Annotated in this window: 46 protein-coding genes, 2 tRNA genes and 8 pseudogenes (2 of these 56 cut by a window edge); 33 read left to right on the top strand and 23 right to left on the bottom strand. The window is 37.1% G+C overall.

The annotated features are described in order from the left end of the window. Positions 1–544, bottom strand: partial view of a type II toxin-antitoxin system HipA family toxin gene (locus F896_RS02730; protein ID WP_000914409.1) — the start only. It extends 716 nt beyond the left edge of the window; only the first 544 of its 1260 coding nucleotides appear in the window; the start codon lies at positions 542–544; the stop codon falls past the left edge of the window. A gap of 4 nt (positions 545–548) precedes the next feature. Continuing rightward, positions 549–851, bottom strand: a complete 303-nt coding sequence (locus F896_RS02735; protein ID WP_000364388.1) for a helix-turn-helix transcriptional regulator — start codon at positions 849–851, stop codon at positions 549–551. 196 nt (positions 852–1047) lie between these two features. Between F896_RS02735 and F896_RS21490 the strand changes: the two are divergent. After that, positions 1048–1152, top strand: a pseudogene (locus F896_RS21490) (hypothetical protein); the annotation flags it as partial. Positions 1153–1456: 304 nt separating this feature from the next. Here F896_RS21490 and F896_RS02740 read toward each other — a convergent pair. Both F896_RS02740 and F896_RS0120105 read right to left on the bottom strand, forming a co-directional pair. Beyond that, positions 1457–4420 carry a site-specific integrase gene (locus F896_RS02740; protein WP_000033773.1) on the bottom strand — a complete coding sequence of 988 codons (2964 nt, stop codon included), beginning with the start codon at positions 4418–4420 and terminating at the stop codon, positions 1457–1459. Then, a pseudogene (locus F896_RS0120105) lies at positions 4417–5298 on the bottom strand (hypothetical protein); the annotation flags it as partial. The gene F896_RS02740 and the pseudogene F896_RS0120105, both read right to left, overlap by 4 nt. A 581-nt stretch (positions 5299–5879) precedes the next feature. On the opposite strand from F896_RS0120105, the gene F896_RS02745 reads away from it, so the two are divergent. From F896_RS02745 to F896_RS02795, 13 genes and pseudogenes are all read left to right on the top strand, one after another. Beyond that, on the top strand, positions 5880–6377 hold the full coding sequence (locus F896_RS02745; protein ID WP_000543471.1) for a hypothetical protein: 498 nt from the start codon (positions 5880–5882) through the stop codon (positions 6375–6377). After that, positions 6374–7672, top strand: a pseudogene (locus F896_RS02750) (hypothetical protein); the annotation flags it as partial. The gene F896_RS02745 and the pseudogene F896_RS02750, both read left to right, overlap by 4 nt. After that, positions 7667–7930: pseudogene (locus F896_RS21165) on the top strand (integrase core domain-containing protein); the annotation flags it as partial. The pseudogenes F896_RS02750 and F896_RS21165, both read left to right, overlap by 6 nt. A gap of 81 nt (positions 7931–8011) precedes the next feature. Continuing rightward, entirely contained in the window at positions 8012–9967 is a 1956-nt protein-coding gene (locus F896_RS02755; RefSeq protein ID WP_000693745.1) for an alkyl/aryl-sulfatase, read from the top strand. Positions 9968–10492: 525 nt separating this feature from the next. After that, positions 10493–11431, top strand: a pseudogene (locus F896_RS20600) (IS5 family transposase). A gap of 540 nt (positions 11432–11971) precedes the next feature. Then, complete coding sequence (locus F896_RS02760) at positions 11972–12580, top strand: sortase family protein (RefSeq protein ID WP_002159601.1); 609 nt, start codon at positions 11972–11974, stop codon at positions 12578–12580. Between the two features lie 91 nt (positions 12581–12671). Next, on the top strand, positions 12672–13436 hold the full coding sequence (locus tag F896_RS02765; RefSeq protein ID WP_000672051.1) for a hypothetical protein: 765 nt from the start codon (positions 12672–12674) through the stop codon (positions 13434–13436). Between the two features lie 24 nt (positions 13437–13460). Further along, positions 13461–13844, top strand: a complete 384-nt coding sequence (locus F896_RS02770) for a hypothetical protein (RefSeq protein WP_000733361.1) — start codon at positions 13461–13463, stop codon at positions 13842–13844. A 123-nt stretch (positions 13845–13967) separates the two neighbouring features. Further along, positions 13968–14288, top strand: coding sequence for a hypothetical protein (locus tag F896_RS02775; RefSeq protein ID WP_000734101.1), 321 nt, complete (start codon positions 13968–13970; stop codon positions 14286–14288). Positions 14289–14400: 112 nt separating this feature from the next. Further along, entirely contained in the window at positions 14401–15333 is a 933-nt protein-coding gene (locus F896_RS02780; RefSeq protein ID WP_005064486.1) for an IS5 family transposase, read from the top strand. Between the two features lie 22 nt (positions 15334–15355). Beyond that, positions 15356–16276: an ATP-binding protein gene (locus F896_RS02785; RefSeq protein WP_016164865.1), complete on the top strand. Its 921-nt coding sequence runs from the start codon at positions 15356–15358 to the stop codon at positions 16274–16276. Positions 16277–16379: 103 nt separating this feature from the next. Beyond that, positions 16380–17342, top strand: a pseudogene (locus tag F896_RS02790) (IS481 family transposase). A 264-nt stretch (positions 17343–17606) separates the two neighbouring features. Next, positions 17607–20954, top strand: a complete 3348-nt coding sequence (locus tag F896_RS02795; RefSeq protein WP_016164864.1) for a DEAD/DEAH box helicase — start codon at positions 17607–17609, stop codon at positions 20952–20954. 17 nt (positions 20955–20971) lie between these two features. Here the strand turns inward: F896_RS02795 and F896_RS02800 are convergent, their stop codons facing one another. The 7 genes from F896_RS02800 to F896_RS02830 all read right to left on the bottom strand — a co-directional run bounded on the left by F896_RS02800 (position 20972) and on the right by F896_RS02830 (position 31987). Further along, on the bottom strand, positions 20972–22261 hold the full coding sequence (locus F896_RS02800; RefSeq protein ID WP_016164863.1) for a type II toxin-antitoxin system HipA family toxin: 1290 nt from the start codon (positions 22259–22261) through the stop codon (positions 20972–20974). After that, on the bottom strand, positions 22258–22566 hold the full coding sequence (locus tag F896_RS02805; protein WP_001005874.1) for a helix-turn-helix transcriptional regulator: 309 nt from the start codon (positions 22564–22566) through the stop codon (positions 22258–22260). The genes F896_RS02800 and F896_RS02805 overlap by 4 nt, the downstream gene beginning before the upstream one ends. A gap of 286 nt (positions 22567–22852) precedes the next feature. Beyond that, on the bottom strand, positions 22853–25213 hold the full coding sequence (locus F896_RS02810; RefSeq protein ID WP_001060549.1) for a TOTE conflict system archaeo-eukaryotic primase domain-containing protein: 2361 nt from the start codon (positions 25211–25213) through the stop codon (positions 22853–22855). 123 nt (positions 25214–25336) lie between these two features. Beyond that, positions 25337–25699 carry an antitoxin Xre/MbcA/ParS toxin-binding domain-containing protein gene (locus F896_RS02815; RefSeq protein ID WP_000557620.1) on the bottom strand — a complete coding sequence of 121 codons (363 nt, stop codon included), beginning with the start codon at positions 25697–25699 and terminating at the stop codon, positions 25337–25339. A gap of 90 nt (positions 25700–25789) precedes the next feature. After that, complete coding sequence (locus F896_RS02820; protein ID WP_000096773.1) at positions 25790–29005, bottom strand: site-specific integrase; 3216 nt, start codon at positions 29003–29005, stop codon at positions 25790–25792. Further along, complete coding sequence (locus F896_RS02825; protein WP_000004527.1) at positions 28989–31316, bottom strand: hypothetical protein; 2328 nt, start codon at positions 31314–31316, stop codon at positions 28989–28991. Before F896_RS02825 ends, F896_RS02820 begins: the two co-directional genes overlap by 17 nt. Next, entirely contained in the window at positions 31316–31987 is a 672-nt protein-coding gene (locus F896_RS02830) for a hypothetical protein (protein ID WP_016164862.1), read from the bottom strand. Before F896_RS02830 ends, F896_RS02825 begins: the two co-directional genes overlap by 1 nt. 195 nt (positions 31988–32182) lie before the next feature. On the opposite strand from F896_RS02830, the gene F896_RS21405 reads away from it, so the two are divergent. Next, positions 32183–32446, top strand: a complete 264-nt coding sequence (locus F896_RS21405) for a hypothetical protein (protein WP_079265537.1) — start codon at positions 32183–32185, stop codon at positions 32444–32446. A 68-nt stretch (positions 32447–32514) separates the two neighbouring features. Here F896_RS21405 and F896_RS02835 read toward each other — a convergent pair whose 3' ends face one another. Both F896_RS02835 and F896_RS02840 read right to left on the bottom strand, forming a co-directional pair. Then, positions 32515–32829, bottom strand: coding sequence for a hypothetical protein (locus F896_RS02835; RefSeq protein WP_001282337.1), 315 nt, complete (start codon positions 32827–32829; stop codon positions 32515–32517). Between the two features lie 99 nt (positions 32830–32928). After that, entirely contained in the window at positions 32929–33258 is a 330-nt protein-coding gene (locus F896_RS02840) for a DUF4236 domain-containing protein (protein WP_000506884.1), read from the bottom strand. A 151-nt stretch (positions 33259–33409) separates the two neighbouring features. On the opposite strand from F896_RS02840, the pseudogene F896_RS21400 reads away from it, so the two are divergent. From F896_RS21400 to F896_RS21480, 4 genes and pseudogenes are all read left to right on the top strand, one after another. Further along, positions 33410–33988: pseudogene (locus F896_RS21400) on the top strand (class I SAM-dependent methyltransferase); the annotation flags it as partial. A 54-nt stretch (positions 33989–34042) separates the two neighbouring features. Beyond that, a complete protein-coding gene (locus tag F896_RS21485; RefSeq protein WP_002083916.1) occupies positions 34043–34609 on the top strand; it encodes a GIY-YIG nuclease family protein in 567 nt (188 codons plus the stop codon). Then, positions 34596–35657: an HNH endonuclease gene (locus F896_RS02845; RefSeq protein ID WP_000267701.1), complete on the top strand. Its 1062-nt coding sequence runs from the start codon at positions 34596–34598 to the stop codon at positions 35655–35657. The genes F896_RS21485 and F896_RS02845 overlap by 14 nt, the downstream gene beginning before the upstream one ends. A 103-nt stretch (positions 35658–35760) precedes the next feature. Next, positions 35761–35976 (top strand): PDDEXK family nuclease, encoded by a 216-nt coding sequence (locus tag F896_RS21480; RefSeq protein ID WP_016164860.1) that lies wholly within the window; start codon positions 35761–35763, stop codon positions 35974–35976. Between the two features lie 309 nt (positions 35977–36285). Here the strand turns inward: F896_RS21480 and F896_RS02850 are convergent, their stop codons facing one another. Further along, a complete protein-coding gene (locus F896_RS02850) occupies positions 36286–37821 on the bottom strand; it encodes a DNA cytosine methyltransferase (protein WP_016164859.1) in 1536 nt (511 codons plus the stop codon). A gap of 297 nt (positions 37822–38118) precedes the next feature. Here F896_RS02850 and F896_RS02855 point away from each other — a divergent pair, with 297 nt between their 5' ends. Genes F896_RS02855 through mzaE form a run of 5 tightly spaced genes read left to right on the top strand, consistent with a single transcriptional unit; the run spans position 38119 to position 47480 of the window. Continuing rightward, positions 38119–40365, top strand: coding sequence for a sigma-70 family RNA polymerase sigma factor (locus F896_RS02855; RefSeq protein WP_000704433.1), 2247 nt, complete (start codon positions 38119–38121; stop codon positions 40363–40365). Further along, a complete protein-coding gene (locus tag F896_RS02860) occupies positions 40358–41851 on the top strand; it encodes an ATP-binding protein (protein ID WP_000555597.1) in 1494 nt (497 codons plus the stop codon). The genes F896_RS02855 and F896_RS02860 overlap by 8 nt, the downstream gene beginning before the upstream one ends. Before the next feature lie 26 nt (positions 41852–41877). Beyond that, positions 41878–44703: a Z1 domain-containing protein gene (locus F896_RS02865; RefSeq protein ID WP_016164858.1), complete on the top strand. Its 2826-nt coding sequence runs from the start codon at positions 41878–41880 to the stop codon at positions 44701–44703. After that, positions 44687–45709, top strand: coding sequence for a PD-(D/E)XK motif protein (locus F896_RS02870; protein ID WP_000524156.1), 1023 nt, complete (start codon positions 44687–44689; stop codon positions 45707–45709). The genes F896_RS02865 and F896_RS02870 overlap by 17 nt, the downstream gene beginning before the upstream one ends. Then, positions 45696–47480, top strand: a complete 1785-nt coding sequence (gene mzaE, locus F896_RS02875) for an MZA anti-phage system associated AIPR family protein MzaE (protein WP_000419013.1) — start codon at positions 45696–45698, stop codon at positions 47478–47480. Before F896_RS02870 ends, mzaE begins: the two co-directional genes overlap by 14 nt. A 364-nt stretch (positions 47481–47844) precedes the next feature. Here mzaE and F896_RS02880 read toward each other — a convergent pair whose 3' ends face one another. Beyond that, complete coding sequence (locus F896_RS02880; protein WP_001095014.1) at positions 47845–48591, bottom strand: ATP-binding protein; 747 nt, start codon at positions 48589–48591, stop codon at positions 47845–47847. A gap of 261 nt (positions 48592–48852) precedes the next feature. Between F896_RS02880 and F896_RS21475 the strand changes: the two genes are divergently transcribed. Next, positions 48853–48951: a hypothetical protein gene (locus F896_RS21475; protein WP_227553848.1), complete on the top strand. Its 99-nt coding sequence runs from the start codon at positions 48853–48855 to the stop codon at positions 48949–48951. A gap of 25 nt (positions 48952–48976) precedes the next feature. Here F896_RS21475 and F896_RS21470 read toward each other — a convergent pair. The 4 genes and pseudogenes from F896_RS21470 to F896_RS02900 form a co-directional block, all read right to left on the bottom strand. Next, positions 48977–49114, bottom strand: a pseudogene (locus tag F896_RS21470) (DUF1376 domain-containing protein); the annotation flags it as partial. A gap of 89 nt (positions 49115–49203) precedes the next feature. Further along, the gene (locus F896_RS02890) at positions 49204–49455 is read right to left on the bottom strand and encodes a hypothetical protein (protein ID WP_001084945.1); all 252 of its coding nucleotides are present in this window, start codon (positions 49453–49455) and stop codon (positions 49204–49206) included. Further along, positions 49448–50629 (bottom strand): site-specific integrase, encoded by a 1182-nt coding sequence (locus F896_RS02895; RefSeq protein WP_000201379.1) that lies wholly within the window; start codon positions 50627–50629, stop codon positions 49448–49450. Before F896_RS02895 ends, F896_RS02890 begins: the two co-directional genes overlap by 8 nt. Before the next feature lie 19 nt (positions 50630–50648). Next, a complete protein-coding gene (locus tag F896_RS02900; RefSeq protein ID WP_000122748.1) occupies positions 50649–50858 on the bottom strand; it encodes a hypothetical protein in 210 nt (69 codons plus the stop codon). 112 nt (positions 50859–50970) lie between these two features. Between F896_RS02900 and F896_RS02905 the strand changes: the two genes are divergently transcribed. After that, positions 50971–51198, top strand: coding sequence for a helix-turn-helix domain-containing protein (locus F896_RS02905; protein ID WP_000587224.1), 228 nt, complete (start codon positions 50971–50973; stop codon positions 51196–51198). Positions 51199–51533: 335 nt separating this feature from the next. Here the strand turns inward: F896_RS02905 and F896_RS02910 are convergent. Both F896_RS02910 and F896_RS02915 read right to left on the bottom strand, forming a co-directional pair. Further along, positions 51534–51609: transfer RNA gene (locus F896_RS02910), tRNA-Gly, on the bottom strand. Positions 51610–51650: 41 nt separating this feature from the next. Beyond that, positions 51651–51723, bottom strand: a tRNA-Gly gene (locus F896_RS02915). Positions 51724–51913: 190 nt separating this feature from the next. Between F896_RS02915 and F896_RS02920 the strand changes: the two genes are divergently transcribed. From F896_RS02920 to F896_RS02940, 5 genes are all read left to right on the top strand, one after another. Next, positions 51914–52222 (top strand): BolA family protein, encoded by a 309-nt coding sequence (locus tag F896_RS02920; RefSeq protein ID WP_005319777.1) that lies wholly within the window; start codon positions 51914–51916, stop codon positions 52220–52222. 9 nt (positions 52223–52231) lie between these two features. Beyond that, complete coding sequence (locus tag F896_RS02925; RefSeq protein WP_016164857.1) at positions 52232–52624, top strand: SirB2 family protein; 393 nt, start codon at positions 52232–52234, stop codon at positions 52622–52624. 82 nt (positions 52625–52706) lie between these two features. Continuing rightward, positions 52707–53549 (top strand): ParA family protein, encoded by an 843-nt coding sequence (locus F896_RS02930; RefSeq protein ID WP_016164856.1) that lies wholly within the window; start codon positions 52707–52709, stop codon positions 53547–53549. A gap of 9 nt (positions 53550–53558) precedes the next feature. After that, positions 53559–53948 carry a hypothetical protein gene (locus tag F896_RS02935; protein WP_004801913.1) on the top strand — a complete coding sequence of 130 codons (390 nt, stop codon included), beginning with the start codon at positions 53559–53561 and terminating at the stop codon, positions 53946–53948. Between the two features lie 210 nt (positions 53949–54158). Next, positions 54159–54749, top strand: coding sequence for a LysE family translocator (locus F896_RS02940; protein WP_016164855.1), 591 nt, complete (start codon positions 54159–54161; stop codon positions 54747–54749). Between the two features lie 16 nt (positions 54750–54765). Here F896_RS02940 and F896_RS02945 read toward each other — a convergent pair whose 3' ends face one another. Further along, positions 54766–55401: a DedA family protein gene (locus tag F896_RS02945; protein ID WP_016164854.1), complete on the bottom strand. Its 636-nt coding sequence runs from the start codon at positions 55399–55401 to the stop codon at positions 54766–54768. Between the two features lie 237 nt (positions 55402–55638). On the opposite strand from F896_RS02945, the gene F896_RS02950 reads away from it, so the two are divergent. Together F896_RS02950 and F896_RS02955 are read left to right on the top strand one after the other, a co-directional pair. Further along, positions 55639–56055: a DoxX family protein gene (locus tag F896_RS02950; protein ID WP_016164853.1), complete on the top strand. Its 417-nt coding sequence runs from the start codon at positions 55639–55641 to the stop codon at positions 56053–56055. A gap of 138 nt (positions 56056–56193) precedes the next feature. Beyond that, the gene (locus F896_RS02955; protein ID WP_016164852.1) at positions 56194–56565 is read left to right on the top strand and encodes a NirD/YgiW/YdeI family stress tolerance protein; all 372 of its coding nucleotides are present in this window, start codon (positions 56194–56196) and stop codon (positions 56563–56565) included. A gap of 51 nt (positions 56566–56616) precedes the next feature. Here F896_RS02955 and F896_RS02960 read toward each other — a convergent pair whose 3' ends face one another. After that, positions 56617–57671, bottom strand: the 3' portion of a protein-coding gene (locus F896_RS02960; RefSeq protein WP_171069726.1) for a DUF445 family protein. It continues 172 nt past the right edge of the window; 1055 of the gene's 1227 nt are visible here — the last part of the coding sequence; its start codon lies beyond the right edge, outside the window — the gene reads right to left on this strand; the stop codon is at positions 56617–56619.

Genomic DNA, 57671 nt, shown 5'->3' with positions numbered 1-57671 from the left:
CGTTGGTGACAGGATCACGGTAGACGAGCGCTTTTGGCCTTGCACCTTGTGGAGATCCACCCATAATTAATAAATGCTGTAAAAATTCTGCACCTTCTCCTTTGAGAACTTCCTGAACTTCTTGAGCGAGTTTAATCAGTGGAATATTTTCAGTTAATGCTAACTCAGGTGCTGAAGGTTCAAAGGATAATGCCCCCATTGCATGTGTATTAATATACGTGAGTCGTTCTAATGGCCCAATCCGTGCTGGATTGAGTCCATTTTTTTTAAATAAGCGATCCATAAGAAGCATGCCCCAACCATCGGGTAGGGCATCATATATAGGACCTGGCAATCCCATTTGATGTGTAGGAAAGTTCGTTCTTAATGAGTCACCTTTTAATGGAAGTAGGTAAGAGGAAAGTTCTAAACCTTTACTGATCGCTTCTGCACTGTATTCAAAGGCGATTAATGGCCGACCTGTGATTGCGGTTGAGGAGACCAGTGTACCCCAAAGCCAATATTCACCCCATCCATTGTAGTAAACATTAAGTTTTTTGAGCATGCACTTATTTCCTTTTGATACGTTGGCGAGCCGTATTGCTCTCATAGCGGAGAATGTCATTTACACTGTTTAAATGAGGTTTGAAGAGTTCCTCTAATTCTTTTAATCGGCCCAATACCATGGCAACGCGTACTAAATTTTCAAATGAAACATTTCGACCAGCTTCCAGATTAGATACTGTATTCACACTAATACCAGCACGTGTAGCGACGTCTGCCTGAGTCATTTCTAGATAAAGTCGTTCTTTGCGAAGCCTTTCACATAATAAAGTAACAACCTCTTCAGGTTTTTTGAATTTTAAATCCATAATATTGGGTCTTATATCTATATATATCTATTAAAACACAAAATAATGGATTTATAAAATAAGCCATTTGATCGGTAAGGAGGGTGCTTAATTGGCCTGATTAGATCTTATTAGATTAAAGAAGTCTAATTAGACATTTACAATCTAATAGAGCCTAACAACCTGCTTTAAGCTCAATCAGTTTCGCCTGTTGTCGCGAGGAACCGGTATTTGCTATCAGGTTAATCTGGAATATCTGGTACAAGTGGTTTGGAGCAATGAGGTCGATGGGCAGCGCTTTGCCTTGCCTGATACCTTAATTTAGTACCGATTCACAATTTATTCATCATATTCTGAAAATATTGCTTCAATTTCATCCCACTGCGGCAATTTATACTTTTTTTATTCACTTCAAATTGTAAATCAATACTGCAAATTCTTGTTTAAATGATCATTAAATTTTGTGCTAACTTGGACAGACATTTTTGGCTAGTGGGACAAACAGTTATTGCTCTTTAAAATGATTAATTTAATCACTCACGCTTGGAAGTCTATATTAAATCATTACAGGAATGACTGGTAAACCACGAATAAGAATGCGTGGCAAACTTATCCAATAATTTGCATTAAAGATGAGAAACTATCATGAGATACATCAGTAGTTTGAATACCCCAAGTGCTTTTGCATCTTTATACTTGAAAGAGAACTTGATTCGCTCTTCCTCCTCATTCAGGCTAAAATTTTCTGTCCGTAATGCTAAATCCTGTAATGTGCTTTTGAGCTCTGTCTTGCTCTGCTGAGAGAGTTCTAAATGAAGATATTTTTTGGGAAATAGGCTATGAATAAAAGAAAGAAGTTTCTTCAGTTGCCGTTTTTCATTGAGTTCAAAAATTAACTGGGCTGAATTGGGCTGAACTTTTTCAAGATAAATTGAGTAGATCGTATGAAGCTGTTTTTTGTATTTACTTTGTACATTTGCATAACGCTCCTGAACATGTTGAATGACCTTTTTTTCCTCCTGATTGGTTGGCAACATGGTGACCAATGCATTCGGAGTTTTCCTTAAAAAATCTGTGGTAAATAACCTCGATGATTTTTTTTGGTTTACACAGGAGGTTTTCAAATGCTGGGCTCTAGCACGTAATTTTTGCGCGATTTGCAAAGGAATGGCTTCAGGTAACATAAGGTCTTGTTCTTTTTCTACTGCAAGAATGTGATGCAATAATTCAAAAGTCATCTCTGAGTCATGAGCTCCTAGCATCAGTGAATCAGGCGATTTCTGTTGACCTAGTTGAAATTGATGATCATGTTGCCTGTAACGGTCTTTAGTGAGTTGCTCAAATAAAAACTGTTTGATCGCCCGCTGCTGAACAGGATATTTAATAGAATCATCATGTTTCAGAATATTAAAATAGGCTTCTTTAGGAAGCGGGCTGTGCATTTGATTCAGCTGGTAGCTAATTGCTAGATGCATTAAATGCAGATAGCTTGAACAAGTGGTTTCAGGCGTTAGGTGCCCGGCAAAATGAGAAAGCGCATACCAGGTTTGCTGAGTATTTTTGTTTCGCAGCAATGCATAACGGATGCGTAGTTGATCATTTGGCGTATAGTCTGTAAATGCATCAGCAAGCGGTGAGTGTTTTAAAACCAGATAGAGATGATTAAATGCTGAATGACGCAGAGTATGGTAAGTAAAACTGTGTTCTCCAGAAGCAGACTGGATCAATTGTTTCAAGAGAGCATTGACTTCATTTTCGTGAGTTTCTTCTAGGGACTGTTTTAAAAATAGCGGTTGAGTAACTGATTTTCTTTGTTCTTTTAGCAGGCGTTTTCTATTCTGACTATATGTTTTAAATGCATGTAATTCATCGGCTTTAAGTAGATGATGTAAAGGAATCTTGCGGTAAGCTGAGTAGCTTTTTTGATTTTTATTGCGATTGTTGCGAATGGTGAGTATCACAGCATCTGCACCAATAAATAGATCACGTACGAAGATATTCAATGTTTCATTGATCCGTAGTCCGACTCTGAACCCCAGAATAAAAATCAGTTTAAATATATTTTTATCCTGAATTGAAATATCTTGAGTATTTTCGAGCTGCTCTAGCATGCGGTAAAAAATATGGGGCGAGATCAATGCGGTTCTGCAGATTTTTACTTGGATTAAACTATCCAGATCCACAGTGGGCGCGTTAAAAAATAATGTCTGTTTGTGATGAAACTCCTGTAGACGTTTTTGTAAAGTCTCTCTAGTTGTTTCCTTCCTTAATAAAAGCATTTCTCCATACAGATCTTCAAAATCAGCATTTGAAAATGATGAAATATCTTTGTCTTGCGTTGCCTGCAGCCAATGGACTGCAAACTGTGAAAACATGGTCTTCAGAGAACTTTGCTTGAGCGGCTGAAAATCTGCACGTATAAGCTTGCGCTTAAATCGTTGCTGCTGCTGAATAATATGATTGAGAAGGTCCAGTTGAGGTTCCGTTAATTTTGAACGTAGAATGCTCCACAGCAACAAACGCTCTAAGGCAGGAGACAGTTCTCTGGAATATAACCCTATGAGTTGATCTTTATAGTTTTTTGCACGAATGGCTTGACGTATTTCTACAAGAGTTTCTGCTATATCTGATGCGATATTGACTCTAGAGTGGGCCTGATGGTTTTCACAAGTATTCTCAACTTTAATGTTATTGGTGTGCTTTTGTTCAAACTGAACAAAATAAGCTTCTAATTGTTTTTCGAGAGGACTGGAACTGTAAATTTCATTTTTTAAGATACAAATGGACATTTGATCCAGTCCGCTGTTTTTCAGGAACTGTGTATAGTAAAAACCGTATTTTAACAGGTCTTTACAACGTAGCTTTTCCTCGGGGAAGCATTCAATAATACAAGCGTTAATCAGATGTTCTGCATCTTCAATATCCGAAAATAAATCAAACTTTTGATGTTTTAGTCTGTAGATCCAGCATTTCACAATGTCGTGTAGCACAAACGTTTTTGTATAGCTGACTGAAAAATCAGGGTCATTTATACGCTGATTACCGAAATTCCGGTTCGGGATTTCGAGTGTTACCATATGATTTAGGTTTAAAAAACTTTGAAATTTCTTTGTTTTTAAAATAATTTTTAAAAAAAATTGCAATTCGGCATGGTTATAAATGCCATTAAATAATATTGAACTGATCAAACAAAAAGCGAGGGATTGAGTTGGACTGAAGTCATTATGTTCTGTCCAGTGAGCAATCAAATTTTTGGCAAATTGAGTCACCTTTTTGCCATGTTTTAAGGTTTCAATATTTTGTAGTGGCAGAGACCTTTCGTACCTCACGGGGGCGGCAGGCACCGGATAGTGGTGATTCGATGAAAGATTAAAGCGCTTGATATATTTAGCAAATTCTATACGTGCGATTTGGTAGCTTCGGATATTTGACTTACAGTGCTCTAAAAGTCGATCGTCAACTTGTCGAAAAATTTCTGGATAATTTTCGGGTGTGAGTTCTGTGAATTTTTCGCTAAATAATTGCAAAAAAAACTTTTTTTTCTCTCTTTGCTTTTTTAATCGTTTTAGCGAGTGCGGATGTTTGCTCATGCAATAGTCATTCCTGTAAACGTAGACATGCTTTTAAGCGCTAAGATTTCGACCAGCTTGTCTTGTGCTGCTCTAATCTGATCGTAATCTATTGTCTTAAAACCTGAATAGCGGTCAAACAGTTCCTGCATAGCTTCATCATGACCAAAGATGCCATTTATTAGATCTTCATTGCAGTATTGGGCAAAAAAATAGCGAGCGAAATGGCGGGTCCAATTGCGCTGTAATGCTATTTCGGTACAGTATTTTTGAATATCAGAAAGTTCCAGATTTCGGACATATCCTTTCGAATCGTAAAATAAGAGCAAGAGACGTTCACCATCGAAGACCTCTTGGATTGCTTGTACTTGTTCTTGCGTCAAATAGGCTTTTGCGAGCTGCAGAAAATATTTCAAATACTTTAGGTAATGCTGTATTTCATCACGAAGAAAATTATTAAAAGGTAAATAGCGTCCAATGGTGCCTGAATAACGCTGCTCTTTATCTGCAACAGCCATCAATTTGTTGTCAAGGTCAATATAATCTAGACTGGGCGGGAAGGACTCACTCGGCCGTGCTGAAGTTGTCAACATGCAAATATGCCAAAGCCACATCGAATAATGATTTAAAGTCTGAAAGGGATTGAGATTATTCCTAACTTTGTGGTCAAGCTGGTAAAAAAAAGACTGGACGAATGGGAGATTCGGTACTTGCTGACTGCCAAACGTAATAGGGGATTTAAATTCCTCAATATATCCAGTGTCAAGCTGAGGGCAAACCAGATCAAGTGTTTGAATATAAATATCTAAGATATCAATAATTTTCGTTGAGAAATAATGGCATGGAGTGTAGTTATTAACATTTTCTCCAGCGAATAATTTACTTTCTAATTCATATCCTTCTTGTACGCCACAATGTACCTCAGCCGAAATTTAATTGTAATTTTTTGTATTAAAAATGACTCGGAACTCAAACAATTTTTAGGCTATCTGCCTAATTTTTAAAAAATAATCTCAATTAGAATAAATATTTATTCTATTTTTATCAACAACTTAATGTGATACTTTTAAAACTGGTTAGCAGACTGGGATCACTGAAGGATACTAAAAGGCATCCTTCTTTTTTTCCCTAATAATTAATATTTACTGAATCTTAAAGACTTTAGTTTTAGAGATTCAGTTAGTAACACAACCTAAAACATTATTATTTTTCGATGGTTATTACTAATGAAACTACTAAGCAAATTTTTTAGTGTGTATTTGAACAATATAAATGTAAACAATAAATACTTTAATTTTAGAGATTTTAAGGAAAATAAAAAACCTTTGATTTAACAGAATAATTTTAAAAAAAACTTATCAGTATTTAGATCTGATCTAAACTTTCTGCGAGACAATAAAATATGTCAAAATCAAAAAAGGGGATTCAAAATTACCGTGTAGCTGTAAAAAATCTGCACTTAAAGTGTTATCCAAAATGTATGCATGCATATCAAATATGGATAGCTTTATTCCTCCAATTGAGTGATAAACAACAGAACTACCATCTTGATTTAGCTTTTAAACAGAATATCGACATTCCACTCATTACCACTAACACACTGGGTCACTATTTTTTTAGTAGTCATTTCAGCTGGATCTATGCCTATTTTTACAACAAGAATAAAAATGAATTTACGTTTAGAGCTTATGAGAAAAATAATTCCTACGAATTCACAATCCAGGCTTTAAGCGAAGTAATGGCCTTACTGTGTTCCGGATTACATCACTCAATTCATGGCTTAGATATCATCGCGCATTGGCTAAATGAACAATACTTAGCCGCACATCTTCAGGAAGTTTTCGGACAGGAAGTTTTAACTATCAATCATCTAAGAGAATTATCAGGGCTATCTAAATCCCAAAGTCCAGTAAGTTCTATTTCAAATTATGCTGGTCCACTTTCATTAGAAAAAATTCTGGCTGGAATATCATCATGAACGGATATAGTTACTTAGAAGATACTCAAGAATTAAAGCTTGAGCCATTTCGAGACTTCTATCAAGCACTGGCAGAAGCAAAGCTAGAAAGTTTTCAAAATTCAATCAAACTCAATGACTTCATTAAACCTACTGAAATTATTGAACTTAACAATATTATAAATCAAAAACTTATAGAAAAATCAATCAGTGAATATCCTCTGGTTCATTATCTTATTGCAGTCATTAATACCCCTTCAGCATATCAAGCTAATGCCCTGAAATGGGCCATTTTCAATACTAGATGTATTGAATTGCTTGATAGCAAAGAACATGCAGCCACCGTAGCAAATCTTTGTATGCGTTTTCGTTTAGCCTGCAGAAAAAGGGAATACCATTGGCTTTATAACTTCTTACCAGCTCTCCCGATGGAGTTGGAGGATCTACTTGAGTTTTTAAATAAAGCTGAAACAGAGAATAAAAATTTACTTGAACGTTCTACTCCAAAATTAACAGCAAAACAAATTGGACAATTGGCAAATATCCGCGTTATTTATACGTATGCGCATACGCAATCAGATCGGCAAAAAAGACACAGGCAAAATAATCCAAGCGCCCAGGAGCCTCCTCAAATCGATGTTAGGAAAACATCAAAAATAACTATCGATGATGAGCAAACACATCAGACTTATTTTGAACGCGGTATAGCAAAACAACCACGTGAGGATAAAACTATAGAAAAAGTTGAAGACCATAATTTTGAATTCAACCCACTAGAGCAATCTTCTATTACAGCTCAGATCAATAATCTCAAAAACAGAATTCTGCATCAAAACAAGAATGAATTAATGAGCAAGTCAAATCCTCATGTCTTCGATTTACCTACCGCACAGTACATTATGCAAATTTTATTAGAACGGGCAGAAAACTCTCCAATTCATGCATTGCTTTTATTCTCAGTACTTAGTTTCACGCATTATGAAGAGCTACTGGTATTCAGAACTCGTTTCTTTCTAAGCTCAAGAAGTAAAGAAATCCGTTTTAGTCATGAAAACTGTTTTTTCAAGCAAGGTATTGATAATTCGAAATTTAAAGATGCATTATTAAAAGAATATATGCTCAACATTGGTAATTCTTTTACCATCCCCTTACCCAAAGTTTATTTAGATCGAATCTTTCAGTTAAAAAATTGGGATAAAGCTGATATTGCTTCTGATGTACAAGATTATCTACGTAGAATCAGTGATGATCTTACTTTCCCTTTAACAACTCAAAATCTTCCTCGTTTAATCAGTGACATTACATTGAATGAACTATTGAAATCAAATGACATCCAAATCAGCATGGATGGTAAAGGTCGATGGGTTGATAATGTGATGGTTGAACGATTATGGCGGAGCGTTAAATATGAAGAGGTGTATCTCAAAGCCTACAGCAATGTTTTGGATGCGAAGAAGCAATTAAACGCATATTTTGAATTTTATAATTTGAAACGACCTCATTCGAGTCTGGACAAAATGACTCCAGATGAGTTTTACTATGACCAGCTACCACAACAAAATAAGGTAGCTTAACTAGAGCAGAGTATCACTTATAAATAAGCTTTTAGTTGTTCAAACATGTGGGACCACCTCTATTTAAAAAAAGGAAAGAAGATGAAAATTAAGTTTTTAACAGTTTCATTGATGCTTATTCTGCCATTTTCTGTTTTTGCAGCAAATACTGTAGTAGAAAAAGCGGTCATTGAATCAAATAATACATATAAGGCGAAGTATAACTTAGAGGATATGACTGAGTTTAATCAGGCTCAAAAGGGCTTTATTGCCAAGCCAACAGGTCAAATTAAAAGTGAGAAAGGCAATGTTATCTGGGATTTTGATGCATTTAGTTTTTTACAAGATCAAGCACCAAATACCGTTAATCCCACTCTATGGCGACAAGCAAAATTAAACAACAATGTTGGGCTATTTAAAGTAACAGATCGAGTTTGGCAAATTCGTGGTTTTGATTTGGCAAATATGACCATCATTCAGGGTGATACTGGCTGGATTATTGTGGATACATTAACCTCTAAAGAAACGGCTGAAGCAGCACTTAAATTTGCTAGACAGCATTTAGGTGAGCAAAAAATTTCAGCCATTATCTTTACCCATAGCCATATCGATCATTTTGGTGGTGCATTAGGCGTTCTTTCTAGCGAAGAAATTAACGCTAGAAAAACTCCAATTATTGCGCCAAAAGGCTTTATGGAAGAAGCGACCAGTGAAAATGTGATGGCAGGTTCAGCCATGATACGTCGTGCGACTTATATGTATGGAACTTTTCTACCTAAAAATGCGGAAGGATTGGTGGATACAGGTTTAGGTAAGGCTGTTGCTGTGGGAAAAATGGGCATCCTTGAGCCTACACAACTGATCACTCAACCAGAACAGAAAATGACGGTTGATGGCTTGGATTTTGTGTTTTATAACGTGCCGGGTTCAGAAGCACCAGCAGAATTAACGTTCTCTATCCCATCATTGAAACTTTATAACGGCGCAGAAATTCTATCTCATACCATGCATAATCTTTATACCCTTCGGGGTGCTAAAGTCCGTGATGCCTTAAAATGGGTGGGCTATCTAGACCAAGCAATGCAGCATGCCAAAGCATCCGATGTATTGATTGCACAGCATCATTGGCCTGTCTGGGGCAATGACAATATTCAAGATTTTATTAAAACCCAGCGAGATGTTTATAAGTTCACGCATGATCAGACGGTGAGATATATGAACTCTGGTTTTAATGGCGCTGAAATTGCCGAAAAAATTAAGCTTCCAGCGGCACTTGATCAAAAACTATATGCTCATGGCTATTATGGAACCCTAAAACATAATGTAAAAGCAGTATACCAATATTATATGGGATGGTTCGATGCCCATCCTTCCAATTTAGATCCATTACCCCCTAAAGCTGTTGCAAAAAAATATATTGAGTTAGCAGGTGGGGAGAACAATGCATTGAAAAATGCGCGGGATGCCTACGCTCAAGCTGACTATAGATGGGCTGCCGAGATTTTAAAACATATTGTGTTGAATAACCCTCAAAACCAACAAGCAAAAGACTTATTGGCGAATACTTATCGTCAATTGGGCTATGCTGCTGAGGCTTCAACTTGGCGTAATTTCTTTTTGGTGGGCGCTCAAGAGCTACAAAATAATGTACCCCTACAAAATACTTCTGATCCGAGTGATTTATTGATTCATACACCAACTGAAAGATTTCTTGAAGCTATGGCGACAAATTTAGATGTGGAAAATTTAAAAAATGAAAACCAGTGTATCAATCTGGTTTTGTCGGATACCAAAGAGCATTTTTCATTATGGGTTGAAAACTCAGTCATGCAGTTTAAGCGTTATGATGAAAGTAAAGATTTGGCATTGGATTGCCCTACATTAACCTTAACCAAGCCCTTATATCTAAAAATGATTACAGGTCAAATAGAAGGGGTAAAAGTCCTGCTTTCTAAAGACAGTAAAGTCAAAGGTAATCCACTGAAAATTGGAAAATTCTTTGCAATGTTTAAACGTCCAGATTCAATTTTCCCGATTGTGACTCGACCAAATGGCTAAGCTCAAATAAGTAAAGTCGAAACTTAAATTAATAGATCCAAAGAAATGGGTGAAATTATCAACTTGGTTCTCCCAATCTTATAACAGGAATACAAGAAATTATTTCTTGTATTCCTCTTTAAAATTAAAAGTAAGCTATATGTATTTTAACTCTATTGATACTTTATTAAATGGTTTTTGAATTTTTATACTTTATTTTCGATGGAGATATTTTTATTAGTAGCTTGTTTAAAAAAGATTTGTTTATTTTTCTATTAATTGCTTCTAAATAATAACTTCAATATTTTTGTGGTTAAAAGGCAAGGGGGTATTATGATGTGTTTTTTATTGAAAATAAGCTTTTATATTAGTTTTAATTTAAATAGGTGCCAGTCCTGCTTTTTTTGTTAATATCGATTTAAAAATAAAAATCCTGTTGAAAGTGTATTATATAAATATCTTGTAAATATATAATGTTTATCAGTTTAAATTGGCTTTGTTGAACAAAGCTATTCTAAAAGGTTTCATCAGCAATATCATTTCCAAATGAAGAAACCTGAATCCAAAATCTATCGCACAACGAATTGTCTTATAACCAAGCTTTAATCAAGCGAGGAAATATTTCAATTTGGTTCGATCCCCAGACTCAATGGTATGCTCAGCCACAAGCTAAACATGCAAGAAATCAAACCTATTCTGATACAGCAATTCAGTGCTGTTTGATGATCAAATTTATCTTTCGACTTTTTTGCGTATGGTCACAGGCTTTGTGCAAAGCATTATTCAACTCAGTGAGTTAAATTAGACAGCACCGGATTATTCCACACTTTGCAGACGACAAAAGCAGATTAATATTGCGATCAGCTATCAAAAAAGTCATGAAGGACTACATCTATTAGTAGACTTAACTGGCCTAAAGTTTTTAGGCGAAGGCGAATGGAAACGCAAGAAACATCAGCCTGAATATCGTTGGCAATGGCGTAAAATGCATATTGGTATAGATGCTAAACCTTGCAAATACGAGCTATACAGCTCACAACAAATAATGTAAGTGATTCACAAGTCTTGGGTGATCTGCTAAATCAAATCTCATCTGATGAACTCATTGATTCTGTCTATACCGATGGAGCATATGATACGAAATTGTGCAGACACGTGATTTCAGATCGTCATGCACATGCGGAAATTCCTCCAAGAAAAAATGCAAGGTCATGGAATGATAGGAAATTGGGATCTTTAGAAAAAATGAACTATTGAAAACTGTCAAACCTCTAGGAAGAACGCTTAGCAAAAATGGCCTAGCTATCATCGGTGCAGTTTGGTTGAAACTAAGATGCATTGCATCAAATTATTGGGCGGTAAACTCAGTGCAAGAAGTTTTGATAGTCAGGTCAATGAAATTCATGCACCTTGCGTAGTAGTACTACTCATGCCTTAAATAAATTTACAGAATTAGGTCGACCTCAAACCCAAGTTGTCACTTAAATTTGAGCAACTTAGGAAAGCTATTTCTTTAAAATCTTTATACAACAAAGCCGATTGACTCTATATCTTCTTAATTTTATTATGCGATTGCGGGCACACATTGCCAGTCGGTTTTAGCAGACCGTTGATCCAGTACGGAAAATAGCTTGTCTATTTTTCGTGGACCTTCTCGTCCCCCTTTTATCTTTATGGTAGGACAGAAGGGGGACACCTTCGGGTGTGCTGGTTCCTTGGATCCCAGTCTGCTAACCCTCTTTTGTTCTGCCACCATTATTTAGCAGTGATATGGCAGAACTTCTTAAGATTCAAGGAGTTTCTCATGCTGTACCAATCTTTTCTAATTTGCGACTCACCCCATGTTCAACCTTGTTGTGCTTTGCAACGAGGGCGATACGGCTAATTTATTATTATTCGTCTGTATTCAAACAACATTTTTACAAGAACAATCCAACGGTGGATGGCTAAGTCACGCCTATAAAAAATAAACCTTTTTATATCTGCTGGTGATTGTGCATTGCATTGAACATGCGGGAAACAACCATGACTGAATTAAGCAAACCCAAAATCATACCTATTGAACACCGTCCACAAAAATCTAAGCTCTTTATAAAATGTGTGGTCTTACCCATCGTGATCTTTCTCATCGTTGCCAAAATCTTCTCTTTTGGTGCTTTCGGTTACATCTTCTTTGGCTTTGACCTGTTCTGGTTTGTGATCCTTTACTACCTTTATGAATATGGAAATACCTACTTTGACGGGATGACTGAACAACTCAAGCGTCAAGGAGAAACTTTTAACTACCAAAACCGTGGTGTTTGGATCAACAGCCAAGATAAAACCATTATTCTGTTTGATCAGCCAGATCAACGCCTCGTGAAATATCCCTTTGATTACATCACTTCCGTTGGACACTACAACTTAGTTGAAGATAATTTTAGAACCACGACCACTGTGATCAGCAATCCAATGATGGGAACACATGTCAATCAACAAGTTCATCGCACACCGATGAAACGAGAGTTTCAAGTCAATATTGGCACACGAGATCCATTCAAACCGAATTACAGTCTAAAAGTCCTATTTCCTTGGCGTAGTCCACAAATGGCCAGTGAAATCCGTCAGCTACTATCAGCGGATCATTATCAATAACTGATGTTAAACGATTAAAAATAAATAAGTATTTTACACGAGCACTTCTTGCGGGTAGCCAAAGCCCGTAGGAGATGCGAGGATCATTAAAATGAAATTTCGATTTAAACCTCTACTGATCAGCAGCATGACCTTGTTGATCATGCAGACTGTGACGGCTCAACCCCTGTCTACATCTAAGCCATTCACCTTAGAGCAGGGCTTAACTTGTCTGGATTGGGCCAAGAAAGAACAATCTTTGAGTAACCACTTAGCCTTGATGGGCACCGAAATGAAATGGCCATCTGGAATCACCTCATTACAGCAACAATTTCAACAGCAGTACCGCAAACAAAAGAGCAGCGTCATCAATGATCCTGATGATGAAAATTTCTGTGAAGATTGTCCTGAAACCGAAGTTTATTTACCCAATAGCAAAAGCAATCCCATCAAAAGGATTGAAACCTTAGTACACGTCAGTGTTGCAGGGGCAAAAACTGCAATCTATCGTGCTGATGACATTAATAACACCAAACAAAAGATTGAGGATGGATTAAAGATTCAATTTAGTCGCTATAGCGGACAACAATTGAAAAGCTTTAAACAGCAATGGGATAAAGCTTCAATGCATGATGATCAAAACAGAAGCAAGACCCACAAAGTCTTTCAGCAATATCCACATTTAAAGGTCTTTGATGGAGAGGTTTTCAACAATCAAAAGGTCTACACCCCCAAACAAATTTATATCTATAGCCAGCCCTATAAAAGAGATGTATCTGATCCGAATGACATGATTGCTTTTATTAGCCTTTATGACAATCCAGTAAATCCATCACAACACATCTTACAGTGTGGCTTTATTGACAATGTGTTTTAACAACTAAATTAAGAGTCTATTCAAATGAAAAAATTAATAATTGCAGGATTATGTTTAAGTCTTTCAACCTTGGCTAGTGCAGGCGTAAAAGAAAGCTTAGTTGGTAAACGATTGGTCTTAGATTTACCCGATGTAGAATGTGCAGGCTTGTCCTTTTCCAAGAATGGAAAAGATGCTGCAATGTATGCAGAAATAGGGCAATGCCAAGATCCATTACCATTAAGAGTAAAATGGTTAGATGACAAGACTTTCATTTTGATTGAGAAAGTACGAACCAATGAAGTTTCTCCACCACGTACTTATTTATACCTGGTAAAAAGCTACAAGAAAAATGGTGTTGAATTGACAAATATCTCGACAGGTTGGGGAGATCATAAAGATACGACCATCAGTTATTATTTTAAATAAAGAGAAGGATTGGCAGCTTAGAGCATGCGTTAAAAAACAATCAATCAACGATAAGTCATAGGTTTAAAACAATGAACTACTACGCAGAGGACCCCTTCTAGGTAATGTGACCTAGGAGGCAATATGAAAAAGCTGAAATTTCAGTACCTACAACCTGAAAATACTCACCCTAATGACGGTATACGACAACGATACCCTCATCTGAGAAATGTGTATCATAAAAAGTTCAGTACACTTCAAGAGCGTAGTTTTTATTTTCTTCATTTGATTGAATATAAGAACTATCCTTTAAAACTTCGTGTTGCACGAGGTACGGGCTTGCCTGAAGAATGGGATGATTTACCTGCTTATGTCTATAAAGTTGCAAAAAGTTGGAAGCATAATTCTAGAAGACGGAAGCAATATTTTAACAACAACCAAAATAGTAAAATGAGTAAAGAATAAGCTGACTAAAAGATAGAAATTGGAGCTATTTCTCCATTACTTTTTTGGATATATTTAAGGCTTTGTTGCACAAACCTATCTGTAAAGGCTTTTTCAGCGATATAATTTTCAAATGAAGAAGCCTACACACAAAATCTACCGCACAACCAATTGGCCCGCATATAACCGAGCACTCATTAATCGCGGAAATATTGCCCTTTGGTTTGATCCTGCTACGCAATGGTATGCTCCATCAAAAGGCAAACAAGGGCGAAATCAAACCTACTCCGACGCAGCCATCCAATGCTGCTTAATGATTAAATCCTTATTCCGTCTATCTTTACGTATGGTCACTGGCTTTGTGCAAAGTCTGATTAAACTTTGCGGATTAAATTGGACCGCACCAGATTACAGTACGCTTTGTAGAAGACAAAAGCATATTGATATTGCAATCAGCTACCAAAAAAGTAGCGATGGGCTGCATCTACTCGTAGACTCTACAGGGATGAAGTTTCTAGGTGAGGGCGAATGGAAACGCAAGAAACATGGAGCTGAATATCGTCGCCAATGGCGTAAACTACATATTGGTATAGATGCCAAAACCCTACAAATACGCGCTATTCAGCTCACAACCAATAATGTCTGTGATTCACAGGTGCTTGGTGATTTACTTAATCAGATTCCACAAGATGAGCAGATTGACTCTGTTTATACCGATGGAGCTTATGACACCAAGCAATGCCGTCAGGTCATTGCAGATCGGCAAGCACATGCGGTGATTCCACCTAGAAAAAATGCGAAACCATGGAAAGATACAAAGAGTAGCTCGCTAGAGCGAAATGAATTACTTCGAACAATTAAACGTTTAGGTAGGACACTATGGAAAAAATGGTCAGGCTATCATCGCCGAAGTTTGGTTGAGACTAAAATGCACTGCATCAAATTATTAGGAGATAAACTCAGTGCAAGGAGCTTTGATAGCCAAGTCAATGAGGTTCATGCACGTGTAGCAGTCCTCAACAGATTTACGGAATTAGGTCGACCACTTACCCAAGTTACGCCTTAAATTTGGCTCAATTAGGGGCGCTTTGCCTTTCAAATCTTTGTGCAACAAAGCCGATGCAGGCCTGCATAGTGAAGGGCAGTTTGTAAAAGCTCTTGATGAGTTTTCAAAACAAAATGGCTTAATGGGGAAAGCCACACATTGGATTAAAAATATTGGTTCTTTAAGTACAGAGGTGGCAGGGGTAAAAGCTGAAGTGACACTTCTACAAGGACAAGTGAATTCCAGTATTTTGTCTAGCATTACTAAACTGGCTCAGCAGGGGAAACCTATTTTACTGTTACTTGATGAGATTCAGGCTTTAGCTAGTTCAAAATATAAAACCACGATTGCCAGTTTACGTACCGCTTTAGATATGCATAAAGAAACAATAAAGGTAGTTTTTACTGGTTCAAGTCGAGAAGGCCTGAGACAAATGTTTTCTGTGAGTAGTGCTCCCTTTTTTCATTATGGACAGAATTTACCTTTTCCAAATCTAACAAAAGCATTTACAGATCATCTGGCAGATGTATTTAATCAGACAACAGGACGTAGTTTGAATAAAGAAATTTTATGGCACGCTTTTTTAGATATGAAGCAAAGTCCTCAACTAGCAAGATCATTAGTGGAGCGTTTAGCCTTAAACCCAATGCTGGCTATAGATTTTGCCAAGGAACAGCTTATAGCCGATACAATGGGGCATCGTGACTTTTCGGGATTATGGGGAGAGTTTAAGTTATTAGAACAGCTAATTTTAAAAGCCATAGCGGAATCACAAGTTGAACTTTATAGTAGTCAATTTAGACAACATCTGGCTGATTCCATTGGTGTAGATAACATTGCGGTACGGTTCATTCAATCGGCCCTACGTTCTTTATCAAAAAAACAAATTATTTTTAAACCAGAAAATGGTACTTATGAAATCGAGGATGCTCTTTTTAAAGAATGGATTATGGATGAAGCATAATTTTGAAAACTCATTTGGATAAAAATTAACCGTACTGAGCTTGTCGGAGAATTTTTATTTAAGTATTTTATTCATAGACATTATTTCAATATAATGGGTGTCTATGAACAGAGAAATTCAACAAAGACTCGTATGAGTTAAATTATTTGAAGAGACTAATGATGCTGGCCTAGTTTGTCGGAGATGTGGCATTTCTAGACCAACGTTACGCAAGTGGTGGAAACGATATTCTGAGCAAGGTATTGATGGATTAAGTAGCCAGAGTAGACGTCCCTTAAAATCGCCAAATACTAAAATCAATGCTGAGCTAAAAGCCTTAATATTAGAAATGCGCTCAGCTAGAAATTTTGGTGCTCGACGTTTGCAAACAGAATTGATGAGGCTGCACGGAGTCTCGTTGTCCTTAGCGACTATCCATAAAGTACTATCCACCCATCAAGTCAAACCGATTAAAAAATTCCGTCGTAAAGCAGATTTCATTCGTTATGAACGCCCATTACCAGGCGATAGAATTCAAATGGATACCTGTAAACTGGGTCCAGGACTATATCAGTACACATCTATCGATGACTGCACACGATATCGCGTTTTAAGGATATATAAACGCCGAACAGCAGCGAATACTCTCGACTTTTTAGACTGCGTAATTGAAGAAATGCCTTTTCCCATACAGCGAATACAGACCGATCGTGGGCGGGAATTCTTTGCTGAAAAAGTACAGAAAAAAATGATGCAGCATGGAATCAAATTTAGGCCAAATAAACCAGGTTCACCTCATCTGAATGGCAAGGTAGAGCGTTCACAAAAAACTGATAAATCTGAGTTCTACGCTACTGTAGATATCAATTCTGAGGATATCCAAGACAAGCTAGCCGAATGGCAGCATTACTATAACTGGATGAGACCACATTCAGCGTTGAAAGGTAAAACACCGATGGAGAGGTACTTTGAATTATGTGAAGAAACTCCTTTCTCAGATGAAGTCCAGAAGCAATACAACCCCTCAAATGAACGGATTCAACATGCCAATTACAAGATGGATCTAGAGATCGCTAAATTGAAATGATCTCTATGAATCACACATAGAAACAATGCTAAAACTTTTGACCCCATTTGGTTTAAAATTAACTGTTGTGAAGAAATGATCACTTTCTATCAGGATATTTTCGATCTCAATGAACTGTTTAACTTCTCGAATTTGATTGTCTTTATTCACAATATTCCTATTGAGTGAGTCGAATCTGTGCTCAGGTTGAGCAGTTCGGCTACTGTTCTGAAATGACAGCTTTGTCCGTTATAATTGTATAAACATTTTTAGTGTCTGGTAATCATGTCGTCATTGATCAATTTTCTATCTCGCTTTAGTACTGCAACTCTTCATCGTAGTCTGAGCTATGCTAAGCACATTGATAGGGAAACAATTGAGTTTTTTGAGGAAAATGATGATGTCACGATGTATGCTCAAATTGAAGGGACAGATTATTACGATACCGCGATTACCTATAATCCCCAAAAAGACCGTTTAATCGATGACGACTGCACTTGTCCGGTTGGATATAACTGTAAACATGCTGCTGCTTTAGCGCGGTTATTCTTTCAAGAATATCGTCAGGAATTTCAACAGCGTTATGCTGACTCTCAATCCCCGCAGGGAATCGCAAAACGCCAACGTGGGGATGATCAGGCACAGCGCTGGTTGAATGATTTTAAACGGTATTTACAACAGACTGAACCAGAGCAATCTGTCAAAACAAACAATTATTTAATTTACCTGCTAGATCAGTCGGTCAGCTTAAAGAAATTGACAGTTGATGTTCAGAAGGCCAGACGCAATAAAAACGGCTCAATTGCGGGGGAAAGTTATTATACCCAATATGAAAATATCACCAGAAAGCATCTGACTTTACCTGAACAAAAACGACAATTATTTAACCAGATTTATTATTATGCCAAAATAAACAGTGACGAACGCTTTTATCAAAGCAATCTCGATATCTCCAGCATTTTATTGGAGCATTTCAAATCTTTTATTCAAAGTGGCGATGTTTATTGGAAAAAAAAGAGCCATGCTGCACTTCAATGGTCAGAACAAGGCTACAACATCGAATTTAGATGGGAACAAGGGGCTAAACAACAGACTGAGCATTTAAATATTGAATTGGTCAATGGTGATATTCGACTCGATTTAAAATCAAATCCTCATATTCAGATTCTCGCGAGCCAGCCACCGTGTTATGTGGATATTCAACAGAACACGGTGGGCCAGTTATATGGTGAATATACGGCAAATCTTCTGTACCATTTTTTACAGATGCCTGATCTTCCATCTATGCTCTTGCCAGAGTTTGAGCAACTGACTCATCAATATTCAGACGTGAAAAATCTGCCTCGGCCCGAGTCTATTCAGCATATTGATGTCCTTGAGGGTAGTCCCCAGCCAATTTTACGCTTCGGTGTTTTAGATACATTTGATTGGAAATTAGAGGAGTCTGTTTGTGCTGAAATTGAATTCTCCTATGCTGGTGGGCGAATAAAAGCAGGTACATCAGGTGACAGTTTTATTGGTGAGCAGCATGGAAAAATGGTGCGACAGCTTCGGGACTTCGTTCAGGAACAACAGTCAATCCAGCGTTTACAGCTGTTGGTCGAATCACTGAAGTGGGTGAAAGATCTTAGTTATGACCAGCAATTAAAACTGGATAAACAACGTCTTGATTCTATGGTTTTTGCTTTCTATGGAGACTGGATCAAACAGCTGATGCCCATCAATCAAATTGAGTTGATGGGCTGGCAGATAGAGCATCTGGAAAACAGCCCCTTTAACCTGCAATATGTCGAAAATTTAAATATTTCTATCACTGAATCTGAAGGTCAGCAGGACTGGTTCAATATCGGGGCGACGGTTCAAGACAGTGCAGGTAATTCTTATAATTTGCTTGATGCGCTCGTAGCTTTGGTGCGAGTAAATCCTGATTTACTTGATCCGCGGACGTTTATTCATCTGCATGACAGTCAAATTTTCACCGTGAAAACTGCAGTTGATCAACCTGATTTGGCTCTATCCGCTAGGGATATTAAGCCGGTATTGTTACATCTGCAGAGCATTTTACAGCAAGAAGAGCGCAGTATTGATCGCTATGATGCGAGTCAATTATTAGAATTGCAGCATAATCTTGGGATGACATGGCAGGTCAGTGATCGCCTGCAGCAATTTGTACAGAAATTCAAACAAGGCTATCAGCAACAACTGCCGACACCACAAGGTTTTCAGGGGGAGTTGCGTCCATACCAGCAGCAGGGCTTAGGCTGGTTACAGTTTTTAAGGGAAACCCAGCATGGCGGGATTCTGGCAGATGATATGGGCTTGGGGAAAACAGCACAAACTTTAGCCCATTTACTCATGGAAAAGCAGGCTGGATATTTGCAGGACAGTCCCGCCTTAATTGTTGCACCCACATCGCTGATGCATAACTGGTTCAAAGAAGCGGAGAAATTTACCCCTGAGCTCAAGGTATTGCTGCTACAGGGGCCCGACCGCCATCAGAATTTTGAGCAGATTCCGCACTATGATATTGTGTTAACCACCTATCCGCTTCTAGCGAGAGATGAAGAACAACTAAAGCAATATGAATATCATCAACTCATTTTGGATGAGGCGCAGAATATCAAAAATCCGCGTGCCAAAGCTGCACAGGTAGTACGGCAATTAACAGCGCGACATCGTTTGTGTCTAACAGGTACCCCGATGGAAAATCATTTGGGTGAGCTGTGGGCACTATTTTATTTCCTGATGCCAGGATTTTTATATTCACAAGAAATTTTTAATAAAAAGTACCGTCATCCGATTGAAAAGCGCGGTGATGAGCAGTTAAGACAAAAGTTGGTCAACCGGATTAAGCCCTTCATTTTACGTCGCTTGAAAACTGACGTAGCCAAAGAGTTGCCAGAAAAAACCACGATTGAAGTCAATATTGATATGAATGACCAGCAATCCAAGTTATATGAGGCTGTTCGTGCCACGATGCAGGAAAATATTCAGAAAATTGTGGCAGAAAAAGGCTTTAAACGTAGTCAAATTCAAATTTTAGATGCCTTACTGAAGCTACGTCAGGTGTGCTGCCATCCTAGCTTACTAAAGCTGGATTCAGTGAAAACCGGGCAGGCACACTCTGCCAAACTTGAACAGTTGATGGATATGGTCGTTCCAATGGTGGAGGAGGGGCGAAAAATTCTGATCTTCTCTCAGTTTACCTCAATGTTGGAACTGATTGAGCAGCAGCTCCATCACGCAGAAATTGGCTATGTGAAACTGACTGGAAAGACCAAGAAACGGGATGAAGTCATTACAGCATTTCAGTCTGGACAAGTGCCGGTATTTTTAATCAGTCTGAAAGCAGGAGGGGTCGGTCTGAATTTAACCGCCGCAGATACAGTCATTCACTATGATCCATGGTGGAACCCTGCTGCTGAAGATCAAGCTTCAGATCGTGCATGGCGGATTGGACAGGACAAGCCAGTATTTGTGTATAAGCTGATTACCAATAAAAGCATAGAAGAAAAAATTCTTGCCTTACAGCAAAATAAAGCAGAACTGGCACAGTCTATTCTAAGTACCGATCATGAGGGCGAAGCGAAACTGACGGAAAATGACGTGATGAACTTGTTTGAGAAATTTTAGTTTGGTTTCAGATTACCCTAATCATCTGTAAGTATCTGAAAGTCTGGATGCAATTTTTTCCAATGTTCTCTTAATTTTTCTTTATGAACAGAAATCATAGGTAAGTCTAGTAATAGCACTGGCCATACTGACCGTGCTTTGTCCATGATCACGTGAAGCTGTTTTTCAATAACACGCCATGGAACACCGACTTTTTCAGCCCATTGTTCAAAGTGTTTCATCTCAGCTAAATACCAATCTTTATTTTTGGCAAGATTTAATGCGAAATGACGCTCATTTTCAATATATACACTGGTCATTAATATATCGTATGCGGGAGATAATCTGGGTGCACTTTTATCATGATAAATCATACTCCAGTTTTTTAAGTGCGCATCTCCATTGGCGAGTAAAATATTGACGAGTAAGCGGCTGGCAAATTGCTGAATATCAAGAATTTTGTTATCTGAATATTGATAAATGATCTTTCCTATCTGCTCATAATTTGTGGTGCTGTATTTCTGATGTGGATATGCGCCGAAGATCTGAGCAAAATCTTCGATGTGAATAAGCTCTGTAGTATCAGCAGTACTCTGTCTATCAAATCTTTTGATTGCGAAAGCATATTGCTCTTGGGGTAAATTTAATGGTGGAAGGTCTTGTAAAAGGGCCATATCCACCAAGCGAATCTCAGGGACATCTATTCCGACCGTTTTGGCAAGGGTCATCATAGAATATTCATTTAGCGGAACAAAAGCATGTCTGGAAGAAGGAGTTTTGATAATCCAGTCCCCGAGTAGAGTCGTTTCCGTTGCCTGTGCTAGTGTAAAACGCCCATCTTTGGCTTTCATGGAAAACTTCATTTGGACGCCGGCCAAGGAAAACTTATTATCTGTTCGAATCTCTTGCTTTAAAATCTGATCTGGATTCGAGATCTGCAGTTTGAATTTTATTTCATCTGGAATTTCTTCTGGATCTAATGGGGTCGCAATGAGTGCTCCAGGTAAGTCATGACCTAAAGCTGCCAATAACTGAAATTCATTGTCTATATGTACTTTAAGGCTTTGTGCAATGAGTTCGCGTAATGCGCCTTCTGGTAGCAAGTTTGATAGCAAGGGGTGTAAGCGCTGATGTGTAACATAAGTCTTTTCTAAAATCTTATCTGCTTGAGGATACAAGGGGGAAGTCAGCAAGCTCAAGGTCTGGCGTTGCTGATCAAATCGGAAAGAATCCGTAAAAACCAGAATATTTTTTCCGCTCTGAAATCCTGCCAAGTATCCAACGACAGCGTGATGTAATGTTAATTTCAGGACGGCAACAGTATTCATGGTTCCTCTCCTCCGAGAAGACCCTTCCATGGGTTAGTCATTAAGTCATCCTGATCTTCAATAGTGACTTTAATTTCATCATTCAATAATTGTCTAATCAAATGAACCTTATCATCAGGGATGAGCATCAGTTGAGCATTTAATCCTGCCGCGATAATTTCTAAGGTCTCTAATCGAGGGTTGCCCTGACTTTCCAGCTTTTGGTATTGCTGTCTTGAAATGCCTGTACGGGATTGCATATCAACTTGCTTTAAGCCCAATTGGGTTCGTCTTTTTTTGATTTGCTGAAGTAAAGACTCATTCATTGTAGACACATTTATTGCTTTTTAGTGTTATAAGAAACATATTAGTTTCTTTTTTCTTGAAAAGCAATTTATGATTTTATCATTTCGATCTGCAAAACAGCCTTAGCTACGTAGTGATCTGAAATGACTCTGAAAATACAGTTAAAATTTGCATTCGGACCCGCATCCTTTGTGATGGCCAGTTATTTTGATGCCAAGGAGACCCACACATTTAGAATTTTAAAAGCGGCTTTACGTTTAATTATCTTATGGATTGAAAATTGGGGTAGTGTCAATAGATCTAAAATTATAAAACGATATTATTGTGTGATTGTTCTACAATATAGCCTAGAGCTTTATAACTTTTACTCCTTCTCTGAAACATTTTGACAAATATCGGATGGTTAACATCAACATAATCATATACCTGAACTTCAAATTTACCTTCATTTGATCTATGAATACGCCCAACATATTGAGCCAAAGTGCCTTTCCATGAAATCGGGAATGCCAAGAACAAGGTATCTAAACGAGGAAGATCAAAACCTTCACCAATGTATTTTCCCGTGGCAATCACAACATGAGCATCATCTAAATTTTGTTTTTCTTTTATGTTTTTTGTATGGCTCATACCTCCCTGTAAAATAGATGTTTTATACCCTAAATCATTCAACTTATTTCTAAGATTTTCGGCATGTTTTCTACGTTCAGTTAAAATTAACGGGATCTGACCATTTTGAATACAATGAGAGACATCTTTAATAATGGCATTATTACGTTCTGTATCTTCAGTAAGATGTTGCATCAGCTTTGAAATATGTGGTTTATTTTCGGTACCAAAGAAAATTTCTGGGAATTCACCTTCATAATTTACTTTTATTAATAATTTTTTAAGCTGGGTGTGATTGTTGGATTTCGCTTTGTATACAATAGAACCAGCTTGCATGAAAATAATGGGTTGATGCCCATCTTGACGTTCTGGTGTAGCAGTTAACCCGAGAATGTAGTAGGGACTGACTTCACTGAGAAGAAATTCATAGCTTGGTGCGGATAAATGGTGGCATTCATCTACGATAATTTGTCCGTAATTAAAGGCGATAGGTTTGATTGAATTATTTACACGGTTGATTAGACTTTGATATGTTGCAATGTCAATTTGATTAGATGGTTTGGCTTTTCCACCTTGTATTGTACCAATTTCGACATCGGCTAAAAATGAATGTAATCGTTCTTTCCATTGAGAAACAAGTTCTTTGTTATGAACAATAATGAGTGTATTTGTTTGGCGTTTGGCAATGATAGAGATTGCAGTAACAGTTTTTCCAAAAGCCGTTGGTGCATGTAGAACTCCAACATCGTGTTCAAGGATTTTTTTACATGCCATTTCCTGTTCAGAGGATAATTCGGTAAGTAGATTTATATTGACTAATATGTTGCCTTTAGTACGTTGATCTTTTAGTTTTATTTTAGTATCTTGTTGATTAAGCAAGTGAATTATATCTGTTAGGCATCCTCGTGGTAAACTGAGATATTGTCCTTCAAGGCGGGCACAGCATATGTGTCTTGGAATTCCTGTCGTTGAAAAACGCATTGCTTGTGCTTTAAAAAAACGAGGGTTGGAGAAAGTGGCTAATCTTTTTAATTGAGCTATCAATTGAGAGGGTAATGTCTGAATTGGAATGTGAATCATATTTGCGAATACCAATTCAATAGCGTCTGGACATCCCGCGATCTTTTGATTTTTTTTAGGAATATTTTTTACCCATGGAGCCTCATGGTCAACATCTGTTTGATTCTGTTCGATGAAATTGTAGCCTAGTTCATTCACAATATTATTAACTTCAGAAGAACTCATTAATTCAGTTTGTTGTAAAACAGTCCATGGGTCAGTAAAGGCATTAAAGTTACTGTCAATAAAGGTACTATTTCCTAGCGCTCTTGCGTGCTTTTGTAAGGGTAATGCTATTAAATTTCCAAATCCGCCTGCTGGCATGTGATCTTGATTTGGAAACATACGATCATAAGATTCAAAATCTAGAGCTGGATAAAGTTCCATGGCCTTATCTAGAATACCTGCACCCATTAAGCGAGCTTGCTTAGCTGCAATTGGTTCAGAGAAAAATATCCAAACATGTGCGCCATTACCTGAACGAGAGCGCTCAACCAAAAATGGTATATTTAAAGATAAGCACGCTTCAGAAAATGCAGTTACACAATTTTTCCAATCTGATTTATCAAAATCTACTGCGAGTAACCTACATTGATCTGTTGCTAATAGTGGGTAAATGCCTATAACTTTCTGTCCAGTTAAATGAGAATAAAGAACTTCTTGTGTGATGGGTAATAGTTGACGGCTTTTACAGTCTGAACATTTAATTTGAGGTTTGTAACAAATGCCATGTTTCCACTCATTTGCACAAGCAACAGAATAACCAGATTTTCCACTGCTATTTTCCCAACGATAAGCAAAGGTATCAGTTCGTCCAATAAACCTTTGAGAAAATAATAAAAGTCTTTCTTCTGCTGATAAATAATTCTTATTTTTTTCTTCAAGCGATATAAGTTTTTCTTTTTCTTGATAAAGGCTTTGATATTCATTTTGTAATAATGTGATTTGGTCTAAAATTTGCTGTAATCTAACTGCAATTTCTTTTAACTTATTATTCACTGATTTTTCCTAAAACACAGCTATTACTGTCCTAATATCAAATCTTAAATTAAAGAATTACAATATAATAAATCAATTAATTTTCAAAATATTATACAAAATTATTTATATGCATTAATTTCTTTAAAGTTTAGCTCGAAGACCCTCTAGCAATTGTAAAACAGAAAACAATCCCTGAGCATTTTGAATCTGTTCTACCGGAATACCATTAGTTAATTTATTTGATGACTTCATGAAATGCTGCATCCAGGTAGTATCTCCACCCGCCAGAGTCTCTAGTGATGTGGTAATACGGATTAAAGTGAGGGCTATTTCTCCTTGTTTTGAAGTGGGATCTAATTCAAGAGAGGTTAAAGTTTTCACCGAATCTATACTGAGTATTAAGGCTAGTTGATCCTGTGCAAGACCAAGTCGTTCAGCAGCAGCTAAAACTGCCTTAGCTAATATCATTTTCTGTTTTGCAGTTTTTTCTGATGTTGTATGCATGACCTATCCCTGTTTCAGACGCTGCTAACTTAATTTTTACTAAACATATATTAAATTTGGCTTTAGATAAGGAAGCAACGGTTAAATTATTTAACAGCATGTAGTTATTTTTAGACCTTCGGCTTTAAGTTCAAGAGATCGAGGTCTGCCAATACAGGCTAAATGTAAACAGAATTTAAATGCGGCCAGTGCTTTAGTATCTTTTGTTGAGTAAAGCTGGAGACGAACATAATCTTCTTGAGTCGTAGGATGCTCTGTTGTGCTCGATTTAGCCAGCTTCAGTAATAAAGGCTGTTTCTTTTTATCTAGCAATTGTACCAAGTCTTGTCCGAGCAAATGCCAAAATTGATGGGGAAACAGGTCTTTTACCTTGGAATAAAATGATTCCAATTGATCGATTTTATTCCATCGATAATGAATGCCGGTATGCGAAACCGTAACACGACTTAAAAATGTCTCAAGCACCGCTTTTATTTCATCTGGCTTTTTTTCAAAGATATTTTGAATATTTTCAAAGAAATAGTTTCTTGCTATGCGCTCTTCAACGGTATCTATCATGGCGGGTTTCAAAGGTTTATCCAGATGATTTTTGTTGTTGAGATCAAATAACCTTGGGTTGCTTTTTTGAGATTTGAGTTGGCCCAGTTGTTTGGCATTTTCATACCAATAGCTAACCAGTTCGACAGGTAAGCTCATTTCTTGTGATACCCGGTCTGGATCATGATGAATTTCCAGTAAATTTAGGCACTTAAAAAACCATGCAAATGAAACTTTAGATTCTTTTGTTCCTGCGAAATATTTAAAAAAATCATGAGGCTGTGAGTTAAATGAAACCTCATCTAGAATGTCTTCTACGTTACTTTTTAACCAGTCAGTTTGATCGTTAAGTAACTGCTGACTTAAATGAACAGCATGCTTTTCAAAATTGAATGGAGCAGAATCTTTTACTGTGTTTAAAAATTTGAAAGAAGGTAGGTAGCCCATCATCTTCTTTGCTAATTGAGTATCGATGTCTGGATGATATTGCAGTATTTTATGCCCAGCGATCAGGTAGCTAAGATGAATATAGCTTTTAAAGGTTTCTGTAGGGTCAATGTGACCCAGTAAATGGGCAATCATAAACCAATGATTTTGACCATGCGTATGACGGAGTAATTCTGCTCGAATAGATTGATATTCTTCTTCTGTATAATCCGTCAGATTTTTGACCAATGGAGCGTAATTACAGTTGAGAACAACCGATAGGTGATTCGCTGCTGTGTGTCGAAATGAGTGGAAAGAATAATCATGAGTTTTAAAAAGCTCGTTCATAATCATTCTAAAAGGTGTTGTCACCGTATGTTTGTTCAGCTTGCTATTTTCATTCCAATTACGGAATAGGTATAAGTTTTCCTGATTGAGTAATCGTTGCTCGACTACATAATTACGAAATATTTGATATTCATCGGTTTTTAATAAGCAATACACAGGGACTTTGCGTTCAGCACTATCTGTTTTAAGTTGATGTAAGTTTCCTTTCTTTTTTGAGCCGTAGGGCTGAATCCATACGGATAGACAGCTCAAGCCCTCGATATCCCGCACACGTAAGCCCAGAATTTCATTAATACGCATACCGGTTCGGTAAGCTAAGATATAGATGATTTTTAATATCTTATAAGTGTTTTCTTGACTATTAGCACCTGAAAATAAGGTATCTAACTTGTTCATGAAAGCTTGATAAGTCAAAGGGCTAATAATACGGGCTCTAGGCCTATTTTGTACAGCGATTGACTCTAATTCGAGAGGTTCAGCTTCAAAAACTATTTGTTGAAAGCTCTGGAAGCGCTTCAACATACTGACAGTTTGACCAATGGATTTTTTAAAGTTAGGCTCGCCGGCTTCAGCTGCAAGTCGGGTGTTTGTAATGATTTGTCGGTAGATATTAATGATTATTGTATTAGGATCATCTTCGCTATCTAGATATTGTAAAGAATGGGTCAGCCAAGGCTCTGCAATACGCGAATAATAAGTGTAAATCGAACCGTCTTTTAAACGCTTATTCTGCTGAAACGATTTTTGAAATTGGCTAGTGCAAAAATTTAAACGTTCAGCCAGTGACTGAATTTGTTCTAATTCTGGTTTATAAAGGCTGATGAGCCATAAGGCGACACGTTTACTGTACTCATTAAATTTATTAGTATTTTCAATGCAATATTTAATGATTAATGCATCGATGCTTTGATCAGTTTGTGTGGTACGAATCAATTGTAAAAGGTCTTTGTGAATCTTTATCACATCATATAATGCTTGTTGAATGTCATCATTTGAGTAAGATTGACCCACAATAGATGGTGATTTTTCTACATCTGAATCAGTAAGAGTGTTCTGCTGATATTTAAATTTTGGATGAAGAAATCGTTCAAATTCTATTTCTGATAAGCCACAGGTTGCTGTATTTTCAATGAGACATTGTGACAGAGCAGGATCAATGTCAACTTTCGGCAGTTGCATCCAGTTGAAGCTAGCGTAGTCGCGTAATAATTTATAAGTTTTAAGATTAAATGGTAAATTTATCTTATTAAAAATAAGCTGTAGATAATCTTCTACATTCTGGTTTACTGTACGAATATTTCTGCTATTAAAATGAATTAACCATAAGCGGGTAATTTGATCAGGAATAAAATTACGCGATTTACGGATGGTTTTTTCATCAATAAAGAGATCTCCATAGGAAGGGGAGAGCGGTTCTAAAAATATAATGTTCAGATTTTCGATCTTTCTAATTTTGGCCGGATCTTTTAAATGTTGAAGCAAAGCCTCTAAAGAGGCTTTTTGATTTAAGCCGGAATAAAGCATGGCAGAAATAACAATATTTCCAATGATTTCATCATCAGAAAATGTCTTGCTATCTTTTGCTAGAATCCAGTAGTCCCAAAGCTTATCAAGAACTTCATCAACCTGCTGTCCCTTCTCGATCCAGTCCATCGTAAAAACTGGCTGATCACGCTTCATCTCAAATGTCAGATTCGGTAGGGGCAAAGTCTCACGACGATTTAAATTGATTTGCTTGATATATGACCGAAAAAATTCATGTGCATATTTTTTCCAGGCCAAGCTTGGAGCTTTGCGTTTAATAAACTCATAAATTGCTGGATATAAGGATTCAAGATGCCCTTTTTGTTCCAAATCTTGTTCTTGGAAGTATTGAATTAGCTCCTGTTCTACATCTACTCGAAGCTGTTCTTCCTGATCGAGTCGGTCTTGTTTTCTACGTGCTTCGGCATATAGTGTTCGAGTTTGCTTAGTACGTTTATTGAGTGAGGACATCGAGTTCAATACCGGTAATATTAAAATGATCTTTCATTTGTTCAAGAATATGAGCAATCCTTGAATATTGTGAAATAGATAAGCTGGAATAAGGATGAGCAGCTTCTTGCTGCATCGGTTCATGACCGAATAAAGCTAAAATTTCAATTTCGCTAATTTTATGGCTGAGAAACGCACGGGCAGTATGCCGGTGCCAGTTTTCATGTAGCAAACTTAACTCAGGGTTAGATTTTTTTATAATCGAAGGCCTTAAGGGGTACCATTGACCATCCTGAAAGATATTCAATAGTGGGAGCTTGCTCTCTAAAATTTGTTGAATATGTTGTGGAATTTCTGGCTGACTAGGAGCAATTTGAGTTTTAAAATAATGTAAAAAATCTATGAATTTCTGGAGTTCTTGTACAACAAAATGACCCAGTGGAATTAAACGTCCATAGCCTTGACGCCCACCCACCTCCTTATCAGAAACCATGCATATTTTTCTTTTCAGGTTAAAGCTTTTTAAAAAACCTGGAAATTCAGCGACGGGTCGTGCAGCAGTAAAGAGCAACAAGAAATGCCACATCCACAGATTGTAGTGATTAAAAATTGCTATCCAGTCGTCTTCTTTTTGTGAAATTATTCTGAATTTGAGAGTGGCAAAGATATTTTGAATCACATTTGAAGTAGGTGCTTTGCGGCTTCCAAAGTTTTTTTCTGCAGCATATTCAATATTCTGGTAGTCATCGGATAACGACTCACACAGCTCTTTTAAAATTGAGACATATTCAGTCTGTAAAGTCAGGATATTTTGATGACAATAAGAAGTAGAAGAAGACTTATTGGCATCAATACCAGTAAGAATGTCAGCAAGCTGTTTATTTCCAGTGCGTTGCAAAATAGTCTGATGTAAAAGAGAGCCAATTCTTATTAGTGATAATTTTGGAATATAAAATTTGGCTCTCAGCTGTTTCAAATGTTGCTGAAGGTCCTCTTCCGTAACGGGGTCACCGTCTCGCAGAGATTCAATAAATGAATTCGGGATCGGGATGTCCAGATGAACTGTTTGGTTGAGCAAGCCCTCTGGATAAGCAAAATCCTTATTTTCAAAAATTGAAAATTTACTTCTCAGATAATATTGTCCATTGCTTTGCTTGATTTGTTGGCGAGCGTTTAAATTTTTAGCACGTTTACTTTGTAGACGTAGCCACTCCTGGATTTTATTTCCTGTCAGAAATGACAACATCAGGATCAAGGATGCCTTCTTTTTTTTGGTTTCTTTATCCTTGTCTTTAGAGTCTTCTTTAATCTCAATAATGTAATTTTTATATAGTTCAGTAATTAGGGCACTTATGCTTGTGGTATTAGGAAAGAGGCTGCTGTATGGCAGCAAATGTTCTTTCCGTTGAATATGTTTGGCAACCAGAGGCAGCACATAGCTCTGGCTGGATTCTGAATATGCAGCAAGGGGGGTAACGATGGTTGGGTCTACTAATATTTGACGTGTATCTTGGTCATCTAGTTGTTGTTCTATATTGAGGGCTTTAGATTTTTGCCCTTTTTTAATTTCTGAACTTTCTGCAATCAGCTGATCTTCGTCTAAAAATTCATGTTGCAGTTGCGTCTCGATGCTCGCTTTTGCAATTTTTGCCTTATTTTCCAAAACATAATTAAAGGTGATGCGGATCACGTTTAGCAGGTTTTGCATAAAATCATTAGATGACTCTTTATCACGTTCTTCATCAATAACCTCATTCAAATACCGAATAAATTCAACTAAGGAAAGGGAGGGATCTTTAAGATACTTTTCCCAAAGGAGTCTATATTCAGGAGTATTTTGATATTCTTTTTCGGAACTTAGAATCCGATTGGCGGTACGGAAGCGTTGGAATAAACGTTTTACAGTATTGAAATGTTCAGTGTGATCCTCTTTAAAAAGTTCAGGTTTAATGTCTGGCAGTGCAATTAAATAGATTGCTGCTTTTAAGACTAGGATATTCCAGATTAAGGCATTTTCTTCTGACTCTGCTAATTGTGCAATTGAGTTCACATACCAAGTAACGGGTGTTGCACTAACAGTATGTTTTCGAGAGGAGACTAAGGCAGCGGGTCTAGCAACAACAGAATTGGTTTGTAGATCAAAATCTAATAGATCGAGGTTCAGCTCCTTCAGATATTGATCACTGGGGTGTGAAGTCAGTAAATCAGCAATATATTGAATATGTTCTGCACGGTTGAACTGCTCGTCACCAAAGAGTTTTTCCAGTGTCTGTTTTAATGATACCCGCGGAATATCAGCAGCATTTTGACGGCTTGGGTTAGATTCTGACATTATGCTTTCCATAACTGATCTGGCGTGAGAACGAAGTCCACATTGTTTAAAAGCTGTTGAACAACTTCACTGGTTTGTTGCAGTTGATCTAGCACATTTTGTCTTTTCCGGTTTATAACTTTATTGCGATAATTCAGCTGATTTCGTGTATATGACAGTAGATAGGCAAGCAGATCCAAACTCATTGTACGGTGAGGTTTGAAAGAGTTTTCTTTGTTTAACTTGTAAATAGCCTCGGCAGAAATGTATTCATTTATTAAGTTATGTAACCTTTTGGGATTTAATCTATTAAGATCATAATAAGTAGATGATAGAAATTTTAGAAATTCGGAACTAGCCACATTTTTTAATAGTTCGATTTTTTTGTTATCTTTGGGAAGAGAATGGATAATTAGATTAATTTCTTTGGGTGCGTTCTGAGTCCAGTATAGGAACCATTGGAAATTACTGGCGATGGTATAACCGGATAGATTAGTATCTTTCCAGACGTGAATTTCGGGACGTGGATTCAAGATACCTAGATCTGTTTTTAAAGCTTTGAAAGCCTCTTGATAGCAAAGATAAATTCCAGAAAAATCAGGGTGTATACTGATTTGGAGTTTATTAAAATTTTTGCACAACAATTTTTTAGGTGCGCCAAATTTTTCATTGAAATCAAAAGACGTTTCCATAGTCCTCCATAAGTGTAAAAAATAATCAAGTGAATATTCTTATAATTTTTTGAAATATTAAACAAGATTGATCTACCCTATATTTTGTGTCTATTTACAATTCATATACAATATATTGTGATTTTTTTATATTTTTAAGAACTGGGTCATAACTTATAGCAATGCTATTTATTTTAAAACTTAGAGGCTCTTAATATAGAAATCAAACAACTGAAACAGTTAGAAGTCGTTACAGATGTTATATGTGATGTATGCAACCAATCAACGAAACTGGCGTTTGGCACTTTATATGCACATTGGTGTTATGGTTCCAAGCATGACGGGGAAAGATATGAATTGCAGTTATGTGAGAAATGTTTCTTTTATGCCTGGGCGACATTAAGAAAAGAGCGAGCAGATGAGTTTATGTTTGATGAAAATTTTGACCTTTCAACACTAGATGGGTTTGGGTTGAAGTGAACCTATCACGCGACAGGTTCTAAGAATCCAAAAAATACTGACTCAGATCCAAGCCAGCAACTTCATTTTTAATGGCGAGTAAGCGATTCAGGAAAAATATTTTTCTTTGCTTCGAGGTCACTGAGTTCGGAAAAGGCCTGAATACCGCCTGCGGCTTTAATTCCATCTAAAGCGACAGATAGAGCTTCCTGATCTGACGGGAATGTTTCATCCCATACCGTAGAAGTACCATTTTGGTTTACCACTTCCAGTGTCCAGTCACTATCGGGTAATCGATAAATTAGAACTTCAATTTGCTCATTATCCTCTTGTAAAATTTGAGACAAGGGAGAATCGATTAAATCATTTTCATCATAATCCATAGTACTGTCATTATCAGACATCAGCGGCAGCCTTTATTGTATTTAACATCCGTCCATAGTAATGAATGAATTAAATTTTGCCTAGCAGTGGATATTATGGGGTACAAAGAATGGCTAAATTCAAAAAATAATTGCCCCGACAATAAAACAAAATAATCCAAAAATTACCCAAATCCAGACATTCGATTTAGGTTTCTCAGTATGTGATGTATAGAGTGGTGGTTGTTCCTGAGCAGGATTCTCTTGGTTGCCAGTTCTGTTCTTATAGGGTTGGTGCTTGGAATAGGATAGGCCTGTGCCTGGAATACCAACGCTGGTTCGGGTGCCTTTTTTGCCAATATTTAAAGAAGCACCAGGTGTGCCAATGCTTGCACTGCTGATGCCTTTATGCGTCAGATTGATTTTTAATCTAGGTAATATTTTAATACTCTTGCGAAATCTGAAGCCCATATTTTTTCCATTTACAAGAACCAGTTTGGTTTCTATCTCAGTTGTCCGGATACAGTGAAATAAGAGTTTGATTCATTCATAGGACTGATCATTTGACTTATCTAGTGAAATATCAGTATGTTCTTTAACATAAGATATTGGCTTTTAGACAATGAATCAAACATCAAATTATTACAATCAACATGCTCAAGCATTTTTTGAAAATACCTATCAGGTTGAAATGGAAAGTCTATACGCACCATTTCTAAGATATTTGCCGGAACAGGCATTGATCCTGGATTTGGGCTGTGGCTCGGGGCGGGACACTTTGGCATTTAAGAAAAAAGGCTATCAAGTTGAGGCAATTGATTATTCTACCGAGCTGGTTGAAAAGGCGAGAGAGCTGACAGGCATCGAGGTACGTCAGCAAAGTTTTTATGAGCTGAATGAAGTAGCTAAGTATAATGGGATTTGGGCTTGTGCTTCTCTTTTGCACTGTGAAAGAGATCGCCTGACTGAAGTGCTGGCGCGCATATTTAAAGCATTAAAGCCAAATGGTGTGTGTTATATGTCTTTTAAATATGGCGATACAGACCGTGAGAAAGAAGGGCGCAGCTTTACTGACTTGAATGAGCAGCAAGCTTACGACTTACTCAAACAAATAGATCAGACTTTACTGTTACAGCAATGGATTACTGTAGATAAACGTCCAGACCGTACAGAAGAGTGGATCAACGTAATATGGAAAAAGCAATCACATGCTTTTGATTATTACCCACAGCGTTTATACAATCGTGCCGAGTTAATGAAAGAGCCCTCTTTGATTCCTGCAGAACACGGGATTTATTTTTGGTGGTTCAAAACAAATCCACCGGGAATCCCAACAAAAAACTGTATAACGTATCAAGAATATACTTTGTTGTATGCTGGCATATCGCCTGACAAAAAGACTAAACCAAATAGTAAATCAAACTTGAGAATACGGCTTAAAACACACTTTGCAGGTAACGCAGAAGGTTCAACGCTAAGACGAACATTGGGCATACTTTTGGCTGAGATGAGTGGGTATCCGCTTAGAAGAGTAGGGTCAGGTAATCGCATGACTTTCACGCATTCAGGTGAACAATGGCTGGATGCATGGCTTGAAGATAATGCATATGTGTCCTGGATAATTTGTGAAGAACCTTGGAATGTTGAGGAAAAGGTTTTTGAACAAACGATACTGCCACTCAATTTGAAAGGTAATCAGCACGAGTTTAAAGAAACCCTTTCAGCTATGCGTAAAAAAGCCATTCAAAATGCGAAAATGATGGAAATCGCTACGGAAGCAGGGTTACAAAGACAGGTGAAGCTTCAACATGTGGCAGGATGATCACTTTATAGAAAATAATAAACCTACACCCAACGAGCAGCTGAAATTCTTGAAGCATATTCAGCAGATATTGCAGTCAGGGACTTTTACTTCGACATATAAGTTTGCTTTGCTGATAAGTATCACGCGTCTGGCGATTGAACAGGGTCAAGATACCGGTGCTGCCTTGCATTTGGAATATCAGGATATTGCTGAAAAGTTTATTGACCTGTACTGGAAACAGTCACTACCGTTTCAGTTTAACCAATATGAGCCTTTTATCCTTAAACAAGCCACTGGACAGCAGGCAAAAATCATCAGTGAAATCCAAAAGGCACAGCAACAATTCAAGACCTTGGCCGCACTGAGAACAGATGTACTTTACTGGAACAGGCTAAAGCGAACAGTGGCAACAACGGTAAGGCAAATGCCGGTGTTATATTTGCAAAACCTGAATAGTCAAACCATAGAGTTTCTCTATAGTCTTGAAGATTCCAAGCAGTCCCTCAAGCTATTGCCCAAGGTGATGTATTGCTTGAGACAGTTTAGTGAAATTATTGAAGAGTTGTGCCAGAAGCGCTGGATTGATTTTGTCCGGTTGAATAAGCAGAATCTGGTTGTATTAGATGGGTTACCTGACCTAGATGAATTCATGTTTGCACCGAGTCGTAACCAACTAGGACAGGTTGCAGACTTTCTGATTGATCTACAGCAATGCCAATGTTTCTATTGCGGTAAAAGCCTAAAGAACTCTAAATATGCAGTGGATCACTTTATTCCTTGGTCTTTATATCCTGCCGATACCGGACATAATTTTGTCCTAGCGGATGAAAAATGCAACTCACAAAAAAGTAATTATTTAGCATCACAGCAATTCTTACATCAGTGGCAGGAGCGTAATCATCTGCATGATCAATCTATTATTCGAGAGATTTCTCAATTAGGTTTTCTAACCGATCTGCAACGTTCGCATCGGGTTGCCGACTGGGCGTATAAGCAGGCAATAGAGAATGAGTATTTAGTTTGGTTGGGTGGTAAAGATAAACAGATATACCACAGTAATTTATAAAGCCTAACTATACTTAAGACCTAAACACACTTTAATAAAGAAAAAGACTTAAATTATTAAATCATCGGTAGAAAGTACGAAGCGAAATCGTAGGGTGAAAAGTATGGTAGTTATTGTTGATGTTTCTACCCGAAGTCGTATGATGGCGGATATCAAAGGACGGAATACGGAACCTGAGATACTAATCCATAAATTACTACATAAAAAAGGATTTCGCTTTCGTCTTCATGTGAAGAATCAACCAAGAAAACCAGATATTGTTTTGCCTAAATATAAGGCTGTGATTTTTTGTAAATGGATGTTTTTGGCATGGTTGTAACGGGTGCCGTCTTTTTAAATTACCCGCCACCAGAATTGAATTCTGGCAGGAAAAAATAACCAAGAATCAAGCTAAGGACAGTAAATCAATAAATTTATCGTTAGAGAATGGTTGGAGAGTAGGTGTTGTCTGGGAATGTAGTATTAGAGTTGCGAGCAAAGATCCAGATAGGGGGTAATCAATATTACTTCTGAATAGTTAATAAGTGAAAGCTCTTTTATTGAAGTAATTTAAGCTAGCTTCTGAACTGTTCATTCATTAGCAATTCTGATGTTCAGGCATTATTGACTGAACATCAGAATTTAGTTTTTATAAATCGCTATAATGTTTTTTTAATAATGAGAAAACAATCTTGCTGATCTGTCGAGCAAGAAATGGAGGTACAGCATTTCCAACCTGCGTATACTGATTAGTACGGTTTCCTTCAAATATATAATTGTCGGGGAATGTTTGTAATCTTGCCGCTTCCCTTACAGTGAGACTTCGACATTGCTTTGGATCATAATGAATGAAATAATGACCATCTTTTGAAATATGGCTTGTTATTGTGGTGGCTTCCTTATGAGCAAGCTGCACACGAAAACGGTCATTATAAGACCCAGAATTCCAGTTCTGGTGTTGTGGAGCAAGCTTAGTCGGGAAATTTTCAGCTTTAGGTGATAACCCTCTCTGTTCACCATATAATGCACAAAAACTGTATCTGAGCAGATCTGACTCCATATGTCCTCTTGTCTCATGATTGAGAACCATATTCAGTTTAGGATCAAGAGTCCATTTTCTCAAATGATCTGGCAACTGGTTCGATGATTTATATTTATGAACAGTTTCTTTTCTTTTTAAATCTTTATATGGTTGTAGATCTGTTTTATTAACATCAACACCTATATTATTTAATTTGCTTAGTGTTTCTGTATTTTTTAGAATAACTTCCTTCCAAGAATGATAAGAATCAGGTTTTTTTGATAACCCACTTCGTAATTTAGGTAAATCGCCAATAACTTCTTTAACTGAAACTTTAGGATAAATATTCTTATCCAAGATGTCTGGTATCTGTTTAATATCTTCTCTCACGCCAATCAGAATAACACGGTGTCTTGCTTGAGGAATTCCGAATTCTTCGGATCTAATCAGATAATTCATGTTATCAGAGCTAGAGTTATCTATATCTTTTTTTTTCTCCACAAGGGAATATATTCGATATGAAGGGCAATCTTCTGATCCCGTAATCTTTGAAGGATTTTGCAGGTCATTAAGAATTTGAGGAAATATGAGTTGATTCTCAACTTTGGCAGTAAGAATTCCTCTCACATTTTCCATAACAAATACATCAGGTTTTGCTATCGATAAAACCTTTAAATATTCCTTATAAAGGAAGTGGCGGTGATCTTCTTCAGGAACATAGTTTTTATTGCCAGCATTTCTAGACCGTCCAGCTAAACTATAGGCTTGGCAAGGGGGGCCTCCGATTAAAATTTTAGGTCCGTAATGATTTTCTGTTAGCTCTTTTACTTTAGCATGAATGTGGTCATTATCTTTACCTAATTCAGAAGGACCTTTCAAGGTTTCCTGAAAAGCTGATTCATAAATTTCTTTATATGATTCAAAAAGTTCAGCTCTGGTAAGGTTACCATTTAAATATTGATAGTAACCATCTAGACAGCCTTTTTGTTTTGCAAGTCTGTAAAATGCTCTTGTAGTTAGTGTCATATGAGCATGTGGATCTTTTTCAACAGACATGCCTATTTTAAAAGGATGCTTATTATTATCTATGTAAGAGGCGAATCCTTCGCCAAGTCCACCTGGCCCAGAGAATAGATCAATTACTAAAATATCATTATCTTTCATAGTAGCCTGATAACTTAAAAAACACATGCATAATACCAGGTCCTGTCAATCGCACAAGACTTAAAAAAACTTGATAGGTAAAATTAAATAAAGCCTTGTAATTAAAATGATAACAGTTTGCTTTTCAATAGTAGTGAATTAAAAGTTTCCTAGTAAATTTTTATACTATTTAGTCTGTAATTCCCATTTTTTGGATTATTTTTCAACTATTTGATGCTATATTAATACTATTTTAGAAGAACCTAGATTACTAGCATTAAAAAATTGATGGTCTAGATTGAACCTTCCGGGATTATTATGAAAATCTCATATAAGACTAAGCCTTTGAGTCCTTTACTAAAAGCTACTATTAAAGTTGGTGCTTTAGACGCTGTAAAATTACAAATTGAAAGAGGGGCTCAATTAAATGCGGTAGATTCAGCGGGCCTTTCAGCTTTAATGTTAGCTGCAATTTTCAAACAACCAGATATTTTTCAGTATTTGATCGAAGTTGGAGCTTCTTTAGAGTTAATCGACTCAAAAGGAATGTCGGCTATTGATTATGCAGAAGCAAGTGGTGTTGAAAAAATAAAGGAAATTATACGAGAGGTACAAAATAAGACAATAAATACTACTAGTGACCCGAATCTTCTTAGAGAAGCAATCTCTGATCAAATTATAAATCAATCTACTGAATCTAAGATTGAGCAAGAAATAGTTAGTTTTAAGACGACAATTATTGAGTTCGAAGATAGTAAAGAAATAGAAAAGGAACAAAATTTAATACAGGAGGTTGATAGTCACTTAGTAGATTTTGATTTTGAATTAGATGAAGATTTATCTTTTGATGCGGGATGGGCTTTAGATACGTCTGATCACTGGTGTAGTGATGAAGAAATCGAGGTTCCTGAGAATGACTTAGCTTGCTTGGTGGAAGCTGAAACAATTTATAATAAAATAGTTAATCATCAAATTCTTGATATAGATACGATTGATTGGTCAGATATTGAAATTGATCTACCTGTTAGTCAACAAAGAATAATAAATATAAAAGACGAATTTTCTCATTTATATTATTTGTTAATTCAAAGTACCATTAAAGGAATGGTTTCATATAGCCAAGTATTACAAGCTATTAAGATTGATATTGGTGAGACATATATAGATACAGTACTGCCTGTCATTCTAAATTTGTTTGGTGATTTGGGTGTTTTGATAGAAGACTTTAAGCCGTTCGAAGCTAATTATGAAGATGATGGTATTAATCCATCAGAAAGCCTTATTGAAGATAGTTTAATTAACTTGAATTATGAACTGGAAGGCGATCTTTTCTCATTAAATATTTATTTTTCACAAATCCAAAAATTTGAATTAATTGATCGAGATGAGGAGGAAAGAATTGGCTTGCAAATGAATATTGCTTTGTTGGTCCTTGCCAAAAATATTGCTAATTTACCTACTCATTATTGGTCAATAGTAGTTGATATATTTGAGAATTACTCTACTAAAGGAGAAAATCAACTGTTTGTTGAAGAAAGTGAAGTTGATGAGGAAACAAGTGTTAGTGATGAAATTAAAAATAATGAAATATGTGAAATTGATAACGGAAATAGTTTAGAAATAAGAGAAAATAATGAGAATTTAAACTTCTGGGATATTGTAATTCAGCTAAGAATTAATAATAAATTTTATGAAAGTAATCAATATATTCCACGTCCTAAAATTAAAGATTTAGACAAATTATTAAAAATTGCAGAAAAAGATTTTATTGATATCGATGCTAAAGAAATTATTCATCCTATTACCAAGTATAAAAAAGCTCGTGAAAAACTAATTAAGGCAAATTTCAGGTTAGTAAACTATTTTGCAAAAAAATATGTGTTATCAGGTGTGCCATTAGAGGACCTTATTCAGGAAGGTAATATAGGGCTATTAACAGCAGTTGATCGTTATGATTATCAATTTGGTTATAAATTTTCAACTTATGCAACTTGGTGGATAAAACAATCAATTACTAGAGCGATAGCTAATACTAATCGCTTGATTCGATTACCTGTACATATGTATGAATTAGTTAGTTCTATTGAAATCGCAAGGAAGTCTCTGGAAGACGAAGGTATACCAGTTACTATTTCATCACTGGCACATAAAGCCGGATGCTCAGAGCTGAATGTTAGAAAGGCAATAAGTGCTAATAATTCAGTAGTATTTTTTGATGATGTCTCATATTTAGAGAATGAAATAATTAGCCCATTTTCGGGTCCTGAAGAGGTGATCTTGGCAGCTGACTTAAGAAGAGCAATTTATAGACAGTTGGCTGAATTAGATGAGCGGCCAGCAAAAATTTTGGAACTCAGATTTGGTCTTAAAGATGATAATGATCTTACTCTCGAAGAGGTGGGTAGCCAATTTAATGTTACCCGAGAGCGTATCAGACAAATTGAAGCAAAAGCTTTAAAAAAATTAAGACATATTTCACGTTCTGAATATTTGGAACCTTTTATTACGTTTATAAAAGAAGACTTGAAAGAAGAAGAGAGTACGAAGGAAGGAAGTAATGCATAGCCATATTAAATCTCGTAATGCCCCCCCACAAGCAAGTGCAATGATCGAAGCTTTAAGAGGGTTGGGCTATAACACAGCGACTGCATTGGCTGACATTATTGATAACAGTATTAGTGCTGATGCAAATCATATTGATTTACTTTTTAACTGGGATGGTCAAAAGAGTCGAGTCATTGTTTGGGACAATGGTAATGGCATGAGTGCTGAAGAAATTGATAAAGCAATGAGATTAGGGGGGAGAAGTCCATTAGAACAAAGGGATGCCAAGGATCTGGGTCGTTTTGGTTTGGGGCTTAAGACTGCTTCATTTTCTCAATGTAGAAAATTGACTGTAATATCTTGTGGCAAGGATGGAACCCATAGTCTCAGATGGGATTTAGATGTCTTAGCCCGTCAACAGGATGGGGTGTGGCATTTATTGGAAGGCCCGTTTCCAGAGCTTGAGGATTTAACTAAAGATCTAAATCATGCTGGTCACGGAACAATGGTAATTTGGGAGGAGCTAGATAGAATTGTATCTTCAAAATTTACCGTTGATGACTGGTTGAATCTTATAGATCAGATCGAATCTCATTTATCTATGGTCTTTCACCGCTATCTGGAAATAAAAGAAAAACTTACTATCCGGATAAATGGAAAAGCAATTAAACCTTGGGACCCTTTTTTTTCAGGACATCCATCAAAACCATGGAATTCACCAGTTCAGCCTTTTAAAAATACGCAGATTGAAATTGAATGTCATGTATTACCCCATAAGGATCGTCTAACTGCACAAGAGTTGAAAATAGCTGAAGGACCAAATGGGTGGATAGCTCAACAGGGTTTCTATGTTTATCGTAATGAACGATTAATAGTGGCAGGTAGCTGGTTAGGTCTTAAATCTTCTGATTCCCAAAGAAAAGCATGGGTCAAGGATGAAATCCATAAACTTGCAAGAATAAGGCTTGATATCCCAAATACAATGGATAAAGAGTGGGAAATTGATATTCGAAAAGCTGTTGCACGACCACCAGTATATTTACGGAAATGGTTGGCCAGTCATGCTGAAAATACAAGAAATAGGGCGCGCAAGGTTTTTATTAACCGTGGACAAATTACTCAAACTACGATTGATAAGACCGAAGTCAAGCAAGCATGGAAGGCCGAACATTCAAAAAATGGGATGAGATATAAAATAGATTTGGATCATCCGGTTATTAATTCCGTATTAAATAAATCTGAGAATTTACTTCCAGAATTAAAACTTATGTTAAGAGTTATCGAGGAGACTGTACCAGTTCAAAGAATTTGGTTAGATACTGCAGAAAATAAAGAAGCACCATTAACAGGATTTTCTGGAGAATCATCAGAAGCAATTTTAGATATTCTAAAAACCTTATACCAAAACATGGTGGAAATTAAAGGAATATCCCCGGAAGAAGCAAAAATTAGCCTCCGAACAACCGAACCATTTAATAAATATCCAAATCTAATTTCAACTTTATAAGAGTAATATTTTTAGAGAAATATTTTATGTCAAAAATATCTAAAGAAAATGAACAGCAGGTTATTCAGATTGTTCAAACTCTTTTACTTAATGTACAAGACAAATCTTTGATTACCACACAAATTTTAAATGAAAAAATAAATTTAGCTGTTTCATTAGATACTAAATACAAAGAAAATCTGGATAGAGATTACATTATAGAAGAGCTTATAAGGCGTTATAGTGTATGGATTGGGAAAAATAATATATTAGTTAATGATAATGGGCATATTCCTTGGTTGACGAATGAAAGAAAGAAAGAATGGAAATATTGGCAACGGTATAAAGAATGGCAAGATAAGAAATTGCCATGGATCGCGTTAAAAGCTCTGGATGATTCTACAGATACTATTTTAGGTTTACTTGAGGACCCTGAAAGAACTGATCCTTGGGATAGACGAGGATTAGTGGTTGGTCATGTGCAATCAGGTAAGACGGGGAATTTTACTGGATTAATATGTAAAGCAGCTGATGCAGGTTATAAGATTATTATTGTCTTAGCTGGAATGCATAATAACCTGCGGGCTCAAACCCAAATGCGTTTAGATGAAGGTTTCTTGGGTTATGAAACACATCCTGATCCAGATAAAATTAGAATTATTGGAGTTGGAAATATTGATTCTGGAGTTGCAAGACCTAATTATGTGACGAATAGAACTGAAAAAGGGGATTTTAATAATAAACTGGCAAATGGTACTGGTATTAGCCCAGAGCAACGCCCATGGTTATTTGTTGTTAAAAAAAATAAAACAGTCTTAAAGCGACTGCATAAATGGATTCATGATCATGTCGCAAATACAACTGATCAAGAAACAAAACGAAAAATTGTCACAAATCTTCCCCTTCTTATCATTGATGACGAAGCTGACCATGCTTCGGTTGATACAGGCGAACAGATATTTAATGATTCTGGTATTCCTGATGAAGATTATCAGCCAAAAGCGATTAATAGTCTCATAAGACAAATACTTCATTTATTCACACGAAAAGCATATGTGGGATATACAGCTACACCATTTGCTAATATCTATATTCATGAACACGCGGAAACAAAGCTTGAAGGAAAAGATCTCTTTCCAGAATCATTTATTTTGAATCTGGCTGCCCCCTCAAACTATATTGGCCCTTCTAGAGTATTTGGGATTAATGAAGGCACCGATATAAGAAAAGATCAGCTACCAATAATTCATGAGGTAGATGATCATAATTCTGATGATGGATTAACTGGATGGATGCCAATAAAGCATAAAAGTGATCATAAACCTTATCATGAATCAGAATTTGGTATTCCTTTATCTCTTGTAAAAGCAATAGATACATTTGTCATTGCTTGCGTAGTTCGGCAAGTACGTAAACAAGGCGATGAGCATACATCAATGCTAATTCATGTAACTCGTTTTAATGCCGTTCAAAAAGAAGTATTTGAGAAAGTAGATGAATATGTAAAAAAAATAAGTCAGAGACTAATTAGAAAAATTGAGAATCAGGAGATATTATCTAGGTTTAAAGAACTTTGGGAAAGTGATTTCATTCCTACCAATATAACAATGAATGAAGAAGTACCTGATTTGTGTTCTGAATCTTTGCCCACTTGGGAGACAATAGAACAGATTCTGCCAGAGGTGATCGAACAAATAAATGTACGGATGATCAATGGAACAGCAAAAGATGCTCTTGATTATGCAGATAGTGCAGAGGGATTAAAAGTCATTGCTATTGGTGGTGATAAGTTAGCACGTGGTCTAACTCTGGAGGGATTATGTGTTAGTTATTTTTTACGTGCATCTAGAATGTATGACACATTAATGCAAATGGGAAGATGGTTTGGGTATCGTGGAGGATATCTTGATCTCTGTCGACTTTATACTCCTTCTGAATTAGTTGAATGGTTTGAACATATTGCAGATGCCTCTTTAGAATTGAGAGAAGAATTCAATCTTATGGTAGATAGTGGAGGTACACCACGAGATTATGGACTAAAAGTGCAGTCACATCCTGTATTAATGGTTACGTCCCCCCTAAAAATGAGAACTGCAAAGTCTTTATATTTATCATTTAGTGGAACTGTAAGTGAAACAGTAAGCTTTATGAAAGATGAGAAAATTCTAAAAAATAATTTTGAAGCTTTAAGTTACCTGATCAGCACCTTGGGGAAACCATCTAAAACTCCTATGCGGCTCCGTAATAATCCTCCAGATAATAAATCGACTTCTAATAATTATTATTGGGAAAACGTTGAGCATATACATATTCTCGATTTCCTTGATCATTATAAAACTCATCCAGAATCTCTCAAAGCTAACAGTAAAATGTTAAAAAAATTTATTGAAAGCATGGCTGAACAGGGAGAGTTAAAATCATGGAATATTGCATTAATGGGAGGAAGTATTACACGTTCACCTATACAATTATCGGATTCAATTATAGTAAAAAAAGCTGAACGTAAAAGTAACGGGAAGCATGAGGATAGATATGCAATCCGTAGGTTATTATCACCTAGTGATGAAGCATTGGATTTGAACCCAGATGAATGGGCTGAAGCATTGGAAATTGCTTCCCAACACAAAGAAGAGGGAGCTGAAAAAAATAATAATTATCCTAGTGGAATTAGTTGTCGTCTTGTTCGTGGTAAAAATAGACCAGAAACAGGTTTATTAATTATATATTTGCCAGAAGACTCTAAACTTTCTGAGGTGAAAGAAATACCTTATGTAGGTTTTGCATGCAGTTTTCCTTACAGTAATTTAGATAAAAAAGTTGAATATAAAGTAAACAATATTGAATGGGAGAACCTCTATGGGGCTGCAAATTGATCAACAACAGATATTAGTAGCTTGGAAAGCTTTATCTTCAACAGATAATCAGGAGGGATGGGTTACTTTTCCTCTATATAAACATAATAATTGGTCTTTGTTGGCAAGTTACAATCTTTTAAAACGTGAGGAAGCAATTTTTCTGGATATCAATTACTCCCAGATTCTCGAATCAAGGATTACCTTACCTATAGCTCAAGGTTTTAGGGTACAAAGGTTTAATGAGGCGGCAAGAAAAGGTTTTGCTCTTGTACGGCAAGTAGATGGTGATCTGGACTTATTCACAAAGATGATTGTGGATGTATGTAACACAATAATCCAATATCAGGACTTGAATGAAAATAAACTAGTTTCTGTATTTATTAATAGAATTTATGCTTGGCTTTCTTTTATGTCGAAAGGGGAGCGAGAGCTCTCTCAGGAGGCGGAATTAGGTTTAATAGGGGAGTTAGAGGTAATATTGAGTTTAATTTCCTTAAATCTACCTATCTCAGAAGTATTAAATGCTTGGAAAGGGCCTCTGGATGGCCTAAAAGACTTTGAAATGGGTTCTGGTGCTATAGAAACTAAAAGTACATTATCAAATCAAGGTTTTGTTGCAAAAATTAATTCACTCGAACAATTAGATGATAGTGAGAAATCACCACTATTTTTAAATGGCTATCGTTTTTCTCTAAATTCAGTAGGTAAAACATTAACTGAACGAATTAATTTAATTCGTGAGCAGTTAAATGATTATCCAGCTGAACTTTCTAGGTTTAATAACCTTTTGTTGAGAATTGGATATCTGGAAAGTGAGAAAGAAAACTATATCCGTAAATTTAAAACTGAAAACTCGTTTTTTTGGTTGGTTGATGAAAATTTTCCACGATTAGTACCTGGGAATATCGCTGTAAATATAAGACATGCTAAATATGAAATAGATTTAACACCCTTTATAAACCAGTCTATTGATTTAAGTTTAGTTCTTCAGAAATTAGGAATTGGAAATTGTGGAATTAATTGATTTTTTAAAAAATATTCAGAGTGATGTACAAACTGAAATATCTACACGAACTGAAGAATCAGATCAACAAGGTTTATATGCAGAAGTTATATTTACTGAAATTGTTACTCAGCACATGTCAGAGATTGGTATGACATTCGAGCCTGAGATGTGTCGTTATTATGCAAATATACAAGGTATACTCCGTTTAAGTGGCTTTGCAATATCTGAAGAAGCCGATCAATTAGATCTATATGTTACTGAATATAGTGGCAATAACGAATTAGAAAATATTCCTGACTCAGAAATTAAAGCAGCAGCAGAACGCTGTTTGAGATTTCTCAAATACTGTGTTGAAAAAAAGCTATCTTCAAAAATGGATGAGTCTCATGAAGCATACCCATTAGTTCGTACGATAGAAGATGGTTATTCTCAATTTGAACAGATACGGATTTATGTATTAACAGACAGAGTGGCAAAAACTCGTCAATTTCAAAGTAGAGAAATACAAGGTAAAACAATAAAACTTGAAGTTATTGATATATCAAGGCTATTTAATCACCTACAAGAAGGTAAACCTAGGGATGAACTCATTGTGAATTTTGAACATGTTTCTGGTAGCCCACTTCCATGTGTGTGGGTTCCAAATGAGCATGGAGAGTATGATTATGCAATGACTGTAATTCCTGGAGAGGCTTTAAGATATGTATATGAAAAATATGGTCCACGTATTCTAGAGGCAAACGTTAGATCTTTTTTAAGTCAGACAGGAAAAGTAAATAAAGGTATCCGTGATACTTTAATTGATCAGCCAGAACGTTTCATGGCTTACAACAATGGCGTGGTAATTATCGCAGATGAAGCACATTTAGGCAGATTAGAAAACGGTGGAATTGGTATCTCTTGGTTAAAGGGAATGCAAATCGTAAATGGAGGACAAACAACAGCTTCCATGTTCTTTACCAAGAAAAAAAATCCAGCAGTTAACCTGAAAGCTGTGCATGTACCTGCGAAAATCATTGTTTTAAGAAAAACAGACCCTCTGGAAGAAGAGCAACTGATTTCAGATATTTCACGCTATGCGAATAGCCAAAATGCAGTCAAGCAATCGGATCTTTCAGCGAATAAACCTTATCATATTAATCTTGAAAAGTTAGCACTATCAACTTATTGCCCTGATGGTGTAAGCCGATGGTTCTATGAAAGAGCTGGGGGAAGCTATAAAGTAATGCTTGAGCGTGAGGGCAAAACTCCTGCTGGCATTAAACGTATACAGGAACTTATACCTACCAGCAGAAAAATTACTAAAACTGAATTAGCCAAATATGTTTGTGCATGGGAGCAAAAGCCTGATCTGGTGAGTTTAGGAGGGCAAAAGAACTTTACTGCATTTATGAATATGATTCAGTCGACCGATGAGGATAAGCAGTTACAATTTGATGTCATCTATTATAAAAATATTATTGCACAAACCATCATATTCAAAACTGCACAGAAAGTTATCAGGTCAAAATTTCCTGCTTTCCAAGCTAATATAACTGCATATACAGTGGCAATTTTATCTCAAAAAATCGGAAGTCGTGTTAACCTTCAAAAAATCTGGTTAAATCAAAAACTTTCTGAAGGACTTGTTAAACAGATTCTGATTTGGTCAGAGGAAGTTAATAAATACCTGCATGAAAGTGCCAAAGGGAAAATGATTTCTGAATGGGCAAAAAAAAATGAATGTTGGGAATTATTATCGCAATATGAATATTTAGAAAATGATCCTGACATTGAGGAGCTAAAGTAACCTAATTTTAATAGTTAAAATTAAATTCTTTAGGTCTCTTTTTGACTATCTTTGTGAGATGAATGTAGAAAATTATGGAATATTGATTTTAAAGAGTCGGAAATTAAATACTATTTCATCTCATTAATTCCTTGTAGTTGCCTTCATAAATATTGTCTCTAATTCGAGAATTATATTAATGCCCTAGAAAATTAATAAAAACAGCTTCTAAAATCTTAGAAGCTGTAATCAACTTTTCTGCTAGATTGAAATAAATGGGTTTATGAAATTTATTTGTATGCTTAAGGTTAACAGTTCAAGGGCTTTGTTGTACAAAGCTACCCCTATATTTTATTGAGATAATTGGCTTAAGCAAACAGTTTAGCTATCCATTTATTCTTCGGTCATCCCAATAACACGGCACTACAGTCAAATTATTTTCATGCAACCGTGACCATAATCGGACACCTAAATCCCGCTGTATATTTTGTAATGTGAAATTGGAAATTAGCAGCGTCGACTTCATGTTGTCGTAACGGCTATATAAGATCTTATGCACCATCTCCAAACGTTTCTCATGCCGGTCATGCAGGCCATATTCATCAATCACCAATAAATCAAAACTGGAGAAATGTTCGATAACTTCCTTTTCAGAGAGTGAAGCATCTGACCATGTGTCCATCATTTTTTGAGCAATTTCTGCACTGGTATAGTAGCGTGCAGATTTTGTACTGTTATGCAGAATGTTGCGAATAATTGATGCACTCAGATGGGTTTTACCTGTACCCGGTGTACCAATCATCAACATGTTCGGGTTTTGGTCAGAAATAATCTGTTGTGCAAAGGCCTGACATAGCTTGATGGTATTGTCTTGAGCAGGGCATGCAACTACAAAATTCTTGAAGCCACGGTCCAGATAGCGTTTATTGAGCCCTGAGTTTTTGATTTTCTGTTGTAGCAATCGCTGTTGCAGTTCATCCTCATAGGCTGCATTTGAGTGATGGACGGTTTCTTTGGCACACAATTTACAGAGCCTGTGACCTGCAATTTCCATCAAGGGTATATGATGGGTAGCGCAAAGTGTTTCCGTTGTTTCTGCGCGAAACTGGAGTGTTTTAAGCATGGTATTCATGACTGATCTCCTAAATCCACTTTGAATTTTCTAAAAAATTCTCATTTTTTTCTTCAAAATTTGAAGATGAAGATGAAGATGAAGATGAAGATGAAGGGCATGATTCAAGCATGACTTGAGTAATACTCGGGCTCTTCTCAAGAGCTGCTTGAGCATTTACTTTTCGTTGCTTGGTTGATGCTTGAGCATTACTTGCGGATTTACCCCAACGTGCTTGAGCTGCATTTTTAGCTTTATCAGATTTCATTTGCTGATTTTGCAATGCTTGGCTTTTTAAACTGGTTAAAAAATTTGAATGAATCTGCTCAGATTCGACTTCAAACAATTCCAGGGCTATCAGCGTATTTAACAAAGTTTTAGCCTTGGTGTGCTGCGGTAATTTCGTGATGCTGCATACCGTTGCTAAATCATGAGGAATGGCACCATTTTTCCAGAAATCCATCATTAACAGCAGTGCCGCACCAATTTGTTCTGCTGTCATTCGTGCAAATTTCGCCTGTAGGTCGCCAATATAGAGTGGCATCCAAATTGAAATATCTTTATTCATATGTTGACCTTTTTATAGGTATAAAGGGGCTAAGGTCATCGATTTGATGACCTTTTATGTTTGTTTTATGAGTGAGCGAGACTCATTAAGCGGAGACGGGCCTGTTGAGCCAAGTCATCGTAATGAGCTTGCCCTTCATCTAGCATTCGCTGTAGCCAGAGTCTTAATGCTTGGTGATCATCGAAGCATTTATTGATTTCCAGCAAAAAGGCCAGATTGTGCAGTTTCGGAATGTGTAGCTCATGGATTAATTCACGAGCGACCATATCTGCTTCAGGGCTGACGACCACACCACCAAAGAAAGCTTTACTATTCATGTGCAAGCTCCTCTGTATTTAGTTTTTCCAACATGGCTTCAAATGCACTGCCATCGCGGCGCGTAACATTGGGAATGTAACGGCTATAGACTCGGAATAGCATTTCAGTCGTTGAATGTCCCAATTGACGTGCGATCCATTCCGGATTTTCTCCTGCCGACAACCAAAGAGTTGCTGCTGTATGACGTGTTTGGTAGGCTCTTCTAGACTTCAATCCTAGAAAGCGCAAGATCGGATGCCAGACACGTTTATTCACCAGACGGTAATCGAGAGGTCCACCATCACGATTGCAGAAAACAAACTCTGATTTACCATTATTTAAGCTTTTCTGTTGCAGAAAGGCTTGGTAAACGCGGTCATTCATCTGGATCGTGCGGTCAGAACCATAAGTTTTGGTTGCACCAAGCACACCATTCACTAACGCTTCTCTGATATGGATTTCACGACGCTGTAAGTCGATATTTTTCCATTGCAGACCATCGATTTCACTGGTACGCATACCCGTAAAAAAGCGAATGGTGTAATAGGGGCGGAAGTCTTCACGCACTGTGGTAAGAATTTTATGCACCTCTTCCAAAGAAAAAGGTGTGACTTCAATCTTGCTTTCCTTCAGATTGTTAATATTTTTATAAGGCGACTCAAACTCGTATCGTTCAGCCGCATCATTGAGTATCATACGTAAAGGCGTCATGATTTGATTGATCCTCGATGCTTTCAGACTTGTTTGATCTTTTCCGTGTGTCACTTTGGCGAGAGAGGCACGGAAGTTCAGCAAGTCTGACTTCTTGATTTTCGAGAGAACCTGATTACCAAAAGCAGGAATCAAATAGTTTTTGATCACAATTGAAACCTTTTGCTGGTATGAGGTTCTCCACTCAACTTGTTTCTGCTTAAACCACAATTCAGTAAACTCTTTAAAAAGAGGAACTTTGGTCTGTACAGCAATTTGCTGACTTCTTTTTTCCTTAAACTCCTCAACACGGTTACTTTTTGGAAAGTACTTTTCGTATTCAAAAGTTCCCAAAGTAATTTCAGCTTCAAGCTGTTCGAGACGTTTTTTCAAAATGCGTCGGTTATAAGCATTGTCTTCAAGATTGGTTGTTTCTCTGCAACGAATGCCCATGTAGCGAAAGTCGGCAATCAGTTTGCCACTTCGTTCCCGGATGGTAGCCATCAGTTAAACCTCCTAAGCCTTATTGCAGGGCATCCATGCTTAAACCAGTGAATTTAAGCATTTCAGTTTCAATGCGTTCCCAAACAAAAAGAATTTTGCGGCCACCAAAAGGACGGATGTAGTGAACACCTTCGATAAAGACACTGTCCTTTAGCTGGTTGCGAATAGTACGAGCGTCGTACTGGATTTTTTCAGCCAGTTGCTGGGCTGTGAGATAGGTATATGACATAATAGAGCCTCATATTTTTTACTAGGTAACTAGGAAAAATTATTCCTAAGACATAAATTATCATATTTTTATGTTGTTGCAAGTACTTTTTATGATTTAAGTAGGAAATTTTATGATTATTTCAAACTTGGCAGTTTTATTAGCAGAAAGGAAACTTAAGGTTGCTGATTTGGTAAGAAGTACTGGAATTAATAAATCTACTTTGCACAAACTTTATAATGATGAATCTGTACGGATTGATTTTGAAACCATTGATAAAATTTGTATTGCATTAGATGTGGGAGTGGGTGATTTATTGATTTTTAAGAAAATTGATAATAATCAAAATGATAATGACTAGTTTGGTCACAAATGGTCACATCAAAAAGTGAAATGGTCACAAATTATTGAACGATTGGTAAAAAAATACTGTACTTTGAAAAGAGTTTGGTGTTTTTTACAGCCAAAAAAGCTCTGAGGGGGCTAAAAAGTAGTGATGAAATGAGAGCATTTGAGATCAATTAAGAGCATTTTTATAGTTATGGGCACGCTATGGTCACATCTTGGTCACAAAATACAAATTACATTAAGAATATTTTTTATTGACTCGAATAACAAAGGAACGGGGAATTTTAAAAAATATAATAAAATCAACAAGAAAAAAGCCCTAATCTTTCGACTAGGGCCTTTTAAATTTGGAGCGGGAAACGAGACTCGAACTCGCGACCCCAACCTTGGCAAGGTTATGCTCTACCAACTGAGCTATTCCCGCTAATTGAGCAGTTTTTACGAAAACTTACACTAAAAAATTTGAGCGGGAAAGGAGACTCGAACTCCCGACCCCAACCTTGGCAAGGTTATGCTCTACCAACTGAGCTATTCCCGCATGCCGTGTATAATACATTATGCAAAAATAGGGTCAATAATTTTATGCAAAGAAATTGATTATTTGCATAAAATTAAAGCATTTTCATGCAAAAAAAGCATGGGAAAGCAATTTTTTGTACAAAAGTTTCCCTCAGATTCCGCTCATGTATACTAATGAGCTATCTCAATCTGACCTTACAGAGTGACTGATGAACTTAGAACAACAGTTGATTGAACATTTAAACACGCTTGCACCTACCCATCTTGAAGTGATTAATGAGTCGGCAGGGCATGGTGGATATTTCCCAGGTAAAGAATCACACTTTAAAGTCATCGTGGTAAGTGATGAATTTCAAGGACTACGTTTAGTACAACGTCATCAAAAAATTTATGCCGTTGCAGCAGAGTTGATGAGTCCTGGTCGAATCCATGCACTTGCGATTCATGCTTATGTACCGAGCGAATGGCAAGGTCAAGCACCTGCCAGTCCTGAATGCGCACATGCACCAAAAGGCTAAGGATCAATGATGGATATCCATTTACTCACTAAAATTGTGCATATGTCTGCAGTGAGCTTATTGATCATTGCGTTTGTATTACGTGGTTCAACACTCTTTGTTGGTGTCCAAGATCAACAACCTAATCCAAAAGCACGTAAAGGCTTGGTGGGGTTACAACATCTATCTTTGAGCTTAATTATTGTGACGGGTGCGGTTTTACTGTTCATGAATAACTTTGAGGTGCAGCCTTGGTTCTATGCCAAAGTGATTTTATTTTTTGTGTTGTTGTCGTCTTTGATCAAGACCTATAAAAAGGACAGTAGCATTTTATTGGAACAACGCCGTGCAGGATTACTCATTGGGACAGTGGCGATGGTGGGTATTCTCGGTTTGGTGATGATTAAGCCTGTTTTTGCCTGATTGTTTGACACATTGTTTGAGTAATTGTTTTGTCACTAGGTTAAACTGCGTGCAGTTTACAAAAATATTATAGAGGGAAATCATGTTAACGCGTGTGGTGTTTAACCAAAAAGGTGGTGTGGGGAAATCAAGTATTACAGTCAATCTCGCTGCGATTAGCGCGAAACAGGGATTCAGAACCTTGGTAATTGACCTTGATCCACAAGCGAATTCAAGCCAATACCTTTTAGGTGAAGATGCAACCTATTCTGCTGACAAAGCAGCATTAGAGCCTAACATTGAAAACTTCTTTGATGATATTTTAGGTAGTACACAGCAAAAGGGCTTGATCGGCAATGCGATTGGCTCAATCCTGAAAGCACCACGTGGCAAAGGTTTGGACAGTTATGTACACCGTTCTTCTTTTGACAATCTGGATTTAATTCCTGCCAGCCCAAGCCTAGGTGCATTGGAACATGCACTAGAAAGTAAACACAAAATTTATAAATTACGTGATTCGATTCAATCTCTCAGTGCACGTTATGACCGCATCTTTATTGATACGCCGCCCGCGTTTAACTTTTTTACTTTATCTGCATTAATTTCAGCAGATCGCGTGCTGATTCCATTCGATTGTGATGTGTTTTCAAAACGTGCGTTACAAACTTTGATTGAAAATGTGCTCGAAACCCAAGATGATCATAATGATCGCTTGGAGATTGAGGGAATTGTGGTCAATCAGTTCCAATCTCAGGCAAAATTACCTCGTGAAGTGGTTCAACAGTTAAAAGATGAAGGTTTGCCTGTGCTGGATAGCATGTTGCCGCCATCGATCTTGATGAAAGAATCACATCAAAAGAATTTACCCTTGATTCATTTGGCATCTGACCACAAATTGACCGTCGCCTATGTGACCCTGTTCAATGAGATTGAATCAAAGAAATAAGAGAATCTTATGAAACGCTTATATTGGATGCCTGTTTTGGCAGCGAGCATGTTATTGGGTGCATGTGCATCAACGGTTAAGCCAGCTTATGTATCGCCGACACAATATCAAGCACTGAATTGCCAGCAGTTGCAAGCCGAGTACAACCGTATTCAGCTCTATATCGAAAATGGTGTGCAAACGCCAAAACGGACAGGTGTGGGTGTAGGTCTTGGCCTTGGTGGTGGCTGGGGCAGAGGCGGTTGGGGCTTTGGTCCATCGATCTCGGTCAATATGGGACAGTCGATGAATACCAAAAATACTGAACTTGCCAATGTATTAGGCCAACAAGATGCGATTGTACAAGCAGCAAAATTTAAAGGTTGCCCAATCATTGTAAAACAACGCCCAAAATCGTAAATTTTGAGAACTGATCGTCATCGCACAAGATGGCGTTCAGTAACTAAATTATAGCAAAATGTTTCAAAATATAATGATAAAAATCAAATGATTGAATTGAGGTTGCCTCATAACTTGCTGATTTATCTGGTTCAACCACACTGCTAAAATTTGTGTTTTTGCCCTAAATTCGTTTAAGGTGGCGCCCATGTATAGTCGTTCGGTATGTATATGATTGAGAGTTGGTTTTTTGTTTTGGCGATGTTGGCGGTATTGTTAATACCAGGTCCGACCAATGCTTTGCTTGCCAGTGCAACACATCAACACGGTGTACCTAAAACGATGACTTTTATCCCAATTGAATGGTTGGGTTATCTGTATGGTATTAGTTTATGGGCACTTTTCATTCATTTATTTGATCCGATTTGGCCAGCAATTGGGGCGATTCTGCATACGCTCAGTTTACTCTATGTGCTGTGGATGGCGTTCCATCTATGGAAAGGCTCACATCTACAAAAACTTGATCAGCATCATCAACATATCCGTAAAAGACAGCTGTTTTTATCAACCTTGAAAAACCCTAAAACAGTATTGTTGGCATCTGGTATTTTTCCAAGTGAAACATGGAATTCAATTGAGCAAGCCGCGTTGGTTTTTGCTATTTTTACTCTTATTCTGATTCCAGTCAGTATTTTCTGGATGCTATTTGGACGTGCTTTACTGGCGGGAAGTTTGGTTGGAATCAAAGCCGATCATTTATATAAAGGATCGGCCATGTTATTACTGATTTGTATGCTGCCAATGATCTTTCGTTTATTTTAAACAAAGCTTCAATTTATTACGCTTTAGCACCCTTCATTTTCTGGCGAATAAATCCAATCACACCCGGTAATACACTGATAATAATGATACCGAAAATTAAATGGGTAAAATTATCTTTCACGATTGGCATATTCCCGAATAAATAGCCAAGGGTAATGAAAGATGCGATCCAGCAGAATGCACCTACCACGTTATAAGTCAGAAAGTACTTATAGTTCATGCTGCCAGCACCCGCCACAAACGGAGCGAAGGTACGTGCAAAAGGAATAAATCGAGCGAAAATAATGGTTTTACCACCGTGGCGCTGAAAGAACTCTTGGGTTTTAATCAAATGTTGTTTATTGATAAAACGTGAATTGGTCTCAAAAACACGTGGACCAATATAGCGACCAATATGATAGTTTAATGTATCACCTAAAACGGCGGCGATAAATAATAGAATGCCAAGCACCCATGGATCCATTGCGCCTGTAGACGCTGCTAATGCACCAGCGGCAAATAACAAGCTATCTCCTGGTAAAAATGGCATCACCACTAAACCAGTTTCAACAAAAATAATTAAGAATAAAATGGCATAAATCCAAACGCCATAATTGGTAATAAATTCTAAAAGGTGTTCGTCAACGTGCAGAATAAAATCAATGAGTTCCATGAAGGTGTTAACACTATGAATGTGGACTAAATCCTAGCAGTGCCTCTGTAGAAAGTCAGTATAAAAAGCAAATTAATTGGTAACTTTTCAGAACAGATGAGCAGGGCGCTTGAACCAGAAAAATATTTTTATTGTTGCAAATAAGGAACGATATGTTAACTAAATTGGTGTTTATTGCAAAATTAAAGATACATAAACTGCTAGCATGTTAAAAAACAAACAGTGTGGAAATTGATTATGTTTAATCCGAATGTCGTTGTAAAAAATATCGTAACACAGTCTGGCGTGGCGAATGTCGTAACTTTGATTGCTCGTTTGTTATTGGCTTATATTTTTCTTGTTGCAGGTTGGGGCAAGATCGTAGGCTATGCGGGTACGGTGGGTTATATGGAATCCATGGGTGTTCCGGGTGCTTTATTACCTTTAGTCATCTTGGTTGAGTTTGGTGGTGGCTTGGCTCTATTGTTTGGTTTCCAAACACGATTCGCATCTTTAGGTTTAGGTCTTTTTAGTATTATTACGGCTTTTATTTTCCATGGCGGTGCAGAAGATGCCATTAACTTTATGAAGAACTTCGCTATGGCGGGTGGCTTCTTTATGTTGATGCTCTATGGCGCAGGTCGTATTAGCCTCGATCATCTGATTGAAAAATAATAAGCTCATGAAAGCTTGCCCCGTGCTCAGTCACGGGGTTAAATTCGTATGTTTCTCTCGCTTATTTACAAACTGAAGCCGACAGCCGTGCTTATTTCTGTTTAGATCATAAATGGTTAAAACAAATAGGACATGAAAATGAAAAAAATGTTGATTGGTTGTGGGTTGATGGTACTTACAGGTTTATCGAGCTCGGCATGGGCAGGTAAGGATGATCATGTTTTGGTACAGGAAGCGGCAAAGAATGTGGTGACAGTAAGCCAAGTAGCGAAATTGGCTGATGAAACCGGTGTCACCCTGACGGGTCAGATTAGCAAACATCTGCAAAGTGACCATTATGAGTTTAAAGATTCGAGCGGTACCATTAGCGTCGAAATTGATGATGATATTTGGCGCCAAGCAGGACTAAAAGTGGGTGATCATGTGCGTTTGGTGGGTGAGGTGGATACCCATCGCTATAAACCAACCGATATCGAAGTGATCAAAATTGAAAAATATGCGCATCGATAAGTGCATAAAAAAGGAAGCACCTGCTTCCTTTTTCTTTTCTAGATAAAAGTGTTAGAGCATAAAATGAATTTGCATTTCCCCGACGAGGAAACCCAAAACAGCACCGACAATAATTAATGACCATTCATCTTCTTTAAATGCAGGACGTAGCATGCCTTCAAACTCTTCTGGGCTCAGTTTCTGCATACGTTCAACCAAGGTATTACGCACATTCATGGCATCTTCAGCATAGGACTCCACATAGCGCATGGTGTCTGGAAGTTGCTTGAGAATACGCTCTGCCACTTCGGTTTTCAGGTTTTGATATTTCTCACCACCAATCGCATAGACCACCAATGGACGAACAATACCTGCCTGTAAATCAATTTCCTGTTTAACTTGACGACTCACCAACTCGATGACTTTGTCTGAATGTGTTCCCGAGAACAACTCTTCCATCATATTGCGTGAAGTCAGCAACTGTTTGGAAATGAGTGCGGCATAGTCAGCAGCAACTTCATTCTGGCGTTTAATAAACAGCCCCTGCCAGGTATAGCCCATGATCTTTTTTGGGTACAGCGGTCGGAACATCATTTGCAAGGCCATCCAGTCGCTAAAGAAGCCGACAAAGCCACCAAACATCGGCAGCATCCATGGATATTTACCTTGGGTCACGATCCAGCACAGCATTTGTACCACACCAATCGCAAAACCAAACACGAAACCGACATTACTAAAGAATTTGAATTCCTGTTTGCCCACTTTCTTGAAGATTTCATTGAGCAGGCGTTTGTCTTTGAGCAGGTTGTTGACCACCATATGTTTGATGTCGAAGTACTTGGCAACATCCTTTTGTACTTCACTCATAATATGTTCAACAATTTCTGGCGCTTTGGCTTGGACACGCTTAATCAGTTTTTGTCGTGCAAACTCAGGCATGCCTTCCCATAGACCGGGTTGGTATTGTTGTGCAACTTCTCGAGTAATGTCCTCAGCCGCTGCCATCAATGGTTTTTCAATTTCTTGGGCAATACGTTTCGGATCGAGTCGGGCAAAAATTTCTTCGGGTTTAATCAGCTTGGAGGTCATCAACTCCACTGCCGTGGTGGCCATCTTCTCTGCTTTTC

It is taken from the genome of Acinetobacter genomosp. 15BJ, from assembly GCF_000400715.1.
In the GTDB taxonomy this organism is placed as follows: domain Bacteria; phylum Pseudomonadota; class Gammaproteobacteria; order Pseudomonadales; family Moraxellaceae; genus Acinetobacter.
The sequence above is the reverse complement of the archived record's forward strand: the minus strand, read 5'-3'. Positions and strand labels throughout refer to the sequence as shown.

Excerpts from the sequence above, each read along its gene's own strand:
- F896_RS02830 (WP_016164862.1), bottom strand. The coding sequence starts at position 31,987 with ATGGAAACGTCTTTTGATTTCAATGAAAAATTTGGCGCACCTAAAAAA.
- F896_RS21480 (WP_016164860.1), top strand. The coding sequence starts at position 35,761 with ATGGTAGTTATTGTTGATGTTTCTACCCGAAGTCGTATGATGGCGGAT.
- F896_RS02850 (WP_016164859.1), bottom strand. The coding sequence starts at position 37,821 with ATGAAAGATAATGATATTTTAGTAATTGATCTATTCTCTGGGCCAGGT.
- F896_RS02950 (WP_016164853.1), top strand. The coding sequence starts at position 55,639 with ATGTTTAATCCGAATGTCGTTGTAAAAAATATCGTAACACAGTCTGGC.
- F896_RS02745 (WP_000543471.1), top strand. The coding sequence starts at position 5,880 with ATGCATGCATATCAAATATGGATAGCTTTATTCCTCCAATTGAGTGAT.
- F896_RS02765 (WP_000672051.1), top strand. The coding sequence starts at position 12,672 with ATGAAATTTCGATTTAAACCTCTACTGATCAGCAGCATGACCTTGTTG.
- F896_RS02925 (WP_016164857.1), top strand. The coding sequence starts at position 52,232 with ATGGATATCCATTTACTCACTAAAATTGTGCATATGTCTGCAGTGAGC.
- F896_RS02930 (WP_016164856.1), top strand. The coding sequence starts at position 52,707 with ATGTTAACGCGTGTGGTGTTTAACCAAAAAGGTGGTGTGGGGAAATCA.
- F896_RS02860 (WP_000555597.1), top strand. The coding sequence starts at position 40,358 with ATGCATAGCCATATTAAATCTCGTAATGCCCCCCCACAAGCAAGTGCA.
- F896_RS02945 (WP_016164854.1), bottom strand. The coding sequence starts at position 55,401 with ATGGAACTCATTGATTTTATTCTGCACGTTGACGAACACCTTTTAGAA.
- F896_RS02770 (WP_000733361.1), top strand. The coding sequence starts at position 13,461 with ATGAAAAAATTAATAATTGCAGGATTATGTTTAAGTCTTTCAACCTTG.
- F896_RS02815 (WP_000557620.1), bottom strand. The coding sequence starts at position 25,699 with ATGCATACAACATCAGAAAAAACTGCAAAACAGAAAATGATATTAGCT.
- F896_RS21485 (WP_002083916.1), top strand. The coding sequence starts at position 34,043 with ATGAAAGAGCCCTCTTTGATTCCTGCAGAACACGGGATTTATTTTTGG.
- F896_RS02935 (WP_004801913.1), top strand. The coding sequence starts at position 53,559 with ATGAAACGCTTATATTGGATGCCTGTTTTGGCAGCGAGCATGTTATTG.
- F896_RS02840 (WP_000506884.1), bottom strand. The coding sequence starts at position 33,258 with ATGGGCTTCAGATTTCGCAAGAGTATTAAAATATTACCTAGATTAAAA.
- F896_RS02740 (WP_000033773.1), bottom strand. The coding sequence starts at position 4,420 with ATGAGCAAACATCCGCACTCGCTAAAACGATTAAAAAAGCAAAGAGAG.
- F896_RS02795 (WP_016164864.1), top strand. The coding sequence starts at position 17,607 with ATGTCGTCATTGATCAATTTTCTATCTCGCTTTAGTACTGCAACTCTT.
- F896_RS02920 (WP_005319777.1), top strand. The coding sequence starts at position 51,914 with ATGAACTTAGAACAACAGTTGATTGAACATTTAAACACGCTTGCACCT.
- F896_RS02855 (WP_000704433.1), top strand. The coding sequence starts at position 38,119 with ATGAAAATCTCATATAAGACTAAGCCTTTGAGTCCTTTACTAAAAGCT.
- F896_RS02820 (WP_000096773.1), bottom strand. The coding sequence starts at position 29,005 with ATGTCCTCACTCAATAAACGTACTAAGCAAACTCGAACACTATATGCC.
- F896_RS02755 (WP_000693745.1), top strand. The coding sequence starts at position 8,012 with ATGAAAATTAAGTTTTTAACAGTTTCATTGATGCTTATTCTGCCATTT.
- F896_RS02890 (WP_001084945.1), bottom strand. The coding sequence starts at position 49,455 with ATGAATAGTAAAGCTTTCTTTGGTGGTGTGGTCGTCAGCCCTGAAGCA.
- F896_RS02845 (WP_000267701.1), top strand. The coding sequence starts at position 34,596 with ATGTGGCAGGATGATCACTTTATAGAAAATAATAAACCTACACCCAAC.
- F896_RS02835 (WP_001282337.1), bottom strand. The coding sequence starts at position 32,829 with ATGTCTGATAATGACAGTACTATGGATTATGATGAAAATGATTTAATC.
- F896_RS02870 (WP_000524156.1), top strand. The coding sequence starts at position 44,687 with ATGGGGCTGCAAATTGATCAACAACAGATATTAGTAGCTTGGAAAGCT.
- F896_RS02940 (WP_016164855.1), top strand. The coding sequence starts at position 54,159 with ATGATTGAGAGTTGGTTTTTTGTTTTGGCGATGTTGGCGGTATTGTTA.
- F896_RS02775 (WP_000734101.1), top strand. The coding sequence starts at position 13,968 with ATGAAAAAGCTGAAATTTCAGTACCTACAACCTGAAAATACTCACCCT.
- F896_RS21475 (WP_227553848.1), top strand. The coding sequence starts at position 48,853 with ATGCTTGGCTTTTTAAACTGGTTAAAAAATTTGAATGAATCTGCTCAG.
- F896_RS02805 (WP_001005874.1), bottom strand. The coding sequence starts at position 22,566 with ATGAATGAGTCTTTACTTCAGCAAATCAAAAAAAGACGAACCCAATTG.
- F896_RS02780 (WP_005064486.1), top strand. The coding sequence starts at position 14,401 with ATGAAGAAGCCTACACACAAAATCTACCGCACAACCAATTGGCCCGCA.
- F896_RS02955 (WP_016164852.1), top strand. The coding sequence starts at position 56,194 with ATGAAAAAAATGTTGATTGGTTGTGGGTTGATGGTACTTACAGGTTTA.
- F896_RS02905 (WP_000587224.1), top strand. The coding sequence starts at position 50,971 with ATGATTATTTCAAACTTGGCAGTTTTATTAGCAGAAAGGAAACTTAAG.
- F896_RS02900 (WP_000122748.1), bottom strand. The coding sequence starts at position 50,858 with ATGTCATATACCTATCTCACAGCCCAGCAACTGGCTGAAAAAATCCAG.
- F896_RS02865 (WP_016164858.1), top strand. The coding sequence starts at position 41,878 with ATGTCAAAAATATCTAAAGAAAATGAACAGCAGGTTATTCAGATTGTT.
- F896_RS02825 (WP_000004527.1), bottom strand. The coding sequence starts at position 31,316 with ATGTCAGAATCTAACCCAAGCCGTCAAAATGCTGCTGATATTCCGCGG.
- F896_RS02895 (WP_000201379.1), bottom strand. The coding sequence starts at position 50,629 with ATGGCTACCATCCGGGAACGAAGTGGCAAACTGATTGCCGACTTTCGC.
- F896_RS02880 (WP_001095014.1), bottom strand. The coding sequence starts at position 48,591 with ATGAATACCATGCTTAAAACACTCCAGTTTCGCGCAGAAACAACGGAA.
- F896_RS02760 (WP_002159601.1), top strand. The coding sequence starts at position 11,972 with ATGACTGAATTAAGCAAACCCAAAATCATACCTATTGAACACCGTCCA.
- F896_RS02735 (WP_000364388.1), bottom strand. The coding sequence starts at position 851 with ATGGATTTAAAATTCAAAAAACCTGAAGAGGTTGTTACTTTATTATGT.
- F896_RS02800 (WP_016164863.1), bottom strand. The coding sequence starts at position 22,261 with ATGAATACTGTTGCCGTCCTGAAATTAACATTACATCACGCTGTCGTT.